Raw genomic sequence first — 57,671 nt, forward strand, 5'->3', positions numbered from 1 at the left:
GTCTATGGTTACTAATAAACCAAGTGCTTTATGCGCAGTGAAGGTTTTGTCTTTGTGAAAGTTTTTATCGCTTAAAAACGCAATAAGCTTCAGGCTTCAGTCCTAATGCTTAAAGCTATATACAACCTTTAGGGTGGTTTTAGCGGTGGGGCTCACCTGTTCCCATTCCGAACACAGAAGTTAAGCCCACCAGCGCCGATGGTACTGCTAACGCGGGAGAGTAGGCCGCCGCCAGTTTTTATTTTATTTTTAAAAAACCTTTATCTTTACGATAAAGGTTTTTTTGTTGTATACCTACACCAACAGACACATAAGTAATGAGTAATGAGTAATGAGTAATGAGTAATAGATAATAAGTCACTATGACTAATCTCCGTTGTCTTTATGCCTCCAGCTTCCTGCTTCCTGCTTCCAGCCCTCTTTTTTCTATTCTTTAACTAACAATTGGTCTTTACCTTCAATACTATCTTTAATGTAATCCAGTCTGCCACTCCGTAGGAGTCTAAACAATCCATTTGAAATTCTGTAGTTTATCCTTTGAGTTCTTTAGACTCTAATAAATGTGGCTAGATTCCTACGGAATGACATAATCGGAACTATTAAATCTCACGATATAAAACTTATCATTCTTAAATCGGATCCCCCCAACTTATAATTCATAACTTATATTTGAAAACATCGATTGACGATCCCTACCTAATCCTGCAATTCGAAGCTCCCAACCAAATTCTTCATCATTAGTTATTCACAAAACTATTTCCCTCAATTACCCCATTTTCCTCGAATAAATTCAATAAGTTTGTACTAGTTTTCCAAAAATAATTATAATGTCAGGAAATATTCTGATCATCGATGATGAGATCAAACTCCTTAAATTGTTAGGAATGATCCTTTCCCAAGAAAATTTTAATGTAAAAGAAGCTTCTACGGCACGTTCAGCAATGACGATGCTGGAGCAACATGAATTTGATGTTGTTTTGAGCGATGTGCGTCTGCCTGATGCGTTTGGAGTAGAACTGGTAAAGTCTATCAAGAATAAATATCCTCAAATTGAAATTATCTTGATGACGGCATTCGGTAATATTACGGATGCAGTGCAGGCCATGAAGAATGGAGCGTATGATTACCTGGTGAAAGGAGATGATAATGAGAAAATAATCCCATTGGTATATAAAGCTCTTGATAAGGTGAAAGATAATAAATCAAGAGTTGTTCAACAGGTTGTGACGAAAGGGTTTAATCAGATTATAGGTAAATCACCATTAATTTTACAGGCTAAGAAATTGGCTGAAAAAGTGGCTTTAACGGATGCTGCTGTCCTTCTTACAGGAGAGACAGGAACAGGTAAAGAAGTTTTTGCCAGTGCTATTCATGAAGGGAGTGACAGAAAGAAAAACAGCTTTGTAGCCATCAACTGTTCAGCATTCAGTAAGGAGATACTTGAAAGTGAGCTTTTTGGTCATAAACAAGGTGCTTTTACCGGTGCAGTTAAAGATAAAAAAGGATTGATTGAAGAAGCTAATGGAGGAACTCTGTTTCTGGATGAAATTGGTGAGATGCCTATAGAACTTCAGGCGAAGCTACTCAGGGTTTTGGAAACCAGGGAATTTATCAAAATGGGGGAAACTAAAGTTTCAAAGTCAGACTTCAGACTGATTGCTGCAACCAACAGGGATTTAGAAGATGAAATAAAGCAGGGTAATTTCAGAGAAGATCTCTATTTCCGACTAAATGTATTTGAGATCACTCTTCCGGCATTAAGAGAAAGAAAAGAAGACCTTAAAGCTCTTGCAAAAAACTTTGTAGATATTTTTTCAAATAAACTTCACTTGTCCTCTGTTCAGGTTGATCCGGAATATTATAAAGTTTTAGAGAGAAATGATTGGAAAGGAAATATCCGTGAGTTGAGAAACGCAGTAGAGCGTAGTTTAATTTTAATGGATAATAATATTCTTGATGCTGAAAGTCTTCCTCATTATTCTGAAAAAACAGTTCCTGAAAGTGATTCTTTGAGTATCCGGTCATTGGAAAAAATACATATCCAAAAAGTATTACAGTACACAAAAGGAAATAAAGCAGAAGCAGCCAGATTACTGGAAATCGGTATCGCTACACTTTACCGTAAACTGGAAGAATACGGATTGAAATAAATCTTTTATCATTTTAATAAAGAGCCTATCATTTTGATAGGCTTTTCTGTTTTTATATAGTTTGGTTTTTAGATTTAATTTATTGTTATTCAATGCTTTAAATATTGTTTTTTCAAAATGGACTTTCTTTTGGCATATAGTCTCTGAATAAAATATTTAAAAATGACAATTTCAAGAAAAACGTTTAAAAAACGGGAGCATTCTACTTTTAGTTTGCTGATTGTATCGTATGTATTGTTGACTCTTTTAACCCTAATGATTAAGATATGATGCTCATAAGTTTAATTCTGCTTTTTGCAGTGTTGTTTTGGCTTTTATGTAAATCAGTTGAATTTTTTGATAGAATATAAATTATGTGGAGTTTATTTTTCCTCTCAATACTTGCCTTTGTGTATATCTGTTATGTTTTAATTAAACCTGAAAAATTTTAAACGATCATGAATACAGAAATTTTAGGCATTATAGCAATGTTTGCTATTACATTAGTTATCGGAATATTTTTAGGGAAATATATAGCTAATGTCTATGGATACAAAAAGACTTTTCTGGATCCGGTTTTTGAACCTATTGAAAAGTTAATTTATAAAGTTTCGGGAATTAATCCTGCCCGCCAGATGAACTGGAAGCAGAATATGTATGCCATGCTGGCGATCAACCTGATTTGGTTCATCATTGGTTTTCTTCTTTTGCTGAATCAGGCTTGGCTTCCTTTAAATCCTGATGGAAACCCGAATATGTCACCTGATCTGGCTTTTAATACAACCATTTCATTTTTAGTGAACTGTAATTTACAGCATTATTCGGGAGAAACAGGAGTCAGTTATCTGAGCCAGCTTTACCTGATGTTTTTACAGTTTGTTACGGCTGCAACGGGAATGGCAGCAATGGCTGTTCTCTTCAAAGCTTTTAAAGAAAAAACAAGTACTGAACTTGGGAACTTCTATGTTTTTTTCACCAAATCAATGATCAGAATCCTGGTTCCAATAAGTATAATTGTTGCTTTAATTCTTTCCATCAACGGAAGCCCGATGACTTTCGAAGGGAAAGATCATGTTATAACATTGGAAGGCCAGAAGGCTGATGTTTCCAGAGGTCCTGTATCTGCATTTGTTGCGATCAAGCATTTGGGAACTAATGGAGGTGGATTTTTCGGGGCAAACTCTGCGCATCCGCTTGAAAACCCTAATTATATCACCAATATGACAGAGATGATCACTCAGATGATTATTCCGTTTGCATTGGTATTTGCACTAGGTTTTTATCTGAATAAAAGAAAACTTTCATGGGTAATCTTTACGGTAATGACGGTCGGTTTTCTGGCACTTACCATTCCGAATATCGTGAATGAAACCGGAGGAAATCCTTTGATTACACAAATGGGAGCAGATAACAGTCTGGGAGCAATGGAAGGAAAGGAAATCCGATTTGGTAGTGCTGCATCCGGCTATTGGAGTATTGCCACTACGGTGATTTCTACGGGCTCTGTAAATGCCATGCATGACAGTACGATGCCACTTTCCGGAATGAATGAACTGCTTGCGATGATGATCAACTGTTTCTACGGAGGTTGTGGAGTCGGAATTCTGAACTATTTCATCTTTATTATTCTGGCAGTATTCATCAGTGGTCTGATGGTAGGAAGGACTCCTGAATTTATGGGTAAAAAGATTGAAGCCAAAGAGATGAAGATTGCGATGATTGTGGCTTTATTCCATCCTTTCTTAATTCTTGCAGGAACAGCTTTAACAGCCTACTTACCTGAGTTTGGAGCAAAAACACTGAACAATCCTGGCTTCCATGGTTTTAGTGAAATGCTGTACGAATTTACTTCTTCAGCAGCCAATAACGGCTCCGGATTCGAAGGACTTGGAGATAATACACCTTGGTGGAATATTTCAACGGGAATTGTATTGCTACTCTCAAGATTCATCCCGATTATAGGACCGGTAGCAATTGCAGGACTACTAGCACAGAAGAAATACATCCCTGAAAGTTCCGGAACCTTAAAAACAGATACAGCTACTTTCGGATTTATGACACTAGCAGTGATTCTACTGATTGCAGCACTGTCTTTCTTCCCTGCATTGACATTAGGACCTATCGCAGAGCAGATCCAGTATTTCTCAAAATAAATGTGAACATTAAAAATTACAATCAATATTCAACCATTAAGGAAGCCGAAAAGTTAGGAAGCTAGTCTGACACTTACGAAACGTTCACTTAATATTATCCATATCTATCCTTATTATTGGGCAGACCTTAATGGTGATTATTGATTCACAATGATATAAACTCTTTCAAAAAATGAAAAATCAGTCACAAACATTGTTTCAAAGAGATTTGGTAAACGAAGCGATAAAACAGTCTTTCGTAAAGCTGAATCCGAAAATTATGTTTAAAAATCCAGTAATGTTTCTGGTGGAGATCGGAACCATTGTCATGTTTATCGTAAGCATGTTCAGTCTTACTGGTGATAAATCACAAGGAAGCTTTTCCTATAACTTTTTAGTATTTATTATTTTATTTTTTACCGTTCTGTTTGCCAATTTTGCAGAAGCTATTGCAGAGGCAAGAGGAAAAGCACAGGCTGATACTCTAAGAAAAACAAGGGAAGAAACGCCGGCCAAACTGGTACTTGATAACAAACCCGGATTCCAGGTAGAAACAAGACTAAAGATGTCTGCTGAAATGACATTAGGCGATATTTTCCTTTGTGAAGCCGGAGATCAGATTCCAATGGATGGTGAGATCATTGAAGGTCTGGCTACCATTGATGAATCTGCAATTACCGGTGAAAGTGCTCCTGTAATCCGTGAAGCCGGAGGAGATAAAAGCTCTGTAACAGGCGGTACAAAAGTACTTTCAGACAGAATAAAAGTGAAAGTAACTACAAAACCCGGAGAATCCTTCTTAGATAAAATGATTGCCCTTGTAGAAGGAGCGTCAAGACAGAAAACACCAAACGAAATCGCATTAACCATACTTTTAGCAGGATTCACGCTTACATTTATTATTGTTACCCTCACCTTAAAGCCTTTTGCAGACTATGCGCAGACTCCGATTACCATAGCGGCATTTATATCTCTTTTCGTTTGTCTTATTCCGACAACAATCGGAGGTCTGCTTTCTGCAATCGGGATTGCAGGGATGGACAGAGCATTGAGAGCGAATGTGATTACCAAAAGCGGAAAAGCTGTAGAAACTGCCGGAGATATTGATGTGCTTTTGCTTGATAAAACCGGAACAATTACCATCGGAAATCGTAAGGCAACACAGTTTCATCCTGCTCATGGAATTATGATTGAAAAATTTATTAAAGCGTCTGCACTAAGTTCTGTAGCCGATGAAACACCGGAAGGAAAATCAATTATTGAGCTGAGTGCTTTGAAATCTGAAGATTTATTGGTTGCTAATCCTACTTATATTGATTTTACAGCTGAAACAAGAACTTCAGGAATTGATTTTGACGAAACAAGAATCCGTAAAGGAGCTTATGATACCATAAAAAAACTGACTGAAAAAGCCGGAAATATCTTCCCACAGGAAACCCAGGATGCGGTAACCAAAATTTCCGAAAATGGCGGAACCCCTCTTGTAGTTGCTGTTAATGAAAAAGTATGGGGCGTTATTGAACTTCAGGATATCATCAAAACAGGAATTCAGGAGCGTTTCCAGAGACTGAGAAAAATGGGGGTGAAAACGGTAATGGTAACCGGAGATAATCCCCTGACCGCAAAATTCATTGCAGAAAAAGCGGGAGTAGATGATTTTATTGCTGAAGCCAAGCCTGAAGATAAAATGAATTACATCAAAAAAGAACAGCAGGAAGGTAAGCTGGTAGCCATGATGGGTGACGGTACCAATGATGCGCCGGCACTGGCTCAGGCCGATGTAGGTGTAGCAATGAACAGTGGAACTCAAGCCGCAAAAGAAGCTGGTAATATGGTAGACCTTGATAATGACCCTACAAAACTGATCGAAATTGTGGAAATCGGGAAGCAGTTGCTGATGACCAGAGGAACATTGACCACTTTCAGTATTGCGAATGACGTAGCGAAGTATTTTGCTATTATTCCGGCACTGTTCATCACTTTTATTCCTTCTCTTCAGAAGCTGAATATTATGAATCTTCATAGCCCGGAAACGGCCATATTATCTGCGGTTATTTTCAATGCGATAATTATTCCGTTCCTGATTCCGCTGGCCTTGAAAGGAGTGGCTTACAAACCAATCGGTGCAAGTGCATTATTGAGAAGAAACCTTTTGATCTACGGTCTGGGCGGGGTAATTGTTCCGTTCATAGGGATCAAAATCATTGATCTGGTAATCAGTTTATTCTATTAAAATTTAAAAAATGAAAAATCATATTGTTTCAGCATTCAGATTAACTCTTGTAATGTTGGTCGTTACAGGTATTTATCTGGCTGTTGTATACGGAGGTTCTAAAATACTTCCCAACAAAGGAAACGGAGAAATTGTGTACGATAAAGGGCAGAAGTTTTATGCCAATATCGGACAGGAATTTAAATCTGAAAATTACTTTCATGGCCGACCTTCCTCAGTCAATTATAATGCTGCAGGAAGTGGAGGAAGCAACAAAGGTCCAAGTAACGATGAATATCTGGAAACAGTACAGAAAAGAATTGACACTTTAAAAATGGAGAATCCTGAAATGAATGGTGTTAAAGTTCCTGTAGAACTAGTGACGGCAAGTGGAAGCGGTCTGGATCCGGATATTTCTGAAGAAGGAGCATTATATCAGGTAAAGAGAATTGCAAAAGTGAGAAATGTTTCAGAAGAACAGATCAAAAACTTGGTTTATACCCAAATTGAAAAGCCTTTCTTAGGTCTTTTCGGACCATCAAAAGTAAATGTGCTGAAGCTTAATATTGCTTTAGACCAATTAAAATAGTAATTTAATAATCAATAATCATGTCAAGGTTTAAAACATTGACATGATTCACATACCTTAAAAATAAAAGTGAAAAAATATCTAGCTATAAGTGCACTATTAGGATTATTTTTAACAAAAGCACAGTCATCAGATTCATTGAAAACAGGGAATAAAGTTACATTTTCCGCCTATGCAGAATTGTTTTATACCTATGATTTTAATGAACCGGGAAATCATATCCGTCAGAATTTCTTATACTCCTATAACAGGCATAATGAAATGAACCTCAATCTGGGATTGGTCAAAGCCAATTATCAAAGTGAAAATATCCGCGCCAATGTAGCTTTAATGGCCGGAACTTATGCCCAGGATAATATGGCTGCTGAACAAAATGCACTGCGCTATGTAAACGAAGCCAATGTAGGAATCAAAATATCGAAAAATAAAAATTTATGGATTGATGCAGGGATCATGCCTTCTCATATTGGCTGGGAAAGTGCTATAGGAAAGGATAATATCAATCTGACCAGAAGTTTTGCAGCAGAAAATTCTCCTTATTTTGAAACAGGTGCTAAAATTTCTTATACCTCAGATAACGGGAAATGGTTTTTAAGCGGATTAGTCCTGAATGGCTGGCAACGTATCGCTAAACCGGAAGGAAACCAAAGTATTTCTTTCGGACATCAGGTTACTTACAAACCTAATGAGAAAATTACTTTGAACAGCAGCTCGTTCATCGGAAATGATAAAGCAAAGGATGATAAAAGAATGCGTTATTTTCATGATTTGTACGGAAGTTTTCAGCTGACAGACCAGTTTTCCGCTGTATTGGGATTTGATATAGGGGCAGAGCAGAAATCAAAAGGAAGTGAGCAGTATAACATCTGGTACAGCCCGAATGTTCTTATGAAATATCAGTTTGATGGCAAATGGGCACTGGCTGGAAGATTAGAATATTACAATGATAAAAATGGGGTCATTATCAACACCGGAACTCCAAATGGATTTCAGACCTTTGGATATTCTCTCAACGTAGATTATGCGATCTTTAAAAATGTGGTTTTCCGTACAGAGGCAAGAGGTTTTACTGCGAAAGATGCCATTTTTGCAAAAAATGATGAATTTAAAAAAGGAAATTTCTTCATTACAACAAGCCTTGCAGCCTGGTTTTAGAAACCAGTTTAACCACGATTAAAGGTGTTTAAAGTAAAATTAAAAAGAATAAAATCAATGTCATCAACAAAAGATTTTTTAGAACTTATCCAGAAATCCCGTAAAGGAAAATTCAAAATTTATATTGGGATGAGTGCAGGTGTAGGAAAGAGTTTTCGTATGCTTCAGGAAGCACATTCTCTTTTGCGAAATGGCATTGATGTAAAGATTGGGTATATTGAAACCCATGGCCGTGAAGAAACCGAAGCTCTGGTAGAAGGGCTTCCTCAAATTGAAAGAAAATCAGTTTTTTATAAAGGAAAGAACCTTGAAGAAATGGATCTTCAGGCTATTATCAATGAGCATCCTGAGGTTGTTCTGGTAGACGAGCTGGCTCATACCAATGTGGAAGGTTCTAAAAATAAAAAAAGATGGCAGGATGTACTTGAAATCCTGGATAACGGGATCAATGTCATCAGTGCCATGAATATCCAGCACATTGAAAGTCTGAATGAAGAGGTAAAGAAAATTACAGGAGTAGAAGTAGCAGAGAGAATTCCGGATAAAATACTGGCACTCGCCGATGAAGTGGTGAATATTGACCTTACGGCTGATGAACTGCTGACCCGTTTAAAAGAAGGAAAAATTTACAAAAAGGAAAAAATTCAAACGGCTCTCAGTAATTTTTTCCAGAGCGGACATATTCTTCAGCTTCGTGAGCTGGCTTTAAAAGAAGTAGCTACCCATGTTGAAAGGAAGGTAGAGACAGAGATTAAAACTGAAAATTTTAAACCGATAAAATTCCTGGCCTGTATCAGCAGTAATGAGAAGATTGCCAAAACAATTATTCGTAAAACTGCAAGATTAGCCAGCTATTATAACAGTCCGTGGACTGTTTTGTACGTTCAGAAGCCTTCTGAAAATCCGGAAAAAATTGCGCTGGATAAACAACGGTATTTAATTAATAATTTTAATTTAGCACAGGAATTAGGTGCCAAAGTAGTCCGCATCAAAGAAAGCAGTGTTCATAACGGAATTTTGGAATATGTGATTGCTCATAACATCACTACGGTCTGTATTGGAAAACCTCACGCCAGTTTCTGGCAGCGAATGTTGGGGTACAGTTGGATCTATACTCTCATGAACAGGCTGAATGAAAGACAGATAGATATTATTATTTTATCATAAAAATAATGAAACTTAAAACAAAACTTACCTTAGGCGTTGGCCTTTTATTTCTACTGATCGTTCTGCTTTCAGTGATAGGTTCAGTATACATCAACAAATTAAAATCTGATACTGAAAAGATCCTTACGGCCAATTACAACAGTCTGGAGTTTTCCAAAAATATGCTTCTGGCATTGGATAACATCAGCACAGACAGTACCGTTGCCATAGCAGATTTTCAGAAAAACAATAAACTTCAGGAAAAGAACCTTACAGAATTTGGAGAAAAAGAAGCGACACAAAATCTGAATCTTCATTTCAATAGCTACCTGAAAGCTCCCGATATCAATAAGGAAAAACTAATCCGTGAAGATCTTTCGAAGATCATGTCTTTGAATATGAAAGGGATAGAACGGAAAAGTGATATTGCGATTATTACAGCAGAAAATGCCACTTTTTGGATCGTAAGTTTAGGAACAGTATGTTTTCTGATCGCTTTTATCCTGCTTTTTAATTTACCACAAACCATTGCAGAACCTATCAATCAGCTTACTTTCAGTATCAAACAGATTGCTGATAAAAACTATAGTGAAAGAGTTCATTTCAAAGGAAGTGAAGAGTTCAACAGTTTGGCAGATTCATTCAACAGTATGGCGGAAAAACTTCAGGAGTACGAAAGCAGTACACTTTCCAAGCAACTGATGGATAAAAAACGGATCGAAACATTGGTCAATAATATGCACGATGCGGTGATTGGTCTGGATGAAAATCATTTTATCTACATGATCAATGATGAAGCGCTGAAAATCACCAATCTCCATAAAGAAGATATTATCGGAAAAACAGCTCATGAAGTTGCTATTAACAACGATCTGATGCGTGAACTGCTGAAAAATATTGACCATCCGGTAAAAGATCCGATTAAAATTGTTCGTGATAACAAAGAAAACTATTTCGAGCAGGATATTATTCCCATCAATATAGTAAAGACAGGCGAAAAAGAGAAAAAATATATCGGAAAGGTAATCTTGTTAAGAAATATTACGCCTTTTAAAGAACTTGATTTCGCCAAAACCAATTTCATAGCAACGATCTCTCATGAACTGAAAACTCCGATTTCAGCGATCAAAATGGGCGTTCAGCTTCTTGGAAACCAAAAGTTCGGAGAACTGAACGAGCAGCAGCAGGAATTGTTGAAGAGTATCAATGAAGACGGACAGCGTTTACTGGATATCACAGGAGAATTGCTGAATCTTTCTCAGGTAGAATCCGGAAATATCAGACTTACTGTTGAGAAATGTTCCCCTAAAGAAATTGTACAGACTGCTGTGAAAAATGTTGAAAAGCTTGCGGAACAGAAAAATATCTCCATCAGTACAGAATACCTGCTGGAAGATAGTGATGCCGTGACAGCAGATTTTGATAAAACAGTCTGGGTAATGAATAACTTTTTAACCAATGCTGTAAAACACTCTTATCAGGATGAAAATATTAAGATTGTGGTAGAAAAACTGAACTCGTTCATTCAGTTCAGTATTATTGATACCGGGAGCGGAATTGATGAAAAATACCATCGTCAGATCTTTGACCGCTATTTCCAGGTTCCCGGAGAACATCAGAATGGGACAGGCTTAGGTTTGGCTATTTCAAAAAACTTTATTGAAAAACAACACGGAGAAATAGGAGTGAAGAGTTCCCTGAATAATGGAAGTACGTTTTACTTCAGGCTGCCGGTTTCATAAGGATTATTGTTCTGCTTTGATTGGATAATTTCCGATCTCCTCAGTTCAAAAACTTATATTCCTATTCTTTATATTTGCGATAAAAATAACAATGAGAAAAACGTTAGGACTCCTATTATTTTCAGTTGTAATGAGTATCCAGATTTCTGCACAGACATTCACAGTAGAACAGCTTAAAGGTTTCAATAAACTTACAATGGATGAGTTTAAAAAGGAAATGAAACAGCAAAAGTTCAAGTTTTATGACAGAACTGAAGGGATGGGTTTCGCTTTAACCGAATATGAAGCTCCTGATTACACCTCAAAAATTGGGAAGTTTGAATATGCTGAAGAAAAATCTGAAGACAGAATTGAATTTGAGTTTAAAACAAAGAAAGAATATGATCAGTACCTTACACTGATTTTAGCAGACGGATATAAACCAACAGAAAAAGGAAAAATTATCACCAAAGAGCCATATGTGGATTACTACAAGGATAAAGAACATATCAGGCTTATTCTGCCAAAGACAGGAGAAAGTTCTCCATATACTATTATTGCTTTTAAGTGAAATATGAATTTTGAGACAGATTCGAAAACAAAAAAGGGCTGCGAATAATTTTTGCAGCCCTTTTTTATAACATTTACAAGTCTACTCTTTAATAAACTTCTGTACAATTACATTCTCTTTCGTGAAAGCTTTTAGAATATAGTTTCCTTTAGTAATTTCAGAAACAGAAATTGAGTTTCCTGTTACACTTAATGAGCTGATAATTCTTCCAGTCGCATCATAGATTTCAGCTTTGATGATTTCCTGCTTGGATCTGATATTTAAAACATCTTTTGCAGGATTAGGATAAACAGAAATACTCTGGTTTTCCTTATGGGTTTCTGCTGTTGCTAATACATTTTGAACACTTGTTGTGTAAGTATTGGTAACAATCGGGCTGTTGTAATCAAAATAAATTTTTGCAGTATTGCTGAAGCTGTCCCCAAGATTTAAGGTAGACTTTGTTTTAATTTTAAACGAAACATATCCGTCATTATTCGCATTATTAAAAGGAAGCTGAATATTTTCAAAGATAAATTCAATGATATTCGGATTGCTGATTTTAGTAACAAAATTATGGCTTCCACTTAACGCAACAAGCGAAGAAATATCAAATTTATTAATGTCAATTTCATCCTTTACCACAATATTCTGTGCATTGGCTGTCCCAGTATTTTCAAACCGGATCAGGTAATGAACATAGTCTCCCACCTGAGTTTGAGTGATAGAAGTTCCTTCCAGACAGGTTTTATCATTGGGATCAAAAGAGTTGACAACAGTTTGGTTTAAAGTAAAACTATTGTCAGCAGGCGTTTCATCAGTTGCACCATTGATCTGTGCCGTGTAATGCAGAATATCACCTCCATTGACTGGCGGAGTTTGTGTTGGAGTATTTAATTTCAGAGTTACGGTAATTTCTTTGGTTTCAAAAGGGAGAAGATTCGTGAAATTCCAGTTCAACATTCCGATAGATTGAGAGCTTGGAGATGTCGTTGCACTCAGATAGTTCACCAGGTTATTATTGAAATTAAAAACTATATTTCCCGACTGAGCTGCAGTACCTTTGTTTTTATAGATGATTTTATATTTTGATTCAAAACCAGGTGAAGCTGCTGTCACAGGGATAATAGCTGTTTCTAAATCATTGTGAATCCCGTTGGGAGTTATACAGAAATTTTGAATGAAAGGACTTACCTGTTGAGGAAAATTAGCCGTAAAGTTTGCCGGAGAAATATTGAAATAAGTAGGATTTTCCAGAACCGGAGTTACCGTATGACTACCTGCCTGTACCGGAATACTGTAATTTCCGGAATTATTGGCAATCATACTTCCCGTTATTCCGCCTCCTGCAATTGTGAATTTCTGAAAAGCTTTGTTGGGATCATTGGGATCGCATCCGTTATTGTTGATGTCAGCTTTTGTATTCCCTTGAATAGTATAGAATGTGCCTCCCGGGGTGAATGAGCAATAGGAATTGACCATAGTAGTGGGTAACAATGAAGTGATATTGGGAATTTCAAAATCGTCTGCACAGATATAAACAAGATTGGGAGTCCCTGAAAATGTTGAAGTATTATTCTGTGTAAAGTTATTGACCCCATTTTTAATAAACAAATACTTAAGATTCGGATTCATATCACATCCGAAAATTTGAAGTTTTTCATTTTGGGAGAGATCAATACTTGTAAATTTATTGTAGGTACAATTTAGGGATTCAATTTTTGGAAAAGCACTGAAATCGAGTGATGTAAACTTATTACCGGGGATACCTAGAAATTTCAGATTAGGAGTCTGGTTTAAAGGAAGTGTCTGAAGATTATTGGAAACCAGTGATAAGTTGGTCAGATTCGTGTTGTTATTTAAAAAGATATTAGCAAGCTGGCACTGGGTCATATTCACATCATATAAATTTGTCAATCCTGATAGATCAATCGAAAGGACTTTAGTAAAGAAAATATCCAGATCATGCAACTGGCTGCAACCCTGAAGATTGACTGATGACAAAACATAGCATCTGCTGATATCCAGTTTATATAATACTGTATTATTACTAAGATCTATACTTTGTAGTAGGGGAAAATTGTCAATATTAAAATGTGTCAGATTCGTAAAGCTTTTTATCCCTTCTATTGAAATCACATTATTAGAAAATGAGGTATAATTTTGTAAAGTAGTAGTGTCAAAGTTTAATTTACTGATGTTGGCGGCTTCAGATAACTGGATTTCTCCATCATGGTTGGTATCAATAATCGTACTGTTACCCATAATATTTGTAGCCAGATAAGGTATATTGGCTACCAGCAGGCTTTTAAAATGAGCATCAGGAATATTGACAATCTGCGACTGGAGTACAGAAAATATAGCCAGCAGAATAGCTGAGTAAAGTTTTTTCATGGTTGAGTTGGTTACGTTTTAGTTTTTTAGTATTTGATTACAAATCAAAAGCAAATGTAAACTTTTAAGTGAATACTTTATTATTTTTTTTATCTCTGAATTCAAAGCACTTATGTCAAAATGAAAATAAAAAAGACTGTGATAGATTTCACAGTCTTATATAAATGATTAAATCATTATTCTTTATTGCTTTTCAATCAAATCCAGGAATTGTTGTTCGTCCAGGATTTCAATGGTTCCGATATCCTGAGCTTTTTTCAGCTTGCTTCCTGCCTTTTCCCCTACCACTAGGTAATTGAGGTTCTTTGATACGGCAGAAATGTTTTTTCCGCCATGTTTTTCTACCATTTCCTCAGCAGATTCTCTTGTGAATAAAGACAATTTTCCGGTGAATAAGAAGGTTTTTCCTTCCAGTACATTGGATAATACTTCATTCGTGCTTTCTCCTTTTTCAAGCTGTACTCCGTAAGATTTTAAACGCTCGATCATCAATACGTTTTCAGAATTCTGGAAAAATTCAACGATGCTTACTGCAATTTTAGCCCCAATATCTTCTACCTGGCAAAGCTCCTCTACGGTTGCATTTTTCAATTCTTCAATGGTTGGGAAGTTCTTTACCAGTTTCTTGGCAACCGTTTCCCCCACATGCTTGATCCCGATTCCGTACAGTACTTTCTCAAAAGGAATTTCTTTAGATTTTTCAATTCCTGTAATAATATTCTGAGCAGATTTCTCAGCCATTCTTTCCAAAGGAAGAAGCTGTTCTTTCGTTAAAACATAAAAGTCAGCAGGATTTTCAATTAATTTTTCTCTGTAAAGCTGTTCAATAGTTTCGCTCCCCAGATTATCAATATTCAAAGCTTTTCTGGAAACATAGTGAATCATTCTTCCCACTACCTGTGGCGGACAGTGAAGTTCATTCGGACAGAAATGAATAGCCTGGTCTTCAATCTTTACCAGCTCAGTACCACATTCAGGACAATGTTTGATGTATTCTATTTCCTTGCTTTCTTCCGTTCTTTTATCTGTGTTTACGCCTACAATTTTCGGAATAATTTCTCCCCCTTTTTCCACATAAACAAAGTCGTTTTCATGAAGATCCAGTTTCTTGATGATATCCTCATTATGGAGAGAGGCTCTTTTTACAATTGTTCCTGCCAGTAAAACAGGCTTAAGGTTGGCGACAGGAGTAATAGCTCCGGTTCTTCCTACCTGATAAGAAACGCTCTGAAGTTCTGTTTCTACCTTTTCTGCTTTAAATTTATAAGCCATTGCCCAACGGGGAGATTTTGCTGTATAACCAAGCTGTCTCTGCTGCTGTAATGAATTAACTTTCAATACAATCCCGTCAATTTCAAAAGGCAGATTATGGCGTTCAGTATCCCAGAATGTAATAAATTCCTGTACCTCAGCCATCGTTTTACATAATTTGGCCTGCTGAGAAGTTTTGAATCCCCAGCTCTGAGCTTTTTGAAGCAGTTCCCAATGGGTTTCTGCCGGAATATCTTCAGAGATAAACTGATACAGTACCGAAGAAAGTCCACGCTTTCTTACCTCAGCGCTGTCCTGCATTTTCAGGCTTCCACTGGCTGTATTTCTAGGATTCATGAAAGGATCAAGACCTTCTTCCTCACGCAGTACATTAAGCTTGTCAAAGTTTTTTCTGGTCAGATAAATTTCTCCACGCATAAAAAATTGTGCTGGGAAATCACCTTTTAAAGTCAAAGGAATATCTGAAATGGTCCGTACATTCGGAGTAATTTCATCCCCCTGGAAACCATCTCCACGGGTAACTGCCTGTGACAGTTTTCCGTTTTCATAAAGAATAGAAATGGAAGCACCGTCATATTTCAGTTCGGCAACAAATTCTACAGGGTCTTCAATGGTTTTGATAATTCTCTTTTCCCAATCTTCAAGATCATCAAAATCATAAGAATTATCCAGAGAGTACATTCTGAATTTATGCTGAATGGTAGGGAAAACCTTAGTGACACCACCACCTACACGTACTGTAGGAGAGTTTTCATCATAAAATTCAGGATATTGAGCTTCCAGATTCTGTAGTTCCTGCAGAAGCATGTCGAATTCAAAATCTGTAATGGTGGGAGTATCCAGTTGATAATAGTTGTCGTTATGCTGGTGAAGCTCTTTGCGGAGCTGTTCTATCTTTTGTTGAATGTTTTCAGACATTGCTTTTCTATCTTTTGAGCAAAAATAACCAAAGTAATTGCATTTAAAAAATAACAGAATAAAATAGTACAGGAAAATTAAAAATATGTAACATGCTTTAACAGGTTGATTGTGTTGTAAATAAAACACGTGTTTAAAGTAATTTAACATAACGTTTTGATTTAATTAAAAAAATGTTAAAACTTTCTTAAACATCCCGCTGTTAAAGTCAAAATACCTTTGCACATCTGATTGAAAGAAACCTCAACATGATCTATTAACATGAAAATCAAAGAGGTTTCCTGGCGAACATCAAAAAATTAATCATAAAGATCTTCGGAAGAAATGAAAAAAGTAAAGATTGTACTGGGATTATTGTTTTTAGGGCTTGGGACAATGGCTTATGCACAGACCACACAGGCTTCTATTGTAGGGAAAGTTACCGGACCGGGAAGTACGGCTCAGGAAAAAGTGAAAGTGACAATTGTGAATGAGTCTACCGGATTCAGAACGGAAACGGAAACCAACTCAAAAGGGGAATATATTTTTAAAGAAATTCCTTTGGGTGGGCCTTATACTGTCATTGTAAACGATGATAAAAAAGAAGGTTACAGTGTCAACTTCGGAGATCAGGTTACCGTAAATATGGATCTGGGGAATGAAAAGACTATTGAAGAAGTAAAGATTACGGGAAATCTTAAAAACAAGATCGGAAACCTTGGAGCTGCTACTGCAATTTCTGCTAAAAATATCAGTATACTTCCGGTAAACGGACGAAACTTTGCAAATCTTGCCGAATTATCCCCATTAAGCGGAAAAGGCGGAAACCTTTCCGGACAGCTTGGATCTTCCACGAACTTTACTATTGATGGAATGACGGCGAAAAACCCTACTTCTGCAGGAGCCACTACCAGCCGAAGTGGTGCCCCTTTCTCCATTTCCATTGAAGCGGTACGTGAATTCAAAATTACAACCAACCAATATGATGTGACATTGGGAAGAAGTGGAGGAGGAACTGTAAGTGCCGTTACCAAATCAGGAACCAATAAATTTTCAGGAAGTGCCTGGGAATATTTAAGAACCAACTGGCTTTCCAGTCCGTATGATATCAGAGGGAACAAAAGAGATAATGATTTCTCTACTTCTCAGTTCGGATTTTCATTGGGAGGTCCCATCATTAAAAATAAATTGCATTTCTTCGTAGCCTGGGATCACCAGCTGGATTCAAGACCTTTGATCATTGCTGATATCAAATCTCCGGATGATGAGAAGAGATTCAACACAACCACGCAGACGCTTAACCAGTTTTTGGATATTGCAAGAGCAAAATATGGGGTAGGAAGCAGCCCGCAATTCGGAACGTTTGATAAAGTAAGGAATTCTGATGCAGGATTTTTACGTTTAGACTGGCAGATCAATGAAAAACATTTATTAACACTTAGGAATAACTTCACCTACGATCTTAATAAAAACGGGTTGGGTGATAATACCAATATCAACTTCTTTGAATCTTACGGAAATGATAAGAACCTTGACAACAGTTTATTATTGACTTTAAGATCAAATCTGCAACCTAATTTAACCAATGAATTAAAGGCGCAGTACCTTTACACCTTCCAGGACAGTTACCAGAACAATCAGCTGGGAAAACCTGTACCAAGAGCGATTGTTGAAGGAATAGCTTCAAGTGCCGGATCTACCAATATTCAGATCGGAGGACACCGTTTTGCACAGGAAAGCTTTAGAAATAATGTATTCCAGATAGTTGACAACCTATATTACAATACCGATAAGGTAAAATATACTTTTGGTGCTGATTTAATGTATACAACAGCAAAATCGGTATACGGAAGTGAGGTGAACGGAAAGTTCTATTTCCAGGGAATGAGCAACTTTGACACTATGACTCCTTACCGATTCTACAGAGAAGTTCCTTTGGTGGATGATCCATCTGTTAGATCAAACATATGGAACATTGGTCTGTATGGACAGTTTCAGACCAAAGTAGCAAAAGGCTTGGATTTAATGGCTGGTTTAAGATTAGATTACGGTGGTTACCCAAAAGCAAAATTCAACCAGAAATTGTTTGATGAAATGGGAATCAGAACAGATAATCAGCTCAAATCATTTGTTATTCAACCAAGATTCCAGTTTGATTGGAACATCAATGAAGAAAATAAAGACTTCCTTAAGTTTGGTGCCGGAATTTTCTCTTCCGATATCAACAATTATATGATCATCAACAACCTTGTATTTGACGGTAATCATCTAGCTACCGTAGATGTAACGGGTAAAGATGTTCCATTCCCGGATTTTAACAGTTATAGAGATAATTATAATACGATTCCTACACTTTCTCAGAAGCAGATGCCAACCATCAACTATACGGGGAAAGACACAAAAATTCCAATCGTTTATAAAGCGAATATCTCTTATACGCACTTCTTCAATGAAAGGTTCAGAGCAGGAATTGCAGGATACATGGCTTTAGGTAGAAATAATTACTATTACTACGACAGAAACATGGTAGCCAATCCTTTCTTTACTTTAGCTAATGAAGGCGGAAGGGGAGTGTTCATTCCTACAGGAGCTATTACCAACAATACCAATAACAGTGTAAGTTTCGACTGGAAACAGGGAAGAATCAATAATAATTTCGGAAGAGTACTGGAATTGGTAAGTGATGGTAAAGTAAACCAGTTCTCATTCGTATTGGATACAAGTTACCGTTACTGGAAAGATGGAGAAATCACAGCAAGTTATACATGGTCTGATATTAAAGACAATACCTCTTACAACGGAAACGTAGCCAACTCTGCGACATTGTCCACCATGATTCAGAGTGATCCGAGAGATTTAAGAATGACGTATTCTGATAACCAATTTAGAAATAAAGTCGTGATCTATGGAAACTCTCCTACGATTGCAGGATTTACATTAGGAATCAGGTATTCAGGGATTGGAGGAACGCGTTTCTCAGCAACAACCGGAGGAAATATTAATGGTGATTTCGTAGATTCCAATGACCTTGCTTTTATCTTCCCGAACCTTACCAAAGCCATTCTGGATGATCCACAGGTGGGACAGGCTCTGAAAGATTATATCAACGAATATAATGGTAAAATAGCAGAACGTAACGGAGGAAAAAATGGTTTCTATGGCGTTTGGGATGTACGTGTAGCTAAGAAAATAAAATTTGATAAAGTAGGTGCTTTCGAACTTTCTGTAGATATTTTCAACGTAGCCAACCTTCTTAACAAAGAATGGGGTGTAAACAAATCATATAATAATACATCTTTGTATAAAGTAACCAAGTTCAATAAAGACACCATGCAGTACGAATACACTAAAAACGTAAGTGGAGGTGGACTGGTTCCTCTATCCGGAAATCCATATCAGATTCAGATCGGAGCGAAGTACTCCTTCTAATATCTGTTTTTAAACTACTAAAGACATAAAAGAAATTAAAACGGCAGATTAATAGGTATTGAAACCTTAGTTTTAGCCAGAAAATCTTTTATGTCTTTGTGGTTTCCATTTTTTAATAACTACCTTTATCAGAAGTTTCAGGACTTTCTTTTTAATAATCTAAATTATATTATGAAAAATTTTATCTTAGGGTTAGCAGTTTTAAGTACAGTTATGATGAAAGCACAAACCCAGATCATTGCCCATAGAGGATATTTCCAGGCTCAGCCTCCTACAACGGAGAATTCACTTCAATCACTGGAGAATGCCCAGAAATTAAAAGTATATGGGTCTGAATTTGATGTAAGAATGACAAAAGATGGTGTATTGGTCATCAACCATGATGAGCACCACGGTAAAATGGAAATTTCAGAAATGAACTTCAAAGAATTGGAAGCATTGAAATTATCCAACGGAGAAAACTTTCCTACTTTAAAAGATTATTTAAAACAAGGAAAAAAAGACAAATCTCTGAAGCTTATTGTTGAAATCAAACCAGCCAAGACTCCTGAAATTGAAAATGAGATCACTCAGAAAACAATTAAAATGATCAAAGATATGAAGCTGGAATCTCAGAGTGAGTTTATTTCATTCAGCCTTAATATCTGTAAAGAGATCAAAAAACTAGCTCCATCATTCAAAGTTCAGTACCTGAACGGAGAATTGTCTCCCGAGCAGATTAAAAAAGAAGGATTAGACGGAATGGATTATCATTACAGTGTTTTCCAGAAAAATCCTACCTGGATTGCGGATGCAAAAGCATTAGGATTAATTACCAATGCCTGGACAGTGAATGACGTTGCTGTATACAATGAACTGAAAAAGCAGGGAATCGGATTTGTAACCACCAATATTCCTGATCAGCTAAAGAATAAATAACAGTTGGAAATTTCTCACAAAGAATACAACCTAAGGACAAAATATTCCCCTCCTCGGAGGGGTGGCAAAAATTCAAAGAATTTTTGACGGGGTGGTTTAACGAAATTTTTTAATCATCTCAACAGATAACCAATAATTTATACAGTCTGCCTCTTTTAAGGGGCAGACTGTTTCTTTTTACGGGCTAAGCTCTTCTTTTTAGTGATCGTAAAATAAAGAGTATCACTAAGGTTATTTTTATTTTGCTGTAAATCAGTTAATTGTATTTGTTTTGCAGTATTATCTCAAGGAAAGACAATAAAGATACATAAATACCGCTGGAGACAGGTATTAAAAATAATTAATTGATTAATTTCTTGATAATTAGTTATTTGTGTAATGTTATTAAGGCTGGATTAATATATGGTTTAATTATTTTTTAAGAAACGTTAAAATTGTGTTAAGACCATCCTTGTAATGTCGTTTTAATTTTGCGCAAACAAAAAGAAATGCGTAAAGAGACACAAAAACTGTTGGTTTTGTCGCTGTTAGGATGTATCAGTGTCAACCTGGCAGCTCAGCAGAAAGTAAAAAAAGATACCGTTAAAGGTCTTGATGAGGTAGTGGTTACTGCTTTGGGGATTAAAAGGCATGACAGAGCTTTAGGATATGTTGCAGAAAAAGTAGATGCCAAAACATTTGAAGAAACCCAGAATAATAACTGGGCACAGTCCATGGAAGGGAAAGTGGCAGGTCTTAAAATTCAGACCGCAGGAGCAGGACCGCTTGGAACTTCCAGAATTACTTTGAGAGGAGAAAAATCCATTATGATGGATCATAACTATGCTCTGATTGTCGTAGATGGAGTACCATTGGGTAATTCTACAACAGGTACTGATACTGCAGCTTATGGAGCAGGTTCCGGAGGAGATGTTCCGATTGATCTTGGAAATGGACTGAACAGCATTAATCCGGATGATATTGAATCTGTAACGGTATTAAAAGGTGCTTCTGCTGCCGCATTATACGGATCACGCGCTGCCAACGGAGCCTTAATGATAACCACAAAATCCGGAAAAACAAAAAACGGAAAACTGAGAGTAACCTTCAATTCTTCCTCCAGCTTTGATTCCGTATTGAAGTGGCCGGACTGGCAATATGAATATGGACAGGGAACACTGGCAACCAATAATGGTAATTTTTATTACTCTTATGGTCTTTCTCCTGATGGGCCAAGTACAGGTGGAACAAGTAGCGCTTTCGGACCTAAATTTGCTGGCCAGTATTACTTTCAATACGATCCTAATGTGATGGGACAAAGTAAAGAAAGACAATTGTGGAGACCTTATGAAAACAATATCAAAGGCTTCTGGAGAACTGGCTCTAACTACTCTAACAGTATTTCTGTAGAAAGTTCTAACGAGAAAACTAGCTTCCGAACTTCACTTACTTACCTTAATAATGAGTGGATGATGCCGAATACAGGCTTTGACCGGTTCAATTTTGCTTTATCTTTTGCGCATCAGCTTACCCAAAAATTAAAAATTTCTACAAAATTTGCTTATAACACGACGACCAGTGATAACCTTCCTGCGACGGGATATAACAATCAGTCGATTTCCTATTTCATGATCTTCCAGAATCCCAATGTAGATCTTGAATGGTATAAACCGATCTGGAAACCCGGACAGGAGCAGGTTGATCAAATCCATCCGTTCAGTTCATATATTGATAATCCTTACATGATTGCTTACGAAATGCTGAATGGTGTCAGAAAGAAAACCATTACAGGAAATATCACGGCAGATTATCAGTTTAATAAAAATTTCAGCTTAATGTTGAGGTCAGGAATTGAAATTCTGAATGAAAAAAGAACAACCAAAAGACCATGGAGCTCTGCCAACTATCTGAAAGGGTTCTACAGAGAGCAGTTTATTAAAAATCAGGAATATAATAACGACCTTTTATTTTCTTACAAAGCAGATTGGAATAAATTCAGTATTTCTGCATCAGCAGGAGGAAGTATCCGCTATAATGAATATCTGCAGAACGATTATCAGGCCATAGGATTGAAAACTGCCGGCGAATACAGCCTTACCAATGCTCTTAATATTCCGGTTAAATATCCCGCTCCAAGAGATAAACATGTAGACAGTGTCTATGGGTTGCTCACATTGGGATATGATAATAAAATATTTGTAGATGTCACCGGAAGAAATGACTGGAGTTCCACACTTCCCAAGCAAAACAGATCTTTCTTTTATCCTTCAGTAAGTACCAGTTTCATTCTTTCGGATATCTTTAATCTGAAAAGTAATAACCTGAACTTATGGAAACTGAGAGCTTCATGGGCGAAAGTAGGAATAGACAGTGATCCTTATCTTTTGGATAACTATTATACAGCCAGTAACATTACAGGAAGTGTAGTAGCGCCCACCATTTTTAATAATCCTTCCCTTAAACCTGAAAAAAATACCAATATAGAAGCCGGTATGGATTTCAGCCTTTTCAAAAACAGATTGAATCTTAATCTTACTGCTTACCAGAATTTTAGTGAAAATCAGATTATCCCTGTATCGTTGCCCACAGAAACCGGATATTCCAAAAGAATCATTAATGCAGGTAAAATCAGAAACAGAGGCCTTGAACTTTCAGCCGATATCTTAGCGGTAAAAGGCAAAGACTTCTCCTGGAAAGTAGGGGGAAACTGGTCTACCAACGAAAACAGAGTAATGACCCTGCCTGAAGGATTTGACGGAATCGTTTCCAACGTAGGAGATGTGGTCTTCTATAAAATGGAAGTAGGAGGTTCGCTGGGAGATATGTATGGATTTAAATTATTAAGAACTCCTGACGGGAAAGTAATTTATGGAGATAACGGGCTTCCTGCCAGACCTGCAGATATTGAAAAAGTAGGAAATGCATTCCCGAAATGGAGAGCCGGTCTTCAGAATGATTTCAAGATTAAAAACTTTACAATTAGTTTCTCTTTTGATGGACAATATGGTGGTATTGCTTATTCACAGTCACATCATAAAATGTCTGAACAAGGTAAGCTGAAATCTACCCTTCCGGGCAGAGACAACCCTGGAGGAATGATTGTTGGGGATGGAGTTGTTCAAAATCCTGACGGATCATTCAGTCCAAATACAAAAGGAGTACTGGTATCTTCTTATTACGGAGATTACTACCGAAGAGCGAATGTAGAAACCAACAGCTTCAGTACAGATTTTATCAAGCTGAGAGATGCCAGAATTGCCTATTCTTTCCCGAAAGAAACCATCAAATCTATAGGTCTGGATGATCTTACTATTGCCATTTTCGGGAAAAATCTGTGGATGTGGACGAAGTTCCCGCTGTTTGATCCTGAAGTAGCCACATTGGATAACGCCACCATCACTCCGGGAGTGGAAATGGGACAACTTCCATCGGCAAGAACAGTCGGTTTCCAGTTAAATCTTAAATTCTAAAATCTTAAAAAATGAAAAAAATAATCATACATCTGGCATTGGCTGCTTCTGTTTTCATGCTTCAATCCTGCGACAGAACATTCGAGGAAATTAATACAGATACCAGTAAAGTCAAAGATCCGTCAGTAGGAAGCCTTCTTGCTCCTATTCAATATGAAATGGGAAGCTACGGATATAACAAGGCCGACGATTTTACTTTTGATATCATGCAGATTGCTTTAGACTTTCCCAATGAAGGAAACTCATACAGCAGATATTATATGGATGAAAAAAGTGGTAACGGTTACTGGAATACTTCCTACAGATGGCTTAAGCAGGTAAGTGACTTAAGAAAATATGCCACAAAAGAACAGAACAATAATTACCTTGCCATTTCAATGGTTCTGAATGCCTGGATTGCCTCCAATCTTACTGATGCTTTCGGTGATATACCTTTATCTGAGGCAGTGAGGGTTGAAGAAAATATTTTAAAACCAAAATATGATAAGCAGAAGGATATCTACATCCAGCTTTTGAACGATCTGAAAACAGCCAATTCACTATTCAACACCACTCAGGCATTAACGGAAACAGATTTGCTTTATAATGCCAATACGAATAGTCAGACTGGTATTTTAGGATGGAAAAAATTCTGTAATTCACTGTCATTAAGATTGCTCACCAGAATTCTGAGCAGAAACGGAGAAGTAAATGTACATGAAAGAATTCAGGAAATTGTGAATAACCCTGCTCAATATCCTGTTTTCCAAAATAATACAGATAGTGCGGTGCTTCCGATTTCGGGCATTTCTCCATACTTACCTCCCATAGCCCGTCCACAGGATTTTACAGCTTACAGATCAGCAGGCGAATTCTTTGTAAATGCTATGAAAGATAATAATGATCCAAGGCTTAGCATGTTTTTTACTAAAGCTAAAGCAACATCAGGAGAAGATCTTGGCTATAAAGGAGCTCCGTCAGGATATGCTCTGGGAACATCTTTCAACTATCAGCCCTCTAACCTTAATCAAAATCTTGCGAAAGCACCTTTAAAGATTTTAATTATGACCTATTCTGAAGTTCAGTTTATTCTGGCAGAGCTTGTCAACAAAGGAATTATTACAGGTAATCAGCAAACTTATTATGAAACAGGTGTAAAATCTATTATTGAACAGTGGGGAGCAACAGTTCCGGCTAACTATTTCAGTAATACAAAAGTAGCATATGACGGCTCCTTGGAAAAAATAATGCTCCAAAAGTACATTTCCCTGTTTTTTGTAGACCATCAGCAATGGTATGAATTCCGACGTACGAAGCTTCCGGTACTTCCTAATAATGGAGGACTTCAGAACGGTGGACAGATGCCGGTAAGATTTATGTATCCTACTGCTACAAAAGTGATGAATACAGACAATTATAATGCAGCTGTACAATCGATGGGTGGAGATAATATCAATGTGAAAATGTGGTGGAATAAATAATATCCTTAATTGAAAAATTAAAAAATAATTTAAAGATTTAAAAAACTATGAGTATCAATATAAAATTTTTAATGCCATGTATGCTGGTTTCAGCAATGGCTTTCTCACAAACTTCTGTTGCCGGATATGTATTCGAAGACAACAACAAAAACCAAAAGAAAGAAAATCGCGAAAAAGGAATAGAAGGCGTAGCTGTTTCCAATGGTGTTCAGGTAGTTCTTACCGATAAAAACGGAAGATACAGCCTGCCGGTTCAAGAAGATCAGACTATTTTTGTTATTAAACCTTCAGGATATCAAACGGCTTTAAATGCTAATAATCTTCCCCAGTTTTATTATCACCATAAACCAAAAGGTTCTCCCGCAGATTTTAAATATCAGGGAGTTGCTCCCACAGGAGATCTTCCCAAAGAACTGAACTTCCCGCTTTATAAGCAAAATGAAGACAAGAACTTTGATATTCTGGTTTTTGGTGATCCACAACCTTACACAGAAAAAGAGCTGGATTATTTCAAAAGAGGCATTGTGAACGAAGTAAAAAACACCAAGAAAAATGCCGTGCTGGGAATTAGTTTGGGAGATTTGGTGGGTGACAATCTAAGCCTTCAGAAACCGTATGCAGACGTCATGAAAGAAGTAGGATTGCCATGGTACAATGTAATGGGAAATCATGATATGAATTATGATGCAAAGGAAGATAAGTTTTCCGATGAAACATTTGAGTCAAATTTTGGTCCTGCCAATTATTCTTTCAACTACGGTAATGTACATTTCATTATTCTGGATGATATTCTTTATCCCGATCCGAGAGACAACAAAGGATACTGGGGAGGTTTCCGTGAAGACCAGCTTCAGTTCATAGAAAATGACCTGAAACTGGTTGACAAGAATAAACTGATTGTCATTTCTTTCCATATTCCGTTGGAACATAATAATGAAGACAACTTCAGGAATGCAGACCGTCAGAAATTATTTGATTTCTTAAATCCTTTCCAGAATGTATTGCTTTTATCAGCACATACTCACATCCAGCAGCAGATTTTCTACGGCAAAAAAGCAGGTTGGAACGGAATCAAAGAACTTCATGAATATAACGTAGGAACCACCTGCGGGGATTGGTACTCAGGAACTCCTGATGATGCCGGACTTCCTACCTCAACCATGAGAGACGGAACAGCAAAAGGATATTCATTCATCAGCTTTGCAGACAATCAGTATAAAGTTAAGTACAGAACAGCCGGAAAACCGGAAGACTATCAGATCAAATTATATGTTCCAAAAGTGATTTCTTCTTCAAGAACCTCAGCAAAAGTGCTGGCTAATTTTTTCATGGGAAGCAAAAAAGACAAAGTAGAATACCGAATAGACGGAGGAAAATGGGAAGAAATGAAGTACGATGAAACCATCGACCCGAATTTTGCCCTTTCTGTTTTCAAATGGGATTCTACAGAAAAAATTCTACCAGGAAGAAGACCTTCCAATCCTGAATTGTCAAAACATATCTGGGAAGCAGATTTTCCTAAGAAATTATCATTAGGAAAACACAAAGTTGAGGTGAAAGCTGTTGATATGTATGGAAATGAATTCTCCAATTCAGAAGAATTTGAAGTTCAGAACGCCATCCAGATTCCTTAAGCATTTTATTTTTTTTACTATACCTTTTTTTAGATTTTAAAACCGGTTCTTACGAGCCGGTTTTAATTTTTTGCTCAGGATTAGATTAACCACGAAAGTCACAAAAGTTTTTTTAAGCTATAACTTTGGAGATAAGAAGTACGCTTAAGTTTTATAAAAATCTGCGTTTTTCATCCTATGTGAACTTTTATACAGGATGATTATAACTTTCAAATATTTTCAATGTTAATCATCTTTTGTGACTTTTGTGGTTCATGAAATATAAGTTAAATCCCTGTTTTCACCCCTTCATAAAAATGTTCTTTCGTAACTTTGTACAAAGAAAAGTATCATTACTATGAATATAAACGGAAAAAATGCCATCGTAACAGGTGGAGGAAGAGGATTAGGGAAAGCTGTAGCGTTAGCTTTAGCCAATGAAGGAGTAAACGTTGCCATTACAGGAAGAAACGAGGAAAACCTTAAAATGACGGTTGAGGAAATCAAAAAATTAGGAGTAAACTCAGCCTACGCTGTATTTTCTGTAGACAATGAGATTCAGGTAAAAGCTGGAATAGAATCTTTAGCAGAACAATTGGGAGGAATTGATATTTTGATCAATAACGCAGGAATCGGAGACTTTGGTTCTATCGAAGAAATGCCTTCTGAAACTTGGGAGCAAGTTATTAAAACCAATTTATTCGGAGTATATTATGCAGCCAAAGCAGCTCATCCATTCATGAAAGCAAAAGGAGAAGGTGATATTGTCAACGTAGCCTCTACTGCAGGTCTTAAAGGTGGCCCGAATATGTCTGCATATGCCGCTTCAAAAGCAGCAGTTGTATCTCTGTCTCAATCCATGATGGCAGAATGGAGAAAACAAAATATTCGTGTAATCACTTTAACTCCAAGTACCATTGCTTCTGATATGAGTATCCAGGGAGGACTTACAGATGGAAATCCTGCTAAAGTATTACAGCCGGAAGATTTTGCAGAATGGGTAAGGGATATCCTGAAAATGAACAGAAGAGCATTAATTGCAAATGGTTCTATCTTTTCCACGAATCCATAAGAGAGTTAAAATTTAAAGTCCAAGGTTTTGGGTTTAAAGTTTTCAGCAAAGAACTCTTCTTTTTCCTTGGATCATAAAATTCTATAGGAGCGGGCTTTAGCCCGCTTTTTCTTTTTTCATACTTTTGAGGCTTTAGCCAAAACCTGGAATTTCTTGCATTTCAAAAAATCTGTGAATTTATTTCCATGTCTTTTATAATAAGTTTTAGCTAAAACCAATGGTATTGTATTAATTTTGAAGATGGGCTAAAGCCCGTCCCTATTGAATATATTGTATGCAGTCATTTGCGTAATCAGGGCAATCTGCAGGATAAAAAATCATAAAAATCCCCGGTTTCAGCCAAAAATTCCTCCATCATTTTTTTAACCGTAATAACATTAGTATTTTTGCAGCAAATTAGTCACATGCAAAATTATTTAGAATTCAATTTCAAGATTTCTCCATTGCAACCTTGGAACGAGATATTAATGGCAGAACTTATAGAAATAGGTTTTGACAGCTTTACAGAAGAAATTGACGGAATTTTAGGATATATTCAGACAGAACTGTTTCACGAAGATCAGTTGAAAGCACTTCCAATCTTCGAAAACGAAAATGTAAAAATCGAATACACTTTTGAAGAAATGCCAAACATCAATTGGAATGAAGAATGGGAAAAGAACTTCTCTCCAATCAATATTGATGATAAAGTATTGATCAGAGCAGAATTCCATGAATCTGTACCGGGAATGCATGAAATTATCATTCAGCCTAAAATGTCTTTTGGAACAGGACATCACCCTACAACCCACTTGATGATCCAGCAAATGATGGACATTGATTTCAATGGTAAAAAAGTATTGGATATAGGATGCGGAACTTCTGTATTAGCTATTTATGCAAAACAACAGGGAGCTGGAGATACAAAAGCTATTGATATTGACGAATGGTCAGTGGAAAACTCAAAAGAAAATGCAGTAAGAAACAATGTAGAACTGGATATTGAACAAGGAACTGCCGAAAACCTGGGCAAAGAGAATTATGATATCATTTTAGCTAATATCAACAGAAATATCCTGATTTCAGATATCCCGACTTACGTTTCAGTATTGAATGAAGGAGGAAAATTATTGCTTTCAGGACTATGCTTCTTTGATGTAGATGATATTCTGGAAGTATGCAAAGAAAGCGGTCTGGAGCTTAAAAAGAAATTACAGCGTGAAGAATGGGTAAGCCTTCTGCTTGAAAAATAACACACCAAAAAACAAAATACGAATATGAAAACTTTATGGACAGCTTTATTTTTACTGATGCTGCAGTTTTTTACAGCACAGGAAAATGAAGTATATGCAGACGGTATCTTTAGCTTTGAAGAAAATAAAACTCAAAAAATCTTTACGGATTGGACCCGCGTGAGGTTAGATCCCGGAATGAATGCTCAGATTGTAGATTCACTGCAGGCGAACCAACAGGTTATGATTCTTAAAAAAGAAAATGCAGTCCTGAAACTGGGAGAAAGAAATGCCAATTGGTATAAAATCTCTTATCAGAAAGGAGGAAATACATTGGAAGGATATATCTGGGGTGGTAATCTTTGTGTAGGCTACCGTAACAAAAATGGGTATGATTTTCTCTTTGGGCTTTCTAAAACAATTGAACGGAAGAATAAAGAATACAATCAGATCGAAAAACAAAATATTGCGGGAATAAAAGCAATAGAAGGAAATACACTTATTGATGAGGTGTATTTTGATACTGGAAGAGGAGAAGAATTGAGTTCCACATCATTCAATATAGAAAGCAGCCACAAGTTGCAAAATGTAGAATTTACACTCAAAGCAATGGTTTCCGGAGAGGCTTGTGGAATAGCAAGTTATGATCAGTATGTTCTTTTTAAGGACAAAAAGCTCATTGCCCTTCCACAATTGATGAATGTGGGGGATGCCGGTGCTTTTTACCATAGTGAAGAATTTATTTTTCCAAATGATAAAGGAGGAATTTCCAATGCATTTATCTTAAAAGTGGAAGATATGGAAGTAGATGAACAAGATAGGGAGAAGAAAAAGCATTCTTCCAAAACTTATCTTTGGAATGGAAATACCTACAAACTGAAATAAAGTCAGTACATATTAAAATTAAAATAATCCCTCAATTATAGTTGAGGGGTTTTTACGTATAATATCGGGGTAAAATCATTTATTACTTTTGAATATAATCACAATCATATTCATTAAGTTCATAAAAATAACATCATCAAAATTATTGAACCTCAGATATTGATTTAATAAATTGATAGAGATCAGTCTCTGTTTCAAGGTGTAGTTTTTTACGTAAACGATATTTCTTTGTTTGTACAGATCTGTGCTCCATAGAAGAATATTGCGCAATCTCTTTTGAAGAGAACCCCAAGCATATCATAGCACAGAAAGATAGATCAGAGAGGGAAAGATGAGGGTTGATTTTTAAAAGTTGCTGGCAGACTTCAGGATAAGTTTCCTGAAATAATGCTAAAAAACCAACACTATTTTTCTTTGCCAATTGGATGATCTGCTCATGATTTTCACTGAGTTTTCTTTTTAGAATTTTTGCTTCTTCTTCCTGCTGTAAAATAATTGTTTTGCTCTCGATAAGCCTTTTTTTCTTTCTTTTAAACTGCAGATAAAAATAAAGAGACAGTAAAAAAACAAGTACAAATAAAATCCCTCCATACCATAAAGCTGTCTGAAATTTAGTTTTTTGTTTTTCTTCTTCTTTCTTTGATATTTTATTAAAAGCTAATGTGATCGCTTGGCTTTGGTCGGTATCTATGCTGTCTTTTAGTGTGGTTGCCTTGTTTAAATATTCAACTTCTTTATCTGCTTTTTTAAGTTCTTTATACAATAAGGCAAGTAATTTGTAGTTATTTAAAACCAGCTGAGGTCTGTTGATTTCTTTTGCCAGTTTAATCGACTCTATAAGGGCATCGATAGCCTCATTATTTTTTTTCTGAACCTGCAAAAAATTACTATAATCATATAAGACTACTGCTTTTTGGTACTTATTATGCTTAAATCTTTTGGTTTCTAACAGATCAAAGACTTTTTTAAAATAATAGTTGGCTGAATCTAAATTCCAGTTGTATTTTGTATAATGGTAGGCTACATGTGAGATGTCTAAAGGGTTAGGATCTATTTTTATTGCCTTGCGAAGATAGACGAGTGATGAATCGGGGCATTCAATTCCGTTGAAATAAACTGCTCGGGTAGAATAGACATACCGTAAAAAAAATCGGCAATCCTGATTATCTTTTTTCAATCTTAAAGCAGATTTCATTGCTTTTAAATTATAATCTAAAGCCATTTTAGGGAGATTCATTCTGTTGTAGACTTGTGAATACTCCTGATTAATTTTACCAGCAAGAAAGTCATCATTAATCTTTTTTGATTTTTCCTCAGCATCGTTCAGATATTCTATAGCCTTTTTGAATTCTCCAGTCAGCCACAGGCGATTGGCAATATTGGCATATCCCCAGGCTTCCCCTTTAGGATAATTATTTTGAATAGCTTCTTTTATAACTTTTTGATTCCAAATGATCAGATCTTTGTTAGATATTCTGGTTCTAAGCTCTTCATTTGTTTTTATAAGTAAAGTATCTATCTGCTGTGTACTGTAGTGTTGTGGAAATAGTTTTGAACAGCAAAATGTAAAAATCAGGCAATAGATTACTCTATTAAAGTTTTTCAAAGAGTTCGTGGTCATAGAATAAATACTGTATTGAAGATAGTACAAGAATAATACAATGGAAGATGAAAATGGATTTCATTATAATATAAGCTGCAGTTTATTAATTCTTGTAATTAAGGCTAATGTTGATAAAAAACAGATGGGATTATTAACCCCACCTGTAAGCATCAATAAACGTATTTGATCATTTGTGTGTTTTAGATCGAAAATCTGACTGCAATTTCAAAAAAAAAAGAAAAGGAAAGAATAACAGGGTACATCACTCATACATCATTTTGTTTTGCCCGTTAGATATACCTATCGTGACACGTGAAGTATGTGTGGTGTATGTTGATTTTATAAGGAGGGTGCGGTTGTGTTTACTTTTGCAGATTAAATCAAAAAATGAAAAAAATAATTTTATGCTCTGGTATAGTATTCTCGATACCAGTATTTTCGCAGGTAGGAATTAATACCTCAAATCCTACCAATACTTTAGATGTAAATGGAACAACAAGAGTTAGGAATCTGGGAACATTGACAAGCTCAACAGTTTCGGCTTTGTTCGCAGATGAAAATGGCGTGTTAGGAAAAGCTAATATGGCTCCCCAGTCTCAGATTGCATTTTATGCGTTTAAAAATGATATGCCATATACAGCTGCAAGTTATAATGCAGGAACAGACCAGGTGGTCCAAATTCAGAATTCCCAAGTAGTGCTTAATACTATAGGAACAACGGTTCCTTCAACAGGAAATGTCAGAATCAGTCAATCTGGAGTTTATATGATATCTGGATCAATATCTCCATCATTGGGAATAAATAATATGGGGACGGATATGCTTATATGGCTGTTAATCTAGATATAAGTACTGATGGAGGAGCTTCATGGCAATCTATTTCAGGAGGACGCCCTATGTTTCCCAGAGTTGTTGTTGGAGTAGGGAGAAGTTATGGTTTTGCAATCCCGTCAGTACTTCAGCAATTAAATGCTGGTGATTTCGTTAGACTCAATTTTTACAGAACAAAAGATGGTGCTGGTACTTTACAGGGATCTTCTTTAAGTTCAGTAAAGCTTGCAGATTCTTATGGAGCTCCTGTTTATACATTATCGCTTACAAAATTATGATTACTTAATGGTTAAAAATCAATTGAGAATATTCTGATAAGGTTAATGGATGTTTAGAGAAAGGTATCTAAAACTGAAATTACTTGAGCATGCAATTTAAATTTCAGTTGATTTAAATTAATGCGTGTCCTCAAAAGGGAGGAATGCCGTAATTAATTGATTGTAAAAAAATACATTTTTAAACGCACCTTTAGTAAAAAGTTATGTGTAAATAAAAAGAGCCTCTCAATTTTTATTGTGAGGCTTTTTGTATAATCAAAAGGATTCGAAGAAATCGGATACTCTATTCAAACTGATTAATTAGTGATTGTTTAAGAGTAAATAAAAACAAAAAAGACTCACTGTTTTCCAGTAAGTCTTTAAGTGAGCGCGAAAGGATTCGAACCTTTGACCGTCCCGATTGAAATCGGGATGGTCTATCCAATTTGATTAATCATTGGTTGTTTGGGGGTAAATAAAAAGCAAAAAAGACTCACTGTTTCCAGTAAGTCTTTAAGTGAGCGCGAAAGGATTCGAACCTTTGACCGTCCCGATTGAAATCGGGATGGTCTATCCAATTTGATTAATCATTGGTTGTTTGAGGGTAAATAAAAAACAAAAAAGACTCACTGTTTCCAGTAAGTCTTTAAGTGAGCGCGAAAGGATTCGAACCTTTGACCGTCTGCTTAGAAGGCAGATGCTCTATCCAGCTGAGCTACGCACCCTAAATTTGTAAGTCGGGGCGGCAGGATTCGAACCTGCGACCTCCTGGTCCCAAACCAGGCGCGATGACCGGACTACGCTACGCCCCGAGGGTGTCATCTGTAACGAATTTTACTTCGTTTTTGCGGTTGCAAAGGTACAATACTTTTTGGAATAAAAAAATAAAATCAGGAATAATTTTTAATTATTTTTTCGTGAATCTTCTTTGAATACTTATACTTATTTAAGAATCATATTCTTACATTATTTTTATTATCACTCACTAAAATGGACAACTTTTATCCAGGCCTGAGCAAAAACAAAAAAGACTCACTGTTTTCCAGTAAGTCTTTAAGTGGGCGCGAAAGGATTCGAACCTTTATCGTCCCGATTGAAATCGGGATGGCCTATCCAATTTGATTAATCATTGGTTGTTTGAAGGTAAATAAAAACAAAAAAGACTCACTGTTTTCCAGTAAGTCTTTAAGTGAGCGCGAAAGGATTCGAACCTTTGACCGTCCCGATTGAAATCGGGATGGTCTATCCAATTTGATTAATCATTGGTTGTTTGGGGGTAAATAAAAAACAAAAAAGACTCACTGTTTCCAGTAAGTCTTTAAGTGAGCGCGAAAGGATTCGAACCTTTGACCGTCTGCTTAGAAGGCAGATGCTCTATCCAGCTGAGCTACGCACCCTAAATTTTATAAGTCGGGGCGGCAGGATTCGAACCTGCGACCTCCTGGTCCCAAACCAGGCGCGATGACCGGACTACGCTACGCCCCGAAGGGTCATCAATAACGAATTTTACATCGTTTTTAGGGCTGCAAAGTTGCAATTCTTTTTGGAATAAAAAAAGAAAATGAGGTATAATTTTTAATTAATTTTTTATGCCTCCTTTTTTATTAACTTTACCCTGTTAATAACCATTGATTTAGCCCGCTTAAAAATGATGAAAGAATTTTCTTGTTTTTTGTTCACATTAAATATTCTTATCCCAAAATATAAAAAAATCGCCTTGAAAACAGAAGCTCGTTTTCTTCTGTTCTTCTGTTTTCTGATGATGATGTATTCTTGCTGTAAGAATCAGGAATTTGTTAATCACACTATTGCAAATACATCACTGAGTTTACCCAAATCAATGAGCATTAAAAAAGAACGGGCTGAAGATTCCCAGATATATAGCATTAATACTGGGAATAAGCACGTTGGCTATATTTATTATGGTGATTATAAACCTTTTGTGGAAGATGATTATATGGTTATGGTAGAGCCTGAGATTTTTGAGAAGTTTAAGAATAACAGAGAATTCAGAGCTTATCTTTCTGATAATTCTGACAGAGATTACAGAAATGGAATTTATAATGTTAATTATTATTACTACGATACAATCAATAAACACAGAGCAAAGAACCATGGGATTCTGATGCGGGAAAAAATAAAATCTATATAAGTGAATTATCTGATCAGGACAGTATTCTTTATCCGAAAATAAAGACATTGAATTTTACGCTTATAGATTCTCTAAAACCCAGTAGGAAAACGGACTCTCTGTTCTTTAAAGGAAAGTATGAAGAATATTCCCCGAGCCCCAAGTGTCCGGCAGGAAATAATCATATTTTATTATTTTACAAGGGATCTGATTTGAAATATGTTGCAAAGTTTAGTGTTTATTGTGATGAATGTTTTTTAATCAATTATACTACCCACGAGAGATATTATATGAAGGTTGGATATGACAAAATTATGAAGTTGATCAGCCCGGTTCACCATTAATGTTGATGAAAAATAAATAAAATAAAAGTGACCATTATTCAATTACATATACTTGACTGGTATGATGATATTATAACATCATTGCTTTTATTGAAGATCGTTCAGTGTATTGAAGAGGCGGTTGTTCTGATAATCAGATTAATGGAGGATTGTGTGCTGGTGAGGATGTAATAATCAATATCAATGATTTTGTGAAAGAATTTATTGCATTTTTTTTACACCTGGAAATTACGATACAGGAAATTGAGATAAATATGGAAGACTTTTATTTTTATCGTTTTGATCATGATGCTTTTGTTGAAACTTATTCTTCTCTGCCTGTCAATATTGGCTGTTGGGAGTTATAATTATTCTATCGAAAACTGAAATATCTTCCAAAAAAAACATGGTATTTTATGAAGAAATATAGAGATATCCATCATTATTACCTTTCAAATTTTTTTAAACACAGTGAATTGAACTATGATAGCTTCTGGTTGTTTTATAATCATGAAGACGGAATTCAAATGGATGATTTTTTTCCTGATCAAAAGGTTTATTCTTTTTTATGGGAGTATGCAAATGCAGATATTTTAATAAAAATTGATGAATGGAAAAGAGCTTTCAGAAGAAATAATATTGAGATTTTACAAGCAGCCAAGTTGCATACCCGAAACTACTTGTCAGGTGGGCGAAAAGTATATCTGGATTGCCTGGAAACCAATCTTATAACTGCGGATGAAAAATTTAAAGATCTGACTGCATATGATGTCGGGCAACGTTTTGTTCAGATCGTAGCCGATGAAAATGTCTCTTTTACAGATATTGATTTAAGTTTCCTTGAATTAACAGATACAGCAAATAAATTTCGAACGTTGATCAGGATTTTAGATACTGATGGTATTCAGGCACTCATCTTAAATGGTTACCATCATCGTGGAGAATTACTTAAAGCCTGTATTGTGAAGAGGGGAGAAGCCTGTCTACAACCAACGGAAGTTTTGTCCTTACCTATTTTTGAAAATACCTATGTGGCGATGCCATTTAATTGGTGAGATTTTTTTAAAGTTTGAATAATTCTTTATTTAAACTCTAAAAATATTCGTTTTTAATAGATGTTTTCTGTGTTATAAAATTTGTTAAAATTTTATTAAATAAAAATTCGTAGTGTTTGTTTCTTTTGTAAATTTGCAAAAAAAACTAAAACTAATAATACTATGAAAAAATCAACCATTTTCATCTTATCTTTTTATCCTGTTCTTGGACTGTAAAGATGGCTTTCTTCTTTAAGGTTAATTTTATTCAAACTAAACTCCAGTTGGTTTCTGCTAACTATTTATGTAGTCAAAAATACCCAGCATGTATAAACTTTTTTATTCCAAAGCATTCACGGTAATTGGATTGTCGTGTTCTGCTTTATTTTATTCTCAATTGGTAGGATCTGATGCCCAGCTATGGGAAAAAGCCAATCCAACACTTCGAGAAGTAACGAAGTGTAAAGACGAAAATTTACTCAATTTTCATTGTGGCATCAAGGACAAACTTTTTAAGAAATATATTAAATACAGTAAGAATAAGAGTCATACTCTTATAGCTGTTCATCGGTCGAAGGAGGATGAGTTAATATGGGAAAATACTGAAAAAAAGATTTCCTTGGGCAACAACAACTTTAAAACAGGTAAAGAAAAAACGGTTGAAATTAGAAAAAAACCCAGTATTTTTTCATTTGTAGCAGCAGCTGATATTAATCGTGAGAAATCAGACAGTATAAAAATCAAATTCGAGGACCAGAATCTTTACGAAATTATATTTCTGCCAAGAAAGGCGAAATCTTCAGATCTAGGTAAGATACATTCTTACCTCTCTATTAAATACGGAATTTCATTGGAAAAAGGGAAATATTACAGCAGTGATGGAAAGGTTATCTGGGATCCTGAAAAACATAAAGAATTTAAATATAAACCCACAGGATTAGGAAGAGATAATGGTAATGAATTATATCAAAAACAATCTTCCAACCAAGCTGATCAGTTTTTAACAATTGGTAAAAATTCTATTGAAAGAACAAACGTAGAAAATCAGGCTGTTTTTGAGAATAATCAGTTTGTTATTTGGTCGGATGATAACAAAGAATTAGCGTTGAAAAATGATGGGAATTTTGATATCCTGCAAAAAAACTGGGAGATCAATTTTATTGGTAATAAGGTTTCTAAAACTGATTATAGTGTAAGGATTTTGAAGACAACAATGAATCCGGATTCATTATCTGCTACTTACTGGCTGTTTTTGAAAAAGCCTGATGGAAGTATTCAAAAAATCCAGGGAGCTGAAACTGATCGTTATATCATTTTTAATAAAGTTGATTTTCTTAATGAATTTGATAGTGGTGATATCGCTCATTTCACCTTTGCTGTGAGTCCTACCAAAGATTCTAAAAAAGATGTAATGGGCCAAACCCAGCATTCTGGTTCGGGATTACCAATGAGCAGTAATGAATTATCACTGAATCAAACTAAAATTAATCTTTATCCCAATCCGGTTAAGAAAGGACAGACCTTTACTGTAACTTTTCCACCTATGGATAACCTTGGTATTTCCATTTATGATGGGGCAGGAAGACTTATTAAGCTTGATAATATAGATCGCAAATCGACCCATTATACAGGACAGCTTGCTGTTCAGAGTGTTTATATCATCAATCTTATCCAGGATAAAAAAATTATAAAAACGTTCAAATTAATTGTTGATTAAATTATACCATGAAAATAAATAAGAATCAATTTCCCGTTACGAAGAAATCGTTTCTGCTGATATGCTTTTTTGCGTGTATGTTTGTTTTTGCAGGCTTCACCAAAGAGGACAGGCAGAAGGTTCGGGGATTCAAGAAAGAACTGATGAGTAAATGGACCGATAAAAAGGTTGATTCGCTTAATCAGAATGCAGATGAAAGCTCTTCTCATCAATTAGTACAATCTGAAAAATCTCTTCAAAAAAATATCATAGGAGATCTTAGAATTTCAAATTCTGATAAGGAAAATTTAGGATTTTCTGAATTGGGAAATACTATTGCTAACAATAGCGAAAGTTTTTATCCATCAAAAGAAAAAGAAGGAACAATTGGTGCTTTCACAGAACAGGATGAAGATGAGGTATCTGATAACTTTTTTACGGTGGATGTTCCGTCGGTGGAAAAAAATGCAGTCGCTTATCTGGAATATGATTTGTTTGGTCTGGCTTCTCATGAGTCAGTATCCAGATCTATCAACCATAATATTGCGATAGGAGGAGGAATTATTATTCCTAGTGCAAAATGGAGTCATCAGAAAGAAACTCTTAATTCAGGACTTATTAAAACAGGTTTCAACACGGTATTATTCACTTCACCGACTACGGGAGTAAAATATAAAATAAAAAACCTACGTATCGTTTTTGATAAAGAGAAGAGATCAGAAAATAATCTGCATCTAACTTCTGCGCTGTCAGGAGATCAGCTGTATGTAAAAGGAAACACTACTTCACTATCAGATTTGGTAGTTAATAATGAGGTTATTGCTGTGAAAAACGGTGAATTTGAAAAGGTTATCAAAATTTCTGAGGAAAATAAAGTAGCTGGTTCATTCTCTGTTATTGCAGGAGGTGTAGCCAATACTTACAAAATTCCGGTTTCTACAAAAGCTTTTAAAGTAGTTGATCACTACTACGCAAAGCCGAAAGGAGTTGAAATTTCAAAAGATAAGGAGTTTAGCATAAGCTATGAAAATATGAATGTTTCTATTGAAAAAGGAGCATCAGAGTCGGCTTATATAGAAATACTGAAATTAAGAGAAAAGGATATTCCTGCAGTTTCTCAGGGGCTTAAAAATGTTACTCTGAATAATGCTGCCTATAGATTTTCTTTAGTCTCAGGGAAGCTGGAAAAAAAGGCTAAGATTACTATTCCTTATGATACGAAAAGACTGGGATTATTTTCTCCTAAAGATATTAAGGTTTTCCACTTTGATTATGCTAAAAAACAATGGGTTTCGGATAAATCAGTTGTTGATGAGAAAAATAAAACGGTAATGGTAGAAGGAGATGGAGACCATGATTATATCAACGGAATTATTTCCGCTCCGGAATCTCCCCAGACAACAGCTTTTTCACCAACAAGTATCAGCGGATTAAAAGCAGCAGATCCAATGGCAGGAATGCAGCTGATGAATGCTCCTACTGCAAGCCAAAAAGGAGATGCCAATATGAATTATCCTATCAAAGTTCCTGCTGGTTTGGGAGGATTACAGCCTTCTTTAGCAATAGGATACAACAGTGGTGCCGGTAACGGATGGATGGGTGAAGGATGGGATCTTCAGGGATTATCGGCGATCTCAGTAGATACCAGATGGGGAACACCTAAGTTTGGTGCCCAGGAAACGGAACTGTATACTTTAGATGGGGAAATGCTTGTTTATCCTAATGGTTATCTGCCACACAGACATAATAATACAAGTGAGACCTCTACAGATATTACAACAGCAAGGCAGGTACGTAATTCGACAGGGAAAAAACAATTTTATCTCAGAAAAAACCATGATTTTACTCTTATAGAAAGAGAAGGGAATACACCTTCTGATTATTCATGGATAGTAACTTCTACAGATGGTACTAAGAGTTATTATGGCGGAAGTGATAATTCTGTTATAAAAAATGATGAAGGCCAGATTGTTCATTGGGGATTAAGAATGATAGAAGACAGTAATGGTAATAAAATGATGTTTACCTATCAGAAAAATATATTAGATCTTGGATCAACTAATGCCCTAACCGGAGGAGTTTATTTTCATATTCAAAAAATAACTTACGGAAAAAATCAGGATTACAGTGTTAATTTTATTGCTGAAACCGGAATTAGTAGAAAAGATATCAATATCAATGCAAAGCAGGGAGTAAAAAGAGTGGAACCATATCTTTTAAAAGCTATTGATATAAAACATAAGACAGAAAAAATACGAACCTATGGAGCAGAATACGAAGATGGACAATTTAATAAAACAAGGTTAAGAAGATTATACAGTCAGGTATACAATATTAAGATCGTGAATCCGCTTCCTATTGTTGATGACTATTCTTTTGAATACTATAACCAGGTAGAAAATAATCAGATATTTGGACCTGATACTCAGGTGCAGGTACAGAATTCTGAAAATGTCTATAATGGACTGATCGAAAATCTTCTGAAACCATCCAAAATCAATGGAAATATTTCCTCTGAAAATGGATTAAACTTTAGACCGGCTGCTGGGTTGAATTTCTTTTATTCTTCCAATGACGCATATGGACACCTGATGTTTGGGTTCCCTTTTGGATATTCCACGGCTGAAGCAAAGAATGCCCAGCAGCTTATTGACTTTAACGGAGATGGTATTCAGGATATGATCTACAGAACCTCTTCTCAACTGAAATTCAGTCAGGGAAAACTGGATCAGGACGGTCATTTATCTTTTTTACCAGCCAAACCCTTATTAAATTATAACAACAACTTTACCTATACCGAAACCAAGACCAACAATTCAGGATGGGATATGGGAGCTACAGTATACAGTAGATCCCAGATTAAATCTACATCCAGAGGAACCACATCTACCTATCTGATTGATGCTAACTCTGACGGATTAGTTGATGTTGTCAATAATGGACAGGTCTGGTTTAATAAATATAATAAGATCTCACAACAGCCTGAAATGACCATACATTCTGAATTTACAGAAAATATGGTAGTGAAGGACAAGCCAATTGCACCTCCGGTCTTACCTCCGGACGATCCTATTGTTACTCCAGATATTCCGGCAGTACCCATTACTGATGTTGTAAAAGTATGGATAGCTTCACAGGATGGGTATATCACGATTAAAGATAATATATCCGTACCTTCTTATACTGGAGATCAGGGTGATTTACCCATAAAAATGTATTATTCGGTGGAAGCTCCTTACGCGCCTTCGGGTTCTTCTGTTAATACAAGAGTTTATCTTACTGAACTTACCCCTGGTGGCCTTGCGAAAAATATTTCGATCTCGAAGTACAATGATTATTATACAGAAATGAATGCCATTTCACCGGGAAATAATACAGTATCCAATCAGGTAGGAGCTGCTAATAGTTCCAACAGGATTTTTGTAAAAAGTGGTGAGAAAGTATACATAAGATTGCATAAAAGCCAGAATAAGAATTTAGAGGTAAACTCTAATCCGGAAGTTATTTATGTTGATCCCTCAACCGGATCCCCATTGTCAAGCAAGTTTGTATTTCAGGATCAGTTTAAGCTGAATAATGGAAATTATGGAAGTAATTTCCTGACCAATAATTTATTATCATCAGTGTATCTGGATGGTACGGGAACAGCAAATATTACAGTGGAAAGTGTTAACTTTACCTCTAGTACAGATAACTTTACCTTTAAAGTGATTGCAGAAAATGCAGCTACTGGTGCAGCTACAGTGCTCCATTCTTCTGAATATATTCAGTCATATGATCCATTCAGTACTGAAGCTTTTACAGGTACTTTGAATGTGAATTCAAGTGAACCAGTATACTTGAAGTTTATTGTAGAATCTGATTCTCATACATCATTCTTCAGCAGCAACTGGAAAGATAAAATCAAAGTACATTATAATGCTGTTTCAAATAATAATGCATCAGTTAACTTAGATTTGTATCCGGTTGCTCAATATCCTTCATATGCAGTAACACAACTAAGAGCAAGGATAGATATTAGAAATACTCAGGATAATCCTAATATCGTTAGTGGAAAAAGAGCTTTTGGTGTTCAGATAGACAAAGGTGTTACAAACTTTTCTACTCTTTCAACCGGAACGTTTTATTACGTAATTAAAACCGGATCAACGGTGATGGGGAAAAGAAAAGTAACTGTAGCTGCTAACGGAGCTAACTCCGTGATTAAAGAAGAGGATATGATTGGTGGATTTGATGTTCCGGGAATAAGTCCTATCAGCTTTTATAAGGGAGATTTAACAATACCGGAATTTGGTCAACCTCATCTTGTTAATATTCAGGTGTATTGTAAAACTGATGGTGATTACGCTTTATTCAATAAATATTCTCAATACTTCCAGGGGAAACCATTCAAAATTTATGGAAGTGGTGAGCTGATTACCTCTGTACCGCCAACTTCGGTAAATACAGCAATGTATAACCCGAAAACTGCTGTCTATAATAACTGGGGACAATTTTTATACAATCCGGGAATTATAGAAGGGTACACGTATGGAAAACCAATTGAAGCAGAAACTATGACTCCGGGTAATGCAGCTCAAAATACTTATCCACAATGTATTCAGCAGCCTCCTTTAAGTGCAGAGGAGTTGGCTAAGTGTATTGATAACTTACCTAATGCGAACCCTAATACAGGAAATAATACAGTTTCCCAATTTGTTTCTCCTATGAAACCACATAGTTCACTGGTAAATACAGGAGGTAACTATACTGTTAAAAGCATTTGGGTGGGAGCCGGAGAGAATCAGTTTGCTTCTGCAAGTTCTTTCAAGGATGATGAAACTGTCAATTATTTCAATAATCCTATACCTAATACACCATCGGTAACACCTACAACTCTGGTGACAAAAGTACTTTCATTGGATACCACAATGAAGGCTATCAGTAGAAAACAGAGCAGCTATACCCGTAATACAACGAATACACTAAATGTATCAGTAGGAGGTGTAGGAATATCTGAAGCCGAATCAGAAACTGTACCATGGGGAAAGGGAAGTATTGAAACTCAGACTTTCTCTGATATAAATGGAGACGGGTATCCTGATATGGTATATCCTGAGTCTATTCAGATGACAAACTCAGTCGGAAGTTTAGATGATATAAACCTGGTACCATCGGGAGGTTTTCCTACGGATTCCAATACCTATCAGAAGATGAATTCTCTGGGATTCTCTTATAACCTTTTTTCTGCTAGCGGAAGAATTAGTGTAAATGGTCTGTTGGGCACTACTTCAAAAGGGGATTCTTCTATGCCATGGTCTGGGTCCGGATCTGCTAGTGCAGGAGTTACTAAATATTTTAACTCATTTGATTCAGGGAGAAGTTTTTGGATGGATATTAATGGAGATGGACTTCCTGACAGAGTGGTAGATGGAGGCGATCTGAATATGGGTGTAATGCTCAATCTAGGGAAAAAGCTGTTAACGCGGAAGCCTGTTGAAAATATGCTTACTTACCGATCTCACCCGATAGGAAGTGAAAATATTTCTATAGGTGGAGGGTTAGGTTCTTCAGCAAATATGGGTGCCTTGAGCAGCTTTGGATTTGGTATCAGTGCAAGCTTAGGCGGTTCAGCTTCAAAGGGGACTGCAGATGTTGTATATGAAGATATCAACGGAGATGGTTTAATTGATATTCTTGAGGTGAAAAATTGCGATCTATTGCCAGGTTGTACTAAATGGACCAATGTTCGCTATAATTTAGGGCATAAATTTGATACAGCTGTTCCATTGCTTAAAACAGTAGGAAATGTAGATTTTACTGAAGAAAGTGGCTCATATAATGGCTATTTCTCTTTCGGAGGAAGCTTTATGGTAAATATAGGACCTATCCCGATTATTCCTCCTGTTCCGATTCTGAATCTTTTCATAAAAGTAGGAGCAGGAGCTACGGCCAACTTGGGGATCAATGTTTCTGATACTCAAAAGGCTTTCAGAGATATGAACGGAGATGGATTTGTTGATCTTGTAGTAGATAACAGTAATGGATTTACAGTTAACTATTCTTTGATTGGAAAAACCAATAAACTGAAATCTGTTACTCAAAATATAACCAAAGGGAAGTACACTATAGACTATCAGTTTACACAACCAAACTATGAGGATCCACATGCAAAACTGGTGGTTAAAGAGGTTAAAATATTAAACCCGGATGTTTTTAGTACAGACTATACGCTTTCCAGTACAGAAAAAGATATTGTAACCCAATATAAATTTGAAAATTCCAGATATGACAGAAGGGAAAGAGATAATTTTGGTTTTGGAAAAGTAATACGTGAAGAAATCAATATCGATGGGAATCCTTACCGTAAAACTGAGGATACGTATTACAACACAAGTTATTTCTTAAACGGATTAATTAAACAAAGTAAAATCCTTTCGGGAAATGATGAGTTAATTTCCAAAGTGATCTATAACTATCGTTTATATAAATTTAAAGATAATACAACCAAAATAGACCCTAATTACTTAGCTGAAAGTTTTGATAACGGAGGAACAGAAGGTAGAAAAATGGCTACCGTTCTGTTGAATACAAAGATCAATACGAGATTTGAAAATGGTGGTGAAATAGAGACTACGGAAAAAATGGAGTATGATTACAATACCGGATTGGTTTCAAATTATACCTATACCAGCCCTACCAATTCCTATAAATCTGTGATCACTTATTGGACCGGACTGAATAAAAATATGATCGCAGTACCAAAAGAGATCAATGTATATGACGGAACAGGTTCTACTCTTTTAAGGAAGAGAAAAACCCAGGATATAAACGTTAATACAGGAGATGTCGGAAAATATATCGTATTTGATGGCTCTCAGGATATCATAACTGATTATACTTATGAACCTTCCGGTAATGTTAAAACGGTAACTTATCCGCCTGATGAATCACAGAACAGATATTCCATATCCTACGAATATGATGATGAAACAGGTAAGTATGTAATAAGAACAACAGATGCCTTTGGATATATTTCCTTTGGACAGTATAATCTTTATTTGGATGTTTTAACAAAAAGTACAGATATAACAGGAAATGTAATACAATATGGATATGATGACTATGGAAGGGCTATATCCATCATTGAACCTTATAGTCCTGCAAATATTTCTACAATAACTCACTCTTATTATTATGATCATTATGGTATGCCGAGTTCAGATCAGAATATTAAAATATTCCGTGCCAGAACCTCTCATTATGATGCAGACCATCCGAATAACCTGATTAATACAGACTCTTATTCAGATTTTATGGGAAGAGTAATACAGGTGAAGAAAGATATTGATGTAAGTGGTGTGGAAAAAAGATCTGTTTCAGGAAGATCTGTTTTTGATGTATTCGGAAGAACAATAGAACAATATCATCCGGTACAGGAAGATCAGATGACAGATAATCTTAACCTTTCAATTGCTCAGAATGTAGTAAGAAATAGTTATGATCATTCAGACAGGATTAACAGTATGAAGGATGAAGATGGAGTGATGAAGAATCTTACCTATCAGATTGAAGGAAACCTGCTTAAAACTACAGAAGAGTTTGATGTTATGAAAACGGAAACCTTTGCTAATGTGGAGGGACAGGTTGTTGAGAAAATAAATTACCTGAATAGTGACCCGCTGTCTACAAAATTTGAATACAATACAATAGGTGAACTGCTTATGGTAACTGATCCGCAAGGTATTAAGACGACCTATAAGTATAACCTTGCCGGAAGAAGAACAGAAATGTTACATCCTGATAAAGGACTTACTACTTATGTATATGATTCTGCGGGACATCTTATCTGGTTTGGAACTCCAAATCTGGCAAATGATCCCACTATACAAACCCATCAGATTCATTATAAATATGATAAGAGCAGACTGACAGATATTATACTTCCTGATCTTCCGAGCGGAGTTACTAATCCTAATAACGTTCATTACAATTATATGCCTGCCAATTCAGGAAATAATTCCGGAAGAATTATAACAAAAACAGATGGAACAGGATATACTACTTATAATTATGGTAAGCTGGGTGAAGTAATATCAGAAACCCGCAGAATATTCGGTTACAATATTCCGACTATGGAATTCAAAACGGATTATGTCTATGACAGCTGGAACCGTTTGAAAAAACTGACCTATCCGGATGGAGAGCAGCTTACTTACAGTTATGACCTGGGAGGAAATCTTAAAACGGTAACCAACGGAAGTTATAATTATATTCAGAATATCAAATATGACCTTTATGAGCAGAGAACAGCAGCCAACTATGGAAATGGAACAAGAACAGATTATTCATATATTGCTACCAACAGAAGGTTAAATCACTTTGGGTTATGGAGCAATTCCAATGCATTTTTATCCAACAGCTATGAATATGATAAGAGAGGAAATATTATCCGTCTTGCCAATGACGTAGGAGTAACTCCGAATCAGATGGGAGGAACCTATGCTTTTAAATATGGATATGATACTTTAAACAGATTGATTGGTACGGAAAGTGATATGGGGCTTAATGATAAAGGAGGAACTCCTACAACACCCAATACTTCTCCATATGCGCAAAGTAATTCACATTTTGAGCTTAGAAAGATAACATATAACGAAAGTGGAGGAATTGTATTGAAGGAACAGGTGCATCAGATCGACCAGCAGCCGGAACCACTGAATACCTACGCTAATAATTATAAGTATATTCCGGAAACTCATAAAGTGAAGACGATTATTGATGGTAATATCAGTGGTACGCAGCAACTTTTCGAATATGATGATAATGGGAATACCATTAAACATGTTGATGAATTTGGTGCCAAGCAGATGTTCTGGGATGAGCAGGATCGTCTGAAAGCATTTTACAGTGACGACTCCGGAGTATATCAGTATTATGCATACGACGACAAAGGAGAAAGAACGATAAAGTATAACCTTCATGGAAGTTCTCAGCTGTATCAGAACGGAGAATTGGTAGATCCGGGTAGCTTAAGCTTAACTGATTATACTTTATATCCTAATCCATATGTAACGGTATCCTTAAACGGACAGTACACCAAACATTATTTTGAAGGAGCAACCCGCTTTGCCAGCAGAGTGATGGATGGAAGCAATATTTTTGTTCCTCTAAATCTCAGAACATCTGATCAGGGAACAACAATGAGAGAACCTGATCCTTCTGTTGATTTCAAAACGTATCTTGAAAAAGCAGGAGTAGGTGATATTTCCTTAGCAGAGCTGAATACTTTAAACGGACCAACCAGCCAGTTAGGATTGTACTATTTACATAATGACCATTTGGGAACAGCAACATTTGTTACCAATTCCAGTGCTCAGAGTACGCAGTTTTTCTTAAATTTACCATTCGGAGAAACGATGCTGGAGCAGAGAACAGGAGTATATGATAACCCATATAAGTTCAATGCAAAAGAATTGGATAGAGAAACAGGGTTATATTATTACGGAGCGAGATATTATAATCCGAGAGCAAGTATTTGGTATGGGGTAGATCCATTAGCCGAAAAATATCCAAGTTGGAGTCCCTATGTTTATACATTTGATAATCCTATCAGATTTATTGACCCAGACGGACAAGCTCCAAATGACATTGTTTTTATGGGGGTTAATGGTCGAGAAATTCATAGGATTAAAAGTAATACAGTTTTTAAGACCTATATGATTGATATTAATGCAAAAAGTGTTGCAGTAAGTGGTTTGACGGCAAACGGAGGAAAAGGATGGATAGAAGCGGTAATGCCCAATATAATACAAGAAAAAGGAGGAGGTAATACTACTGGATCAATTTATCAAAAATATGATTATTTAATAGCGTCAGAAACTGGATATTTTAATCAATACAAAAATGCGGGTATTACTCCTAAACATACAAATGGGTTAAGTATTGATGACGCATCTACAGTACCAGATTTAGATCCCACTTTAGTCAAAGCTACAATCATGCAAGAATCTATGATGGGAACATATGATGAAAACCCTAATGATCTAAATAACCCCAAATCCGATATTATGCAAGCAAATGTTTATTATAGTGTATTTTCAAATGACTGGGCAAATGGACATAAAACTCAATTTGGACTAACAAAAGGAGGGGGAGCTACTCCAGAACAATCAGTTAGTGCTGGTATTGGATTGATGTATCAAAAAGGACTTACAACAAGTAAGGGAAAAACAAAATGGACAGGTGGAAAGACATGGGATAATGCAAGTAAAAACTATAATGGAGGTGGAGCTTCAAACTATGGTAATGTATTGAAAATGAGGGATTCGGCAAAAAAACCACAACCTAAAAATTATTAATAATATGAAAACCTTTTTATGTTTAATTTGTTTGATAGTGTTATCTCAGTGTCATAAAGTACCTCCACAGAAAGAACAAAAATCAAAAACATTAGAAAATCTACCAAGTGTAATTATAGAGGGTAGTAGTTTAACAAAAAAAAATATATCCTTGGATTGTATTGAATTAAAAAATAATAAGTTACAAGATAATTTTAATTTTTTAAAAACAAATATTGTTTATTACAGTATCAAAACAATTAATAAGAATAAATTAAATGATTTGGAATATTATAAATCATTTTTAGTTAAAATACCCTTTTTGAATTTTTTACCCAATGATTTTATTAAGAGTAATTTCAAGTTTAAAAAATATTTTAAAGAAGTAGAAAATTATGGAGATTGTCATATTGGAGAATTTATCTTTTTAAATAAAATTAATTCAAGACAAAACAAAGCTTATGTATTATTTAATACTACTCGAAATGAAGTAACAATTTGGTATTATGATAATATGAAATTTGACCCAAATGATATTGTTCTAACTTATAGTATTAAAGGTATTAATTCTTATTATATAGTTAAATATTCAGAAGAATGTCAAGCTTTTGTTCCTTTAGAATAATGGTTATCAAATGAATTAACATTTTACAAACAAAAAAACGCTCTATAAAGTCTCTTGACTTCTAGATGAAAAGTAAATAATTTAATATTATACAAAGCCTCGCATTTTGCGAGGTTTTGTACTTTAAGAATCGTCTTTATCATTTGTAATGTTATTTATTCAGTGCTCAGACAACACTGTTTTTCTTAAATTTACCATTCGGAGAAACAATACTGGAGCATTATATACAGCGGCAATAAAAACTATAAAAGCGGTGTTTCGAGATTCAGAATTTCGAGAAGCGTTTAAAAATAGATTTGGTGTAAATGATAAAATGATACAAACAATGCTCAGAGATGGAGATGGGCCCACTGTTATAATGAATGAAAGTTTACTTGATTTGGCGAGTTTTGATCCAGGTGGTGATCCCAATGTTATTAAAATAGATTCTGCGTAGTAAATACGGTTTCAAAAAATAAAGGAAATAAAAAGTATATTGATAATTTAGCAGAAATAATAATTCATGAAGGTGGTCATTGGGCAGACTATGCAATTGACCATCATTCCAAGGAATCTGAACCACTTTTTAAGATGAGTCTTAAATCAAAAAGTGGTAGGTCAGATGCAGGAGATAATTGGGAAATTATTTATTTTAGAACAGATACTCAATTTTCTGCTTCTGATCGTGATATAATTAGTGAAAAGTTTGATGGAATTAGGAGGAATAATGCAGCAAAAGACTTTAGGCAACAACGTCAAATCAGGGACTTGAAATCAGAAAAAAAACCATCTATTTTAGATAATTATAAAAAACCAAAAGATAATTTGCGAGTAAGAGGATGTTATTAATCTAAAATTTTCAAATAGTATGAATTTTAAAACTAAGATAGTTATGATTTTATTATCCTCTTTATTAATTACGAATTGTAAAGAGGAAATGAAGAAATGTGTAAGTCAATCAACCGATACTAATGTAAAACTATATAATGATTTAACAGATCAGTTGATACCTTATTTTTTTAGAGAAGATTATTTAGGTGAAAAAAGATATTTTGATAGTTTAAGAGTTCACGATGATGATTTATATATCGAAGAGAAGACAAAAGCGCACAACGAAATTTTTAATCATCCTGAAAAATTTTGCAATTTGTATATAGATTCTACTAAAAGTAAAAATACATATTTCGGGACAGATAATACCGAGGTTTATTTAAGACGCATAATCAGAACGAAGGATTCTTTTAAAGACTTTTCTAATAGTCCAGATATTAAAAATTTAAGCATACGAAGTTCTATAAAAGCAAATCAATTTAATTTGTGTACCGCAAAAGTCCTGGATCTGGCAGAGTATGATAAACATACAAATGAATGTGAGATAGGTGTTGTCTATTTTTCAGAGATTGTATTCGATACTTCAAAAAAAAGAGCATTAGTTTTTGTTGACCATCGTATAAAAAAAGATTATTACGGTAGAAATGCTGTATTTAAACTAAGATTGCATGATAATTATTGGGAAATAGAAGATGCTATGTTAGTGTCAACTTCCTAATTTCCGGCTCCTGCTCCGCAAAGTCTCCCGACTTTGAGGTGAAAAAAAATCAAATAACTTAATTTGATAGTATAAAAAACCTCGCATTTGCGAGGTTTTTTAATTAAACAAGAACTACTAATCCCTATATTTGCTCCATGAAACGATTAATGCTGCTGTACATACTTTTCCCTGTATTTCTATTCTCACAGACTACCGGAAAAGTGATTAAAATTTCAGACGGAGATACCATTACTTTACTGTTAAAAGGAAATCAACAAAAAAAGATCAGATTAGCCGAAGTTGATTGTCCGGAAAGTGGACAAGCGTTCGGTAAAAATGCAAAGCAGTTTACTTCTGCGCAGGTATTCGGAAAAACGGTAAGCTTTGTTGAAACGACTACTGACCGTTATGGAAGGTCTATTGCGAAAGTGTATTATGATGATGGGAAGTACCTTTCTAAAGAGCTTATCAAAGCAGGATTGGGATGGTGGTATTTTTCCTACTCAAAAGATGCTTCTCTGGGCAAAATTCAGGAAACTGCAAAGCTTAAAAAAGTGGGACTTTGGCAGGATAGTAACGCTCTCGCTCCCTGGGACTATCGCAAAATGAAACGTGAGCTTAGAAATAATAAGAAAATCGAAGCAGCTAAGAACGGAACAAAAATAAAAGGAGTCGCATAAATATTTTGACGGAAGCTTGGAGAAAGCAGTCAATTGATTAGTCTCCTGACAACTTTCATCATTTCTTGCCTTTCTACTTTATGAAAACATATAAAAAAACCTCACAACAATATTGTGAGGTTTTTCGTTCTTATATCTACAGTTTAGATTTTATTTAAGGATTAGATTTTACTGCATCGTACATCATTGAGTTTTTCTGCTGATCCGTGTAATCATATTTGTATTGATAAAATGATGATTCCCAATCTCCATAACCAACGTTAGGTATAATTATGAATTTCTTACCAAAATCATTAGCTGAATTCTTTACTGCTGAAGAACGATCTGTTTCTGATTTTTTATCAAATATATCTGAGAAATCGGCAAGATTATCGCCTAGCAGCAAAACAATATTATAATTTTTAGCAATATCTTTTCTTCGGGTTTCCTTGCTGCTTTCTTTGGATCTCAGGATAAGGTTGGCATCGCTTTGAATTGGAAAATTGTATTTTTTTAAATTCTTTAAAGTTCCTTCGCGCTCCTGTTCCACACGGTTGGTCACATAAAATACCTGAATTCCTTTGCTGGCGGCATACTGATAGAATTTCTGAGAACCTGTAAGCGGAGTGGCAATACCTTTTGCGGTCCATTCTTCCCATGTTTTCTGATCATAATTCTTTCCCATTTTTGAACGCTCAACAGCGTAATAAGAATTATCTAGAAAGGTCTCATCAATATCAGAAACAATGGCTAAAGGTTTGTCAGATTTCTGCGATAAAGCTTCATCCAGACGAAGCGTGGCAATATTGTACGCCTGAAGACACAATGCTTCATATTCTGCGGCCCTTTGCTGATAAAAAGCGGCGTATATCTTCCCGTCACGTCCAAGGTTTTGATAAGGTGTATTGTCTGTAGAAGTCTTTGAAACTGGTGCCGTTGTTGTACACGATATAACCGAGACAAAGAAGCAGCTGGCGATAATGAGATTAAAATTTTTCATAGAATTTGAATAGGAAGAACAAAATTATGACAATTTGATTGTATGACAAGTATTTTTGGGAAGTAAAAAAAGGAGACCGGTAACAAAAACAGACCAGCCTCCTAAAAATCAAATATATCTTTTAAAATTATTTTATCTTTTATTCTCCTTTAAAATCAGGGTTTCTTTTTTCTATAAATGCGCCAATACCTTCGTGATGATCCTTCGTGTCGAATAATTCCCCGAATAAAATGGCTTCCTGTTGCAAACCATCTGTAATGTGTAATTCTACACCTGTATTCAATGATTGTTTTGCCTTCGCTACGGCTACAGGACCTCTTGATGCAATTGTTAATGCTAATTTCTGGGCTTCATTCAATAATTCTTCAGGAGCAATCACACGGTTTACAAATCCCAATTCTTTACAGGTTTCTGCTGAGTAAAATTCACCGGAGAATACCATTTCCCGGGCTTTGTATAGTCCGATAGCTCTCGGTAAACGTTGTGTTCCTCCAAAACAGGGTAATAATCCAAGAGTTACTTCTGGTAATCCGAATTTTGCTTTTTCACTGGCCAGAATGATGTCACAGGATAAAGCCAGTTCGCACCCGCCACCTAATGCAAAACCGTTTACTGCTGCGATCACGGCCAATGGTAATGCTTCAATAGAGTTGAAAGCGGTTTGAGCCATAACAGAAAAATCGGTTGCTTCCTTTGGGGGCATCCCTTGCATTGCTTTGATGTCGGCACCCGCAACAAAAGCTTTTTCTCCGGATCCGGTAATGATTAAAACACGGATGTCTTTATTGGATTGGATTTGTTCAGCAAATGCTTTCAGCTCTTTTAAAACCGTTTCATTCAAAGCATTTAAAGCCTGCGGGCGGTTAATGGTTAAGGTGCCAATATATCCTTCCTGCTGGTATAGTAGTGTTTCAAAATTCATGATTACTGATGTTTGTTTAAGAATTGAATAATGCTTGAAAAATCGCTCGTGCCATTTCCGGCTTCACTCCAGATTCTGTAAAGGTTTAAAGCAGCATTTCCTAATGGGGTAGAGGTTCTGGTTTCCAGGCCTGCTTCTGCTGCCAATCCTAAGTCTTTTGTCATTAAATCTACTGCAAAACCTCCCGAGTATTCTCTTGATGAAGGTGCATTTTCCATCACTCCGGGATATGGATTATAGACTTCCAGCGACCAGTTTCTACCGGAACTTTTCTGCATGATTTCACTTAGTATTTTCGGCTCTAATCCGTGACGAACTCCTAAATTGATAGCTTCTGAAGTTCCGATCATATGTATGGCAAGCAACATATTATTACAGATTTTTGCTACCTGTCCCGCTCCGGAATCCCCGGCATGGAAAATATTCTGTCCCATACATTTGAGTATCGGTCTTGCCTTTTCGTAGTCTTTGGTTTTACCACCAACGATAAAGGTTAATGTTCCTGCCTTTGCTCCTGCAGTACCGCCAGAAACAGGTGCGTCGATCATTTTACATCCCTTTGATGTGGCCAGTTCAGCAACAGAGCGGGCAGTTACGGCATCAATAGTACTGCTGTCGATGATCAATGTATCAGGTTTCAGTTGGCTGATAAACTCTTCAGAATAGAGTTCCGCAACGTGTTTACCAGATGGAAGCATGGAGATAATGACATCCGCGTCTTTCGCAGCAGCTAGAGCAGAATCGGATATCTGTCCGCCTGCTGAAACCAGTATTTCCAAAGCTGATGGGGAAAGATCAAATCCGGTAACGTTATGACCTTTTTGTACAAGGTTGATGGCCATGGGACCACCCATATTTCCTAATCCTATGAATGCTATATTTGACATATTTAATCTTTTTTTCCTAAGTTTTTTAATGGATGTTCCTCACCGGACCAAAGCGGAGTAAAATAGCTGTCTACCCATTCTTTGGTTATATCATTTAATGTTACAGGCTGCCACTTTGGAGACTGGTCTTTATCTACAAGCAATGCTCTTACGCCTTCTGCAAAATCCGGATGGATGCAGCATTGGCACGATAAGTTTAATTCAGATTGAAAGACTTCTTCCAAACTTAAATTTTTACCTTCTTTTAATTGTCTGAAGATAATATGTGCTGAACTTGGAGAGCCTGCTTCAAAGCTTTTTATTCCTGGATTGATCCATTCATCTTTATCAGGATATTGCAGTAAAATTTCTTTAAACTGTTCTAAAGAATCTACTCCTTCAAAATTTTTGATGAATAAATGATGGTTCTGTGCCTGTGACTCGGGGATATCTGTTTCTTTGGAGATATTTTCCAGAATTACAGAAACCGTTTGATGGTTATTTCCATTCCATTGAGCCTGATTAAGCATATTTAATAAGGTTTCTTTTGAATTGGAAGAAACGTAATAGTCTGCCAATCCCAAGAACTTACAGTCTGCTCCATCTAATCTGGCACCCGTTAATCCTAGATAAATTCCATAAGCGGAAGGCATTTTATTTAAAAACCATGTACCGCCAACATCCGGATATAAACCGATAGTAATTTCAGGCATTGCCAGCTTACTTCTTTCGGTCACAATACGGTGGGATGCTCCTACCATAATTCCGATTCCTCCACCCATCACAATTCCGTGTCCCCAGACAATAATGGGTTTCGGATAAGTATGGATAGCATAATCTACCTGATATTCCTTGAAAAAGAAATCGAAACACAGCTGGGGTACTTTTGTTTCATCAACGCTTTGCTGTTCAATAATAGCATCATGCAGCTTTCTTACATCTCCTCCGGCGCAAAGAGCTTTTTCACCGGCTCCCTGAATGAACAGACAGACTACTTCATCAGCTGTTTTCCAGTCTTCCAAAACAGCTTTCAGTTCTTCAATCATTTCTAATGAAAGCGAATTGAGTGTCTTTTCGGAATTCAGGGTGATGATCCCGACTTTATTTTTTATTTCTGTTAGTACTAAACTCATTTTTAATCTTTTGAATTAACGGATTTGTATCATGTCTCCTTCTTCTAAAATCTTCCTTGAAATCACCAGTTTCATAATTTCGTTGGTTCCTTCTACCACCTGATGCACTCTGGCATCCCGCATAAGACGTTCCACCGGAAAGTCCTGTGTACATCCATATCCGCCCAGTATTTGTAATGCTTCGTTGCAGATGTTAAAACACATATCGGTTGCCAGACGTTTTGCCATAGCACAGTAAGTAGTAGCATTCGTGTCTTTAGAATCTAATTTGAAAGCCGCCAAAAGCACCATCTGACGGGCTGCCACCAATTCTGTTGCCATGTCAGCAATTTTAAACTGCAGTGATTGAAACTGAGCCAATGATTTTCCAAACTGAAGTCTTTCATGCATATATTTTCGGGCTTGGTTAATAGCTCCCTGTGCAGCTCCTACAGAACATGTTCCGATGTTGATACGGCCGCCATCCAGACCTTTCAATGCTATTTTAAATCCCTGCCCCAATTCACCTAAAAGATATTTCTCATCTACTTCCACATGATCAAAGAAGACAAAGCGTGTCGGCTGGGTATTCCAACCCAATTTTTTCTCTTTTTCGCCAAAGCTGATCCCTTCAGAATTAGCAGGTATTACAAATGCACTGATTCCTTTAGGACCAGAGTCTCCCGTACGGGCCATTACAATAAGTATATCACTTTCGCCGGCTCCGGAGATGAATGCTTTCGTTCCGTTAATAATGTATTTGCTGCCTTTTTTTACTGCCGTAGTTTTTAGGGCTGCAGCATCAGAACCGGAACCTGGCTCTGTAAGACAATAAGAACCTAATAATGTGCCTGATGACAAATCCGGACATAGTTGTTTTCTGATCTCTTCATTCCCAAATTCATCAATCATCCATGAAACCATATTGTGTATGGTAATGTAGGCGGTAGTAGAAGGACAGGCTGCTGCAAGTTCTTCAAATATAATGGCAGCATCTAATCGTGATAATCCCAGACCTCCGGCATCTTCACTGGTGTACACACCGCAAAAACCTAATTCTCCGGCTTTGGCAATTGCGTCTCTCGGAAATATCTTCTGAGCATCCCATTCCGAAGCATAAGGAGCCAGTTCTTTATCGGCAAATCTTCTTGCGGCATCCTGAAACGCCAATTGATCTTGATTTAGGTTGAATTCCATAGACAACTTATTTTAAACTGATCGTCATATTCAGGTCGCCTACAGGAATATCTTCTTCAAACCAACGGGCTGTAATCGTTTTGGTTTCTGTATAAAAACGAACTCCTTGTTTTCCGTAAGAATGCAGGTCGCCAAAGAATGATTTTCTCCATCCTGTAAAAGAGAAAAACGGTAATGGGACAGGAATCGGAAGATTTACCCCGATTTGTCCCACTTCAATTTCATGCTGAAATTTTCTGGCTGCCGCCCCTGAGTTGGTAAAGATGGAGGTTCCGTTTCCATAAGGATTAGCATTGATGATTTTAATGGCTTCATCCAGTGTTTCCGCCTTTAATAATAATAAAGCAGGTCCAAAAATTTCTTCCTTGTAAATGTCCATATCTGTTGATACGTTATTGAATAACGTTGCTCCTACAAAGTATCCGTTTTCATAGCCTTCTACTTTACAGTCGCTGCCATCCAGTAATACCTCAGCTCCCTGATCATAGGCACTTTTAATCAATCTTAAAACCTTATCTTTTGATTGTTTGTTGATTAAAGGACCAAAAGCTGCTGAATCATCAGACCAAACTCCAGGTTTAATGGTGCTTAAAGCTTTTTTGATATCATTCACCCAATTTTGAGCTTCCCCCACTAAAACAGCTACACTGATTGCCATGCAACGTTGTCCGGCAGCTCCGCAAGAAGCTCCTACAAGATTATTGATGACCTGTTCTTTATTGGCATCCGGCATTACTACCATGTGATTTTTTGCTCCTCCAAAAGCCTGAACTCTTTTCAGATTATCAGTTCCTGTGCGGTAAACATGCTCCGCAACGGGAACAGAACCTACAAATGAAATGGCTTTGATTTCCGGATGGTTCAGAATATGATTCACCTGGTCTTTGGAGCCGTGAACAATATTTAAAACTCCTTTAGGAAAACCAGCTTCCAGAAATAGCTCTGCCATTTTCATAGAAGTCATAGGCGTTTGTTCCGAAGGTTTTAAAATAAAGGTATTTCCACAGGCAATGGCCATGGGGAACATCCATAAAGGAATCATTGCGGGAAAGTTGAAAGGGGTGATTCCTGCACAGACTCCAAGGGGCTGAATATAGCTGTAGGTATCAACACCTCTCGCTACATTTTCTACCGTTTCTCCCATCATGAGCGTTGGAATGTTGCAGGCATGCTCTACCACTTCAATGCCGCGCCATACATCTCCCATGGCATCAGGGAACGTTTTTCCATTTTCTTTGGAAAGGATTTCGGCAATTTCTTTTTGATTTTCTTTTAAAAGCTGCTGGTATTTTAGAAAGAATCTGGCTCTTTCCGGAGTAGCTACTTCTTTCCATGTTTTGAAGGCCTCTTTA

Annotated in this window: 36 protein-coding genes, 4 tRNA genes and 1 rRNA gene (1 of these 41 running past the window's edge); 28 read left to right on the plus strand and 13 right to left on the minus strand. The window is 36.2% G+C overall.

Annotation, left to right across the window (positions count from 1 at the left end):
* Positions 1-129: 129 nt before the first annotated feature.
* From rrf to REB14_RS11575, 10 genes are all read left to right on the plus strand, one after another.
* A 5S ribosomal RNA gene (gene rrf, locus REB14_RS11535) occupies positions 130-237 on the plus strand.
* Positions 238-827: 590 nt separating this feature from the next.
* Positions 828-2,150, plus strand: coding sequence for a sigma-54-dependent transcriptional regulator (locus REB14_RS11540; RefSeq protein WP_079240699.1), 1,323 nt, complete (start codon positions 828-830; stop codon positions 2,148-2,150).
* Positions 2,151-2,503: 353 nt separating this feature from the next.
* Positions 2,504-2,581 (plus strand): potassium-transporting ATPase subunit F, encoded by a 78-nt coding sequence (locus REB14_RS24210; RefSeq protein ID WP_077415921.1) that lies wholly within the window; start codon positions 2,504-2,506, stop codon positions 2,579-2,581.
* Between the two features lie 6 nt (positions 2,582-2,587).
* Positions 2,588-4,282: a potassium-transporting ATPase subunit KdpA gene (gene kdpA / locus REB14_RS11545; RefSeq protein ID WP_079240700.1), complete on the plus strand. Its 1,695-nt coding sequence runs from the start codon at positions 2,588-2,590 to the stop codon at positions 4,280-4,282.
* 172 nt (positions 4,283-4,454) lie between these two features.
* Positions 4,455-6,494: a potassium-transporting ATPase subunit KdpB gene (kdpB, locus tag REB14_RS11550; RefSeq protein ID WP_309522256.1), complete on the plus strand. Its 2,040-nt coding sequence runs from the start codon at positions 4,455-4,457 to the stop codon at positions 6,492-6,494.
* A gap of 10 nt (positions 6,495-6,504) precedes the next feature.
* Positions 6,505-7,062 carry a potassium-transporting ATPase subunit KdpC gene (gene kdpC / locus REB14_RS11555; protein ID WP_079240702.1) on the plus strand — a complete coding sequence of 186 codons (558 nt, stop codon included), beginning with the start codon at positions 6,505-6,507 and terminating at the stop codon, positions 7,060-7,062.
* 69 nt (positions 7,063-7,131) lie between these two features.
* Positions 7,132-8,217 (plus strand): porin, encoded by a 1,086-nt coding sequence (locus REB14_RS11560; RefSeq protein WP_202971509.1) that lies wholly within the window; start codon positions 7,132-7,134, stop codon positions 8,215-8,217.
* 57 nt (positions 8,218-8,274) lie between these two features.
* Positions 8,275-9,384, plus strand: a complete 1,110-nt coding sequence (locus REB14_RS11565; RefSeq protein WP_309522257.1) for a sensor protein KdpD — start codon at positions 8,275-8,277, stop codon at positions 9,382-9,384.
* Between the two features lie 5 nt (positions 9,385-9,389).
* Positions 9,390-11,105 (plus strand): ATP-binding protein, encoded by a 1,716-nt coding sequence (locus tag REB14_RS11570; protein ID WP_079240704.1) that lies wholly within the window; start codon positions 9,390-9,392, stop codon positions 11,103-11,105.
* Between the two features lie 91 nt (positions 11,106-11,196).
* The gene (locus tag REB14_RS11575; RefSeq protein ID WP_309522258.1) at positions 11,197-11,655 is read left to right on the plus strand and encodes a hypothetical protein; all 459 of its coding nucleotides are present in this window, start codon (positions 11,197-11,199) and stop codon (positions 11,653-11,655) included.
* 81 nt (positions 11,656-11,736) lie between these two features.
* Here REB14_RS11575 and REB14_RS11580 read toward each other — a convergent pair whose 3' ends face one another.
* Both REB14_RS11580 and ligA read right to left on the minus strand, forming a co-directional pair.
* Complete coding sequence (locus tag REB14_RS11580; protein WP_309522259.1) at positions 11,737-14,028, minus strand: DUF7619 domain-containing protein; 2,292 nt, start codon at positions 14,026-14,028, stop codon at positions 11,737-11,739.
* Between the two features lie 183 nt (positions 14,029-14,211).
* Positions 14,212-16,218, minus strand: coding sequence for an NAD-dependent DNA ligase LigA (gene ligA / locus REB14_RS11585; RefSeq protein WP_309522260.1), 2,007 nt, complete (start codon positions 16,216-16,218; stop codon positions 14,212-14,214).
* A gap of 324 nt (positions 16,219-16,542) precedes the next feature.
* On the opposite strand from ligA, the gene REB14_RS11590 reads away from it, so the two are divergent.
* The 8 genes from REB14_RS11590 to REB14_RS11625 all read left to right on the plus strand — a co-directional run bounded on the left by REB14_RS11590 (position 16,543) and on the right by REB14_RS11625 (position 30,234).
* Positions 16,543-19,626, plus strand: coding sequence for a TonB-dependent receptor (locus tag REB14_RS11590; protein WP_079240708.1), 3,084 nt, complete (start codon positions 16,543-16,545; stop codon positions 19,624-19,626).
* Positions 19,627-19,797: 171 nt separating this feature from the next.
* Complete coding sequence (locus REB14_RS11595; RefSeq protein WP_079243857.1) at positions 19,798-20,544, plus strand: glycerophosphodiester phosphodiesterase family protein; 747 nt, start codon at positions 19,798-19,800, stop codon at positions 20,542-20,544.
* Between the two features lie 488 nt (positions 20,545-21,032).
* The gene (locus tag REB14_RS11600) at positions 21,033-23,993 is read left to right on the plus strand and encodes a SusC/RagA family TonB-linked outer membrane protein (RefSeq protein ID WP_309522261.1); all 2,961 of its coding nucleotides are present in this window, start codon (positions 21,033-21,035) and stop codon (positions 23,991-23,993) included.
* Between the two features lie 11 nt (positions 23,994-24,004).
* Positions 24,005-25,453, plus strand: coding sequence for a SusD/RagB family nutrient-binding outer membrane lipoprotein (locus tag REB14_RS11605; RefSeq protein WP_309522262.1), 1,449 nt, complete (start codon positions 24,005-24,007; stop codon positions 25,451-25,453).
* A 71-nt stretch (positions 25,454-25,524) separates the two neighbouring features.
* A complete protein-coding gene (locus REB14_RS11610) occupies positions 25,525-27,087 on the plus strand; it encodes a calcineurin-like phosphoesterase C-terminal domain-containing protein (RefSeq protein WP_099049833.1) in 1,563 nt (520 codons plus the stop codon).
* Positions 27,088-27,424: 337 nt separating this feature from the next.
* Positions 27,425-28,138, plus strand: coding sequence for a 3-ketoacyl-ACP reductase (locus REB14_RS11615; RefSeq protein ID WP_309522263.1), 714 nt, complete (start codon positions 27,425-27,427; stop codon positions 28,136-28,138).
* Positions 28,139-28,542: 404 nt separating this feature from the next.
* Positions 28,543-29,370, plus strand: a complete 828-nt coding sequence (gene prmA, locus REB14_RS11620; RefSeq protein ID WP_309522264.1) for a 50S ribosomal protein L11 methyltransferase — start codon at positions 28,543-28,545, stop codon at positions 29,368-29,370.
* 24 nt (positions 29,371-29,394) lie between these two features.
* Entirely contained in the window at positions 29,395-30,234 is an 840-nt protein-coding gene (locus REB14_RS11625; protein WP_309522265.1) for an SH3 domain-containing protein, read from the plus strand.
* A 142-nt stretch (positions 30,235-30,376) separates the two neighbouring features.
* Here REB14_RS11625 and REB14_RS11630 read toward each other — a convergent pair whose 3' ends face one another.
* Positions 30,377-31,855: a helix-turn-helix transcriptional regulator gene (locus REB14_RS11630; RefSeq protein WP_309522266.1), complete on the minus strand. Its 1,479-nt coding sequence runs from the start codon at positions 31,853-31,855 to the stop codon at positions 30,377-30,379.
* 369 nt (positions 31,856-32,224) lie between these two features.
* Here REB14_RS11630 and REB14_RS11635 point away from each other — a divergent pair, with 369 nt between their 5' ends.
* Together REB14_RS11635 and REB14_RS11640 are read left to right on the plus strand one after the other, a co-directional pair.
* On the plus strand, positions 32,225-32,680 hold the full coding sequence (locus REB14_RS11635) for a hypothetical protein (RefSeq protein WP_309522267.1): 456 nt from the start codon (positions 32,225-32,227) through the stop codon (positions 32,678-32,680).
* The gene (locus REB14_RS11640; RefSeq protein ID WP_309522268.1) at positions 32,665-32,946 is read left to right on the plus strand and encodes a hypothetical protein; all 282 of its coding nucleotides are present in this window, start codon (positions 32,665-32,667) and stop codon (positions 32,944-32,946) included. Before REB14_RS11635 ends, REB14_RS11640 begins: the two co-directional genes overlap by 16 nt.
* Before the next feature lie 630 nt (positions 32,947-33,576).
* Here the strand turns inward: REB14_RS11640 and REB14_RS11645 are convergent.
* The 4 genes from REB14_RS11645 to REB14_RS11660 all read right to left on the minus strand — a co-directional run bounded on the left by REB14_RS11645 (position 33,577) and on the right by REB14_RS11660 (position 34,410).
* Positions 33,577-33,650: transfer RNA gene (locus REB14_RS11645), tRNA-Arg, on the minus strand.
* Between the two features lie 12 nt (positions 33,651-33,662).
* Positions 33,663-33,737, minus strand: a tRNA-Pro gene (locus REB14_RS11650).
* Positions 33,738-34,248: 511 nt separating this feature from the next.
* Positions 34,249-34,322 (minus strand) — tRNA-Arg (locus tag REB14_RS11655).
* A gap of 13 nt (positions 34,323-34,335) precedes the next feature.
* Positions 34,336-34,410 (minus strand) — tRNA-Pro (locus tag REB14_RS11660).
* Between the two features lie 232 nt (positions 34,411-34,642).
* On the opposite strand from REB14_RS11660, the gene REB14_RS11665 reads away from it, so the two are divergent.
* The 8 genes from REB14_RS11665 (at position 34,643) to REB14_RS11700 (ending at position 51,243) form a co-directional block, all read left to right on the plus strand.
* A complete protein-coding gene (locus REB14_RS11665) occupies positions 34,643-35,077 on the plus strand; it encodes a hypothetical protein (RefSeq protein WP_309522269.1) in 435 nt (144 codons plus the stop codon).
* 718 nt (positions 35,078-35,795) lie between these two features.
* Positions 35,796-36,434, plus strand: a complete 639-nt coding sequence (locus REB14_RS11670) for a hypothetical protein (protein WP_309522270.1) — start codon at positions 35,796-35,798, stop codon at positions 36,432-36,434.
* A gap of 304 nt (positions 36,435-36,738) precedes the next feature.
* Complete coding sequence (locus REB14_RS11675; RefSeq protein ID WP_309522271.1) at positions 36,739-38,130, plus strand: T9SS type A sorting domain-containing protein; 1,392 nt, start codon at positions 36,739-36,741, stop codon at positions 38,128-38,130.
* Between the two features lie 8 nt (positions 38,131-38,138).
* Entirely contained in the window at positions 38,139-48,449 is a 10,311-nt protein-coding gene (locus tag REB14_RS11680) for a SpvB/TcaC N-terminal domain-containing protein (RefSeq protein ID WP_309522272.1), read from the plus strand.
* Positions 48,450-48,453: 4 nt separating this feature from the next.
* The gene (locus REB14_RS11685; protein WP_145953210.1) at positions 48,454-49,053 is read left to right on the plus strand and encodes a hypothetical protein; all 600 of its coding nucleotides are present in this window, start codon (positions 48,454-48,456) and stop codon (positions 49,051-49,053) included.
* A 570-nt stretch (positions 49,054-49,623) separates the two neighbouring features.
* On the plus strand, positions 49,624-49,881 hold the full coding sequence (locus REB14_RS11690) for a hypothetical protein (protein ID WP_079240724.1): 258 nt from the start codon (positions 49,624-49,626) through the stop codon (positions 49,879-49,881).
* Between the two features lie 19 nt (positions 49,882-49,900).
* Positions 49,901-50,581, plus strand: a complete 681-nt coding sequence (locus REB14_RS11695; RefSeq protein WP_309522273.1) for a hypothetical protein — start codon at positions 49,901-49,903, stop codon at positions 50,579-50,581.
* 137 nt (positions 50,582-50,718) lie between these two features.
* Entirely contained in the window at positions 50,719-51,243 is a 525-nt protein-coding gene (locus REB14_RS11700; protein ID WP_309522274.1) for a thermonuclease family protein, read from the plus strand.
* A gap of 154 nt (positions 51,244-51,397) precedes the next feature.
* On the opposite strand, the gene REB14_RS11705 is transcribed toward REB14_RS11700, so the two are convergent.
* The 6 genes from REB14_RS11705 to REB14_RS11730 form a co-directional block, all read right to left on the minus strand.
* A complete protein-coding gene (locus tag REB14_RS11705) occupies positions 51,398-52,222 on the minus strand; it encodes a 5'-nucleotidase, lipoprotein e(P4) family (RefSeq protein WP_079240727.1) in 825 nt (274 codons plus the stop codon).
* A gap of 139 nt (positions 52,223-52,361) precedes the next feature.
* Positions 52,362-53,144 carry an enoyl-CoA hydratase/isomerase family protein gene (locus tag REB14_RS11710; RefSeq protein ID WP_079240728.1) on the minus strand — a complete coding sequence of 261 codons (783 nt, stop codon included), beginning with the start codon at positions 53,142-53,144 and terminating at the stop codon, positions 52,362-52,364.
* Between the two features lie 2 nt (positions 53,145-53,146).
* Positions 53,147-54,031, minus strand: coding sequence for a 3-hydroxyisobutyrate dehydrogenase (mmsB, locus tag REB14_RS11715; RefSeq protein WP_309522275.1), 885 nt, complete (start codon positions 54,029-54,031; stop codon positions 53,147-53,149).
* 2 nt (positions 54,032-54,033) lie between these two features.
* A complete protein-coding gene (locus REB14_RS11720; RefSeq protein WP_079240730.1) occupies positions 54,034-55,143 on the minus strand; it encodes an enoyl-CoA hydratase/isomerase family protein in 1,110 nt (369 codons plus the stop codon).
* 15 nt (positions 55,144-55,158) lie between these two features.
* A complete protein-coding gene (locus tag REB14_RS11725; protein WP_079240731.1) occupies positions 55,159-56,319 on the minus strand; it encodes an acyl-CoA dehydrogenase family protein in 1,161 nt (386 codons plus the stop codon).
* Positions 56,320-56,326: 7 nt separating this feature from the next.
* A protein-coding gene (locus tag REB14_RS11730) for a CoA-acylating methylmalonate-semialdehyde dehydrogenase (RefSeq protein WP_309522276.1) crosses the window boundary here: on the minus strand, positions 56,327-57,671 show its 3' portion. It continues 152 nt past the right edge of the window; only the last 1,345 of its 1,497 coding nucleotides appear in the window; its start codon lies beyond the right edge, outside the window; the stop codon is at positions 56,327-56,329.

The sequence above is a fragment of the Chryseobacterium metallicongregator genome (assembly GCF_031324065.1).
Taxonomy (GTDB): domain Bacteria; phylum Bacteroidota; class Bacteroidia; order Flavobacteriales; family Weeksellaceae; genus Chryseobacterium; species Chryseobacterium metallicongregator.

What these genes read in the sequence shown, in the direction of transcription:
- REB14_RS11540 (WP_079240699.1), top strand. Translation starts at nt 828, where the DNA reads ATGTCAGGAAATATTCTGATCATCGATGATGAGATCAAACTCCTTAAA.
- REB14_RS24210 (WP_077415921.1), top strand. Translation starts at nt 2,504, where the DNA reads ATGTGGAGTTTATTTTTCCTCTCAATACTTGCCTTTGTGTATATCTGT.
- kdpA (WP_079240700.1), top strand. Translation starts at nt 2,588, where the DNA reads ATGAATACAGAAATTTTAGGCATTATAGCAATGTTTGCTATTACATTA.
- kdpB (WP_309522256.1), top strand. Translation starts at nt 4,455, where the DNA reads ATGAAAAATCAGTCACAAACATTGTTTCAAAGAGATTTGGTAAACGAA.
- kdpC (WP_079240702.1), top strand. Translation starts at nt 6,505, where the DNA reads ATGAAAAATCATATTGTTTCAGCATTCAGATTAACTCTTGTAATGTTG.
- REB14_RS11565 (WP_309522257.1), top strand. Translation starts at nt 8,275, where the DNA reads ATGTCATCAACAAAAGATTTTTTAGAACTTATCCAGAAATCCCGTAAA.
- REB14_RS11570 (WP_079240704.1), top strand. Translation starts at nt 9,390, where the DNA reads ATGAAACTTAAAACAAAACTTACCTTAGGCGTTGGCCTTTTATTTCTA.
- REB14_RS11575 (WP_309522258.1), top strand. Translation starts at nt 11,197, where the DNA reads ATGAGAAAAACGTTAGGACTCCTATTATTTTCAGTTGTAATGAGTATC.
- REB14_RS11580 (WP_309522259.1), bottom strand. Translation starts at nt 14,028, where the DNA reads ATGAAAAAACTTTACTCAGCTATTCTGCTGGCTATATTTTCTGTACTC.
- ligA (WP_309522260.1), bottom strand. Translation starts at nt 16,218, where the DNA reads ATGTCTGAAAACATTCAACAAAAGATAGAACAGCTCCGCAAAGAGCTT.
- REB14_RS11590 (WP_079240708.1), top strand. Translation starts at nt 16,543, where the DNA reads ATGAAAAAAGTAAAGATTGTACTGGGATTATTGTTTTTAGGGCTTGGG.
- REB14_RS11595 (WP_079243857.1), top strand. Translation starts at nt 19,798, where the DNA reads ATGAAAAATTTTATCTTAGGGTTAGCAGTTTTAAGTACAGTTATGATG.
- REB14_RS11600 (WP_309522261.1), top strand. Translation starts at nt 21,033, where the DNA reads ATGCGTAAAGAGACACAAAAACTGTTGGTTTTGTCGCTGTTAGGATGT.
- REB14_RS11605 (WP_309522262.1), top strand. Translation starts at nt 24,005, where the DNA reads ATGAAAAAAATAATCATACATCTGGCATTGGCTGCTTCTGTTTTCATG.
- REB14_RS11610 (WP_099049833.1), top strand. Translation starts at nt 25,525, where the DNA reads ATGCCATGTATGCTGGTTTCAGCAATGGCTTTCTCACAAACTTCTGTT.
- REB14_RS11615 (WP_309522263.1), top strand. Translation starts at nt 27,425, where the DNA reads ATGAATATAAACGGAAAAAATGCCATCGTAACAGGTGGAGGAAGAGGA.
- prmA (WP_309522264.1), top strand. Translation starts at nt 28,543, where the DNA reads ATGCAAAATTATTTAGAATTCAATTTCAAGATTTCTCCATTGCAACCT.
- REB14_RS11625 (WP_309522265.1), top strand. Translation starts at nt 29,395, where the DNA reads ATGAAAACTTTATGGACAGCTTTATTTTTACTGATGCTGCAGTTTTTT.
- REB14_RS11630 (WP_309522266.1), bottom strand. Translation starts at nt 31,855, where the DNA reads ATGACCACGAACTCTTTGAAAAACTTTAATAGAGTAATCTATTGCCTG.
- REB14_RS11635 (WP_309522267.1), top strand. Translation starts at nt 32,225, where the DNA reads ATGAAAAAAATAATTTTATGCTCTGGTATAGTATTCTCGATACCAGTA.
- REB14_RS11640 (WP_309522268.1), top strand. Translation starts at nt 32,665, where the DNA reads ATGGCTGTTAATCTAGATATAAGTACTGATGGAGGAGCTTCATGGCAA.
- REB14_RS11670 (WP_309522270.1), top strand. Translation starts at nt 35,796, where the DNA reads ATGAAGAAATATAGAGATATCCATCATTATTACCTTTCAAATTTTTTT.
- REB14_RS11675 (WP_309522271.1), top strand. Translation starts at nt 36,739, where the DNA reads ATGTATAAACTTTTTTATTCCAAAGCATTCACGGTAATTGGATTGTCG.
- REB14_RS11680 (WP_309522272.1), top strand. Translation starts at nt 38,139, where the DNA reads ATGAAAATAAATAAGAATCAATTTCCCGTTACGAAGAAATCGTTTCTG.
- REB14_RS11685 (WP_145953210.1), top strand. Translation starts at nt 48,454, where the DNA reads ATGAAAACCTTTTTATGTTTAATTTGTTTGATAGTGTTATCTCAGTGT.
- REB14_RS11690 (WP_079240724.1), top strand. Translation starts at nt 49,624, where the DNA reads ATGAGTCTTAAATCAAAAAGTGGTAGGTCAGATGCAGGAGATAATTGG.
- REB14_RS11695 (WP_309522273.1), top strand. Translation starts at nt 49,901, where the DNA reads ATGAATTTTAAAACTAAGATAGTTATGATTTTATTATCCTCTTTATTA.
- REB14_RS11700 (WP_309522274.1), top strand. Translation starts at nt 50,719, where the DNA reads ATGAAACGATTAATGCTGCTGTACATACTTTTCCCTGTATTTCTATTC.
- REB14_RS11705 (WP_079240727.1), bottom strand. Translation starts at nt 52,222, where the DNA reads ATGAAAAATTTTAATCTCATTATCGCCAGCTGCTTCTTTGTCTCGGTT.
- REB14_RS11710 (WP_079240728.1), bottom strand. Translation starts at nt 53,144, where the DNA reads ATGAATTTTGAAACACTACTATACCAGCAGGAAGGATATATTGGCACC.
- mmsB (WP_309522275.1), bottom strand. Translation starts at nt 54,031, where the DNA reads ATGTCAAATATAGCATTCATAGGATTAGGAAATATGGGTGGTCCCATG.
- REB14_RS11720 (WP_079240730.1), bottom strand. Translation starts at nt 55,143, where the DNA reads ATGAGTTTAGTACTAACAGAAATAAAAAATAAAGTCGGGATCATCACC.
- REB14_RS11725 (WP_079240731.1), bottom strand. Translation starts at nt 56,319, where the DNA reads ATGGAATTCAACCTAAATCAAGATCAATTGGCGTTTCAGGATGCCGCA.